Origin of the sequence: Streptomyces sp. NPDC051315, assembly GCF_044455165.1 — a bacterium.
In the GTDB taxonomy this organism is placed as follows: domain Bacteria; phylum Actinomycetota; class Actinomycetes; order Streptomycetales; family Streptomycetaceae; genus Streptomyces.
The window spans coordinates 415,693-466,558 of sequence record NZ_JBITEN010000001.1; the positions used below are offsets into that span (position 1 = coordinate 415,693).

Consider the following 50,866-nt stretch of genomic DNA (forward strand, 5'->3'; position numbering starts at 1 on the left):
AACGACGAGCCGTACGCCGAGCACTGGTTCGCGAAGGACCTCACCCCCGACCGGGCGGCCGGCCCCGCGATCCCCCGGTCCCACTGAGCGGCGGCCCGGCCGCACGGCTCACGGCCCTACCGGCGCCCAGGAGCGGCCGGCGCCGACCGGGCCGGCGGCCCAGCGGTCCCGGCGAGGTCCTCGCGTGCCGACGCCCCGCTCAGCCGAGCCGTGTCACGGGTCGTACGTCGTGCGGCTGTTCCCGGTCCGAGCCGCACAGTTCGCCGTTGAGTTCCTTCACCAGCTGGACGAGGTCCGTGGGGCGGTCGGGGCCCCACCAGTCGCCCAGCAGTTCGGCCAGCGAGTCCTCACGGGCCCGGGAGAGCCGTTCGGTGACCTCGCGGCCCACGGGGGTCAGCCGCAGGTCCAGGCCCTCGCGCACGGCGAGGCGGCGTTCCTCGATCTGGCGGGAGGCGTCCAGGATCGCGGCCAGCGGGACGTTGGTGCGCTCGGCGAGGGCGCCGGGCTCGACGGTGCCGTACCGCTTGATCCGCAGCAGCATCCAGCTCGCGGCCGGGAGGAGGTCGTAGCCGGCCCGGGCGGTGATGGTGCGGTAGACCTCGCGGCGGCCCTCGCGGGTGCCGAGGGTGGACAGCGCCCGGCACACCTCGTCGTACGACGACCGCTCGACGGGGTTGCTGGCGAGGGTCTCGGTGACGTCCGGGGCGGTGACCGAGCCGCGCAGGCGGTCCTCCTTCAGGAACCAGGCGAGGACGAAGCCGAGGAGGGCGACGGGGGCGGCGTACAGGAAGACGTCCGTGATGGAGGACGCGTACGCGTTGAGGACCGGCGGGCGCAGGGCGGACGGCAGGGCGCCGATGACGCGCGGGTCGGCCTCCAGCGCCTCGGCGGAGACCCCGGCCGGGAGGTCGGCGCCCCGCAAGGCGTCCGCGAGCTTGTCGTCGAGGCGGCCCGCGAAGACCGTGCCGAAGATGGCGACGCCGAAGGACGCGCCGATCGAGCGGAAGAAGGTGGCGCCGGAGGTGGCGACGCCGAGGTCCTCGTAGGTGACCGCGTTCTGCACGATGAGGACGAGGACCTGCATGACCAGGCCGAGACCGAGGCCGAAGACGAAGAAGTACGCGCTCATCTCGGCCGTGGCGCTCCGCTCGTCGAGCTGGTGCAGGAGGAGCAGGCCGAGGGTGGTGACGGCGGTGCCGGCGATCGGGAAGACCTTCCACCGGCCGGTGCGGCTGACGATCTGCCCGGAGACCGTCGACGACAGCAGCATGCCGGCCACCATCGGCAGCATGTGCACGCCCGACATGGTCGGCGAGACGCCCTGCACGACCTGGAGGAAGGTCGGCAGGTAGGTCATCGCGCCGAACATCGCGAAGCCGACGATGAAGCTGATGACGGCGGAGAGGGTGAAGGTGCGGATGCGGAACAGCTTGAGCGGGAGGACGGGTTCGGCCGCCTTCCGCTCCACCGCCACGAACGCGACGGCGAGCACCACGCCCAGGACGCCCAGCCCGACGATCCGCGGCGAGCCCCAGTCCCAGGTGGTGCCGCCGAGGGAGGCCATGAGCACCAGACAGGTGGCCACGGAGGCGATGAGGAAGGTGCCGAGGTAGTCGATGACGTGCCGGGTCGCCCGGCGCGGGATGTGCAGGACGGTCGCGATGACGACGAGCGCGACGGCGCCCACCGGGAGGTTGACGTAGAAGACCCAGCGCCAGCTCAGATGCTCGGTGAACAGGCCGCCCAGCAGCGGTCCGAGAACACTCGTCGCGCCGAAGACGGCACCGAACAACCCCTGGTAGCGGCCGCGTTCACGGGGCGGGACGAGGTCGCCGACGATCGCCATCGACAGCACCATCAGCCCGCCGCCGCCCAGGCCCTGCACGGCCCGGAAGGCGATGAGCTGCGGCATGCTCTGCGCCATTCCGCACAGCGCCGACCCGACGAGGAAGATGACGATCGCGGTCTGGAACAGCCTCTTGCGCCCGTACTGGTCACCCAGCTTGCCCCACAGCGGGGTCGCGGCCGTGGCCGCCAGCAGGTACGCCGTCACCACCCAGGACAGGTGGTCCAGGCCGCCGAGGTCGCTGACGATCGTGGGCAGCGCGGTCGACACGATCGTCTGGTCGAGGGCGGCGAGCAACATGCCGAGCAGCAGGGCGCCGATCGAGACGAGGACGTTGCCGGGGACGTGCTCCTGAAGCGGATCCCCCGTCCTGGCGTGCGCGTCCAAGGCCATGGATGCCTCCCGAGGCTCACGTGACACCTTCCATCGTGATCGGTGTGTCCCGTTATGGCCTCTCGAGTCCTGTCGGAACCCCCTATTCCGGGGGGACGGGCAGGCGGTTGTGTGGAGGATCTGCATAATCTCTGGAGTTCGCATGGGGGAAGGACGAACGAGTGAACGAACCGACGGGACGGCAGGAGCGAGCGGGGCGGCACGGGCTTCCGTGCCCGGAGTGCGGAGCGCTCCGGGCAGCGGACAACATCCCTTCGTGCGCCTGCGCCCAGCGGGCGTCCGAGGCCCTGCGCGACACCCGGGAGGCGGAGGCGGCCGCGGCGGAGGACTTCGACCCGCTACGGATCCGTCCCTACGTCGAGCTCGGCGGGCCCGGGGAGTTCGGGGGGCGCGGGGAGCGCGGGGAGCCCGGCGCGGGCAGCGCGGGCCGCATGGGACCGGCGGAGGCCTCCGCGGCCGACCCGGCGCCCCGTTCACCGACGGCCTCCGACGCGACCCGGCCCGTACCGACGGCTGCGGACGCCACCCCGCCCGTACCGCCGGCAGCCTCCGACGCGTCCGCACCCGCCCCGACGGCCTGGGACGCGACCAGGCCCGTGCCGACGGTGACCGACGCCACCGTGCCCGTGCCGACGGCTGCGGACGCCCCCCCGCCCGTGCCGGGGATGTCCGACGCGACGGTGCCGTTGCGCCCGGTGGAGCCGTCCGGCGCGGAACCGCGGACGACGGCGCTTCCCACGCCCCTCGCCCCGGCGCCCTCCGAGCCCAGCGCCACCGACCTGAGCCTGTTCGACGCGGGTGGCTCCGACGCGAGCGGCGCGGAGGCCGACGAGGAGCGGCCGCGGGGCCGGCGGCGCCGTACGGTGCTGGTCGCGAGCGCCGGTGCGGCCGTGGCCGCCATCGCGGCGGCCGGGTTCGCGAGCGGGCTGTTCACCTACGAGAAGCCGACCCGCGACGGCGCCGCCCCCGAGGGTGTACGGGCGGCCGTGCCGGACACCTCGACCGGCGCGCCCTCGGTGTCGCCGTCGGCGAGCCGCTCCGCGTCCCCGTCGGCGTCCAGCGCCTCGCCGTCCCCGTCCGAGAGCGAGAGTTCCTCGCCGTCCCCGTCGGCGTCCGGCGCCTCGCCGTCGGCCTCCCCGACGGCCGAGCCGAGCCCGAGCGCGCCGACCGCGCCGGTCACGAACTCCCTGGCCCCGGAGAACGGCGCCGACGGGGCCCCGAGCAGCCCCGTGACCACCGTCCTGCGGCGCGGCGACCGGGGCGCCGAGGTGACCGAACTCCAGTTGCGGCTGCAGCAGCTGTACCTCTACAACGACGAGGCGCACGGGGTGTTCGACGGCAGGGTCGAGGAGGCGCTGCGCAACTACCAGTGGTCGCGGGGGATCCGGAACGACGATCTGGGGACGTACGGGCCGGCCACGCGGGAGAAGCTGGAGTCCGAGACGAAGGAGCCGTGACGCTCGCGGGTCGCCGGTTCCCGACACCACCCAGCCGACGCGCGCGGCCCGCGCAGTGCTGCCGCGGGACGGCCGACGGCCCCGCGTATGCCGCTGGCGGGTACCCGGCAGCGCCGCGTGATGCCGCTCCCGGAGGCCGGACAGCCCCGCGGGATGCCGCTCTGGGGGCCGGACGCCCCCGCCGGAGAAAGCTCCCGGGACACGGCCCCGAGCGCCGGGCAGCACGACCACCTCCGGTCCCCACCCCGGGGCGGCGTCTCACCCGACGTGCAGCCGGATGCCCTCCGGTACGGTCTCCACCCGCACCCGCGTCAGGTCCCGCACCACCGCGTCCGGCCGGTGGAGCGCGGCGCGGGGTCCGATCCCCACGACCCTCATCCCGGCGGAGCGCCCCGCGGCGATCCCCGCCCCGGAGTCCTCGAACACCACGCAGTCGGCAGGGTCGACGCCCAGTTCGGCGGCCCCCTTGAGGAAACCCTCGGGATCCGGCTTGCTCGCGCCCACCGACTCCGCCGTGATCCGCACGCCGGGCAGCGGGAGCCCGGCGGCGGCCATCCGGGCCGTGGACAGCGGCACGTCGGCGGAGGTCACCAGCGCGTGCGGCAGCCCGCGCAGCGAGGCGAGGAACTCGGCGGCGCCCGGCACCGCCACCACGCCGTCCATGTCGGCGGTCTCCTCCGCCAGCATCCGCGCGTTGTCGGCCAGGTTCTGCTCCATCGGCCGGCCGGGCAGCAGCAGGGCCATCGAGGCGTGCCCCTGCCGGCCGTGCACGACCTTCATCACCTCGTCGCCGTCCAGCCCGTGCCGCTCGGCCCAGCGCCGCCACACGCGCTCCACGACGGCGTCGGAGTTGACGAGGGTGCCGTCCATGTCGAGCAGGAGGGCACGGGCGGTGAGGACGGTGGCCGTCATCGGCGACTCCAAGCGGGGGAGGAAAAGGGCTCCTGGCAGAGAGGAGAAAAGGCTCCGGGCAGGGGTGGAAGAACACAGCTGACCCCCCGGAGGGACAAGGCGGCCCCGCCCGCCGGTCAGGGAAAACGGGCGGGAGCCACTTTGTTTCTCCACGGTACAAAACATGGGGGGCTCACGCCACCCTCCCGGGGAAGCGTTCACCCGGCGTTCGGTCCGCCGGCGCCGCCCGCGCGTCAGCCCGCGACCGCCTCCCACAGGCTCCACACGCCCAGCCCCAGCATCAGCACCGCCGCGATCTGTGTGATCAGCCTCAGCGGCACCCGCTTCATCAGGGCCTTTCCGCCGACGATGCCGAGCCCGGCCACCGCCCACAGCGCGAGCACCGCGCCGAGGCCGACGGAGAGCGGGTCGTCGTAGCGGGCGGCGAGGTTCGCGGTCATGATCTGGGTGAGATCGCCGAACTCGGCGACGAGGATGAGCATGAAGCCCGCTCCGGAGACCTTCCAGAAGGACTGGTTCTCCGGCCTGCGGACCTCCTCCTCGTCCTCGTCCTTCCTCATCAGCAGCACGGCCGCGCCGCCCAGGAAGAGCACGCCGGTCAGCGCGTGCACGATCTGCTGCGGGAGCAGGGTCAGCACGCTTCCGGCCGCGACGGCGAGCGCGACGTGCAGGGCGAAGGCGGCGGCGACGCCGGCGAAGACGTACGAGGCGCGGTAGCGCGTGCCGAGGACGAGGCCGGCGAGGGCGGTCTTGTCGGGAAGTTCGGCGAGGAAGACGACGCCGAAGACGAGCGCCGTCACGGTCAAGCTGATCAAGGGTCCTCAATCGGTCGGGGCCGCCCCACCGAGAGTGCTGCTTTCTTCGCGCAAGACGCCTCGGCACGGCAGCACACACGGCACCCGCGCCGTACGGCACGGATGTGCACTGCTTGCCGAAGGTCTCGCTGGCCGGCCCGTGACGGGCCTGCCTCCGGGCGCCGGCTCGGCCGTCACAGGGACGAGCTGAGCAGTGTGTCGACGGTCCGGCGAAGAGCTACTCCCCTTCTGCGCCGTCCATCGTACGTGACGCTCACACCGATGCCGTAGGGCCGATGTCACGTCACGGATCCCGTCACACGTCTTGTCGTGTCATGTACACGTCATTAGCTTCTTACCGCGCGCACACCTCCCCGCAACGCGGCACCGCGAGCATTCCCACGCTCGCACCGCAACGCCCCATACCCCCAAGGGAGTTCGCATGTCCAGGTTCTACGCGCGTCGACGGGTCAGCATACTCGCGGCGCTCACCGGTCTCCTAGCCTCGGTCGCACTCCTCAACTCCCCGACGGCCTCCGCGGCCCTGCCCACCCCGGTCAGCGCCGCCACCGCCCGCACCTACCTCGCCTCGCTCACCGTGGCGGCCGAGGACCGCACCGGCTACAGCCGCGATCTCTTCCCGCACTGGATCACCGTCAGCGGCGCCTGCAACACCCGTGAGACCGTCCTCAAGCGCGACGGCTCGAACGTCGTCACCGACTCCGCGTGCGCCTCCACCAGCGGCAGCTGGTACTCCCCGTACGACGGCGCCACCTGGACCGCGGCCTCCGACGTCGACATCGACCACCTCGTCCCGCTGGCCGAGGCCTGGGACTCGGGCGCCGACGCCTGGACCACCTCCCGGCGCCAGTCCTTCGCCAACGACCTGACCCGCCCGCAGCTCATCGCCGTCACCGACAACGTCAACCAGGCCAAGGGCGACCAGGACCCGGCCACCTGGATGCCTTCGGTCAGCTCCTACCGCTGCACCTACGTCCGCGCCTGGGTGCAGGTGAAGTACTACTACGGCCTCTCCGTCGACTCCGCCGAGAAGAGCGCGCTGACCAGCTACCTGAACAACTGCTGACCCGGAATCTCCCCACCGGCCTCCGTCGTTCCGTACCGTACGGGGCGACGGAGGAGGCGATCACGTGGCCGGACTGCGGCTGGGACCCCTGCTGAGGTACTCCGACGGCTCGTCCGCGACCGTCTGGGTCGAGACGAGCCGTCCGTGCGCCGCCGAGGTGCGCTGCGCGGACGGCTCCGGCGGCACCGCGCACACCTTCCAGGTGGCGGGCCACCACTACGCCCTGGTGCCGGTCACCGGACTGACACCGGGCACGGAGACCGCGTACGAGGTGTTCCTCGACGGCACGCGCGCGTGGCCGCTGCCCGAGGACACCTTCCCGTCGTTCCCGCCCTCCGTCATCCGCACCCGGGCCGACGGCGACGACGTGCGCGTGGCCTTCGGCTCCTGCCGCTGGGCGGCGCCCCCGGCCGACGAGCACGACCCGGCCGGCCCCGACGCCCTGGACAGCCTGGCCGCGCGCATCGCCGCCGACCCGGGGGGCGAGCGGCCCGACGTCCTGGTGCTGCTCGGCGACCAGGTGTACGCCGACGAGACCTCCGGCGCGACGCAGCGGCTCATCGCGGACCGCCGTGACCTCTCCGAGCCGCCCGGCGCCGAGGTCGCCGACTACGAGGAGTACACCTGGCTCTACTACGAGTCCTGGCTCGACCCCGAGGTCCGCTGGCTGCTGTCCACCGTCCCCAGCTGCATGATCTTCGACGACCACGACGTCATCGACGACTGGAACACCTCCGCCGCCTGGCTCGCCGACATGCGGTCCGCCCCCTGGTGGCACGAGCGGATCCTGAGCGGCCTGATGTCGTACTGGGTGTACCAGCAGATCGGCAACCTCTCCCCGGCCGAACTGGCCGCCGACCCGCTCTACGCGGCCGTACGGGGCTCCGCCGACGGCACCGACGCCCTGCGCGACTTCGCCCGCCGGGCGGACGACGACCTCAGCTCGGTGCGCTGGAGCTACCGGCGTGACTTCGGGCGGGTCCGGCTGCTGATGGTGGACACCCGGGCCGCCCGGGTGCTGGACGAGGACGGGCGGGCGATGCTCGAACCGGGCGAGGCCGCGTGGCTGCGCGAGCAGGCCCTCGACGGGCGGGGCTCCTACGACCACCTTCTCGTCGGCACCTCCCTGCCCTGGCTGCTGCCGCACCTGGTGCACGACGCCGAGACGTGGAACGCGGCCCTGTGCCGGGGCGAGCGGGGCGAGCGGTGGGCGCGGCTCGGGGAGCGGGTGCGGCGGGCGGCCGACCTGGAGCACTGGGCCGCCTTCCCGGCCTCCTTCACCGCGCTGACCGAACTGCTCGCCGAGGTCGGTACGGGGGCGCAGGCGCCGGCGACCGTGCTGGTGCTGTCCGGGGACGTGCACCACGCCTACGTGGCCGAGCCGCGCTGGCCGGCGGCCGCGCCGGACGCGCGGGTGCTGCAACTCACCTGCTCGCCCGTGCACAACTCCATCCCGCTGTCGATACGCGTCAGCTTCCGTTTCGGCTGGAGTGCCGTGGCGCGCGCGCTCGGGCGCCGGCTGGCACGGCACGGGCGCTGTCCCCGGCCCGTCGTCGACTGGCGCAAGACCGGCGGGCCCTGGTTCGGCAACCAGCTCATGACGCTGACGCTGCGCGGGCGTTCGGCCCGGCTGCGGCTGGAGCACGCGCGGGAGAAGGGCGGACTGACAACCGTGGAGGAGTCCGACTTGACCCCCTGATGTGGGACACCGGGGGCCGGTGGGGCCCGCGTTGGCTTCCGTGGTGCCCGAGGGCATGATGAGGCGGACCGTCCGCTTCCCCCGGGGCCGTCCACTCCACCGCGCCCCCCACGCCCGGGAGTCACCCCCTTGCCCTCAGTGAATGCGCAGCCGGCGCCGCCCCCGGAAGGGCCGGTTCCGGCGTCCGTCGCCGTAGCCCTCGTCGGTGCCGGACCGCGCGGCACCAGCGTCCTGGAACGCCTCTGCGCCTCCGCGCCGGACCTCCTCCCGCCGGGGGTGCGCCTGACGGTCCATGTCATCGACCCGGCGCCGCCAGGACCGGGCCGCGTCTGGCGTACGGCGCAGTCGCGGGAGCTGCTGATGAACACCGTGGCCTCCCAGGTGACCCTGTTCACCGACGACAGCGTGGACTGCTCGGGCCCCGTCCGGCCGGGCCCCAGCCTGCACGAGTGGGCGGCCGGCGAACTGGGCCCGGACGACTACCCGACCCGCGCCCACTACGGCCGCTACCTGGAGTGGGTGTTCGCCCGGACGGTGCGCCAGGCCCCGCCCGGGGTCCGGGTCGAGACGCACGCGGCGCGCGCGGTCCGGCTCGACGACGCAGCCGACGGCCGTCAGGTGCTCACCCTGGACGACGGCCGGATCCTGCTCGGCCTGTCCGCCGTGGTCCTCGCCCAGGGCCACCTGCCGGTGGTCGCCGACGCGGCCCGGCAGCGCCACGCCGCCCACGCCGAACGGCACGGCCTGCGCCATGTCCCGCCCGCCAACCCGGCCGACGTCGACCTGTCCTGCCTGGCCCCGGGCGAACCGGTGCTGCTGCGCGGCCTGGGCCTGAACTTCTTCGACCACCTGGCGCTGCTGACCACCGGCCGGGGCGGCCGCTTCGTCACCGCCCGCCAGGGCCTGCGCTACCTGCCCTCCGGCCGGGAACCGCGGCTGTACGCCGGCTCGCGGCGCGGTGTGCCCTACCAGGCGCGCGGCGACAACGCCAAGGGCCCCTACGGCCGCCACATACCGCTCGTGCTGACCCCCGAGGTGATCTCGGGCTTCCGCAAGCGCGCGGACTCCGGTGAGGCGCCGGACTTCCTGGCGGAGATATGGCCGCTGGTGGCGAAGGAGGTGGAGACGGTGTACTACACGGCACTCGTACGGCGCCCGGAGTTCGCGGACCGCTTCCTCGCCGTCCCGCACGGCGATTCCCGGGAGGCCGTCGTCCTCGACGAGTTCGGCGTGGCGCGGACCGACCGCTGGAGCTGGGACCGGATCTCCCGGCCGTACGCCGGACGGGAGTTCACGCATCCGGGACAGTGGCGGGAGTGGCTGCTGGAGTATATGCGCCGGGACGCCGAGGAGGCGGCGAGGGGCAATGTGCGCGGACCGCTGAAGGCCGCCCTGGACGTGCTGCGGGACCTGCGCAACGAACTGCGGCTGGTCGTCGACCACGGTGGGCTGACCGGCGCCTCCCGCCGGGACCACCTCGACCGCTGGTACACCCCGCTCAACGCCTTCCTCTCGATCGGCCCGCCCCGCCGCCGCACGGAGGAACTGGCCGCGCTGGTCGAAGCGGGGGTGGTGGAGGTGCTGGGCCCCCGTCTGGAGGTGCGGGAGGAGGACGGCGCCTGGCGGGCGCACTCCCCGGACGTGCCCGGCTCGGCCGTCCGGGTGACGACCCTCATAGAGGCCCGGCTCCCGGAACCGGATCTGCGGCGCACCGCCGACGGCCTCCTGGCCCGGCTGCTGAAGACCGGGCAGTGCCGCCCGCACACGGTCGACGGGTACGTGACCGGCGGACTGGACGTGACCCGGCGCCCCTACCACCTGATCGACCGTCAGGGACGGCCGCACGCACGACGGTTCGCCTTCGGGGTGCCCACCGAGGGGGTGCACTGGGTGACCGCCGCGGGCGCCCGCCCGGGCGTGGACTCGGTCACGCTCTCGGACTCCGACGCGGTGGCGAGAGCGGCCCTCCGGGCCGCGGCGGCGGAGGCGAAACCCCGGCGGAACGTCAAGCGGAAGCCACACGATGGCCAAATGTTGAACTTGCAAGCATCACTGAACTCCACCTAACTTGGGTCGCTCGTTCGGTACCGCCGCCCCCACCGGCCGCTCTGTCCCCAGGAGCCGGCCGTACGACCGACACCGAAGGAGTACCCCCCACATGTCCGCTCGTCTCGACACCGCGCAGCCCTACGCGATCGGCCTGTTCCGCATCGTCGTCGGACTGCTCTTCGCCTGCCACGGCGCCGCCTCGCTCTTCGGCGTCCTCGGCGGCGCCTCCGGCTCCGGCGACACCCTCGACGCCGGCACCTGGCCGGGCTGGTACGCGGCCGTGATCCAACTGGTCTGCGGCAGCCTGGTGCTGCTCGGCCTCGGCACCCGCGCCGCCGCGTTCCTCGCCTCGGGCTCCATGGCGTACGCGTACTTCAAGGTCCACCAGCCCGAGGCGCTGTGGCCGATGGAGAACGGCGGCGAGGCCTCCGCCATGTTCTGCTGGGCCTTCCTGCTGCTCGTCTTCACCGGCTCGGGCGCGCTCGGCCTGGACCGGCTGTTCGCCCGACGGACGGCCGCGGAGCAGCAGCCGGCCACGCGGAAGTCGGCGGTCACCGCCTGACTCGGCAGGGCGTGACCGGCACGGCGGGACCGGTTCGGCACGACCGCTGGACATGGCGTACGGCATGACCCGGGCCGTCGTGACCGGTACGGCATGACCGGTACGGCATGACCGGTAAGGCCCTGGCGACACGGCCGGTGAGAAGGGCGCCCTTCCGTTCCGCTCGGGAAGGGCGCCCTTTTTCGTCCGCCGGGCCTCAGGTACCCGCGGTCCAGCCGAACGGGACGGTGGAGCACGCCACCGGGGTGCTCTCCGTACCGGGCCCGTCCCGGATCACGACGGAAGCGGCCTGCCGGCGACGGAAGCCCCAGCCGTGCCGGGGTCGGCCGGATGAGGGGTCGGCCGGATAAGGGGTCGGCCCGGGGGGGGCGGCCGGGTGAACGAGCTGTACCGAACACATGAGCCCCCGGTGAATCAGCCGTCACACGCCCGGCGTACGCTGTCTGGCTGTCATCGGCCGCACCTGCCGCTCCCCCGCGACACCGCGGCATGGTCAGGCCGCACGGGGGAGACACGGGGAGTCCGCGGTGTTCGAGAGTGTGGGGGCGTTGCTCGGCGCCCCATGGATCTATGCGCTGGTGGCCCTGTCGGTCCTCCTCGACGTGTTCCTGCCGGTGCTGCCGAGCGGGGTGCTCGTCATCACGGCGGCCACGGCGGCGGCCGCGGGCTCGGGGGCGGCCACCGGGCTGCTCGCGCACGAGGTGCCGGACATCCTGGCGCTGATCCTCTCCGCGGCGACCGCCTCGGTGCTGGGCGACCTGGCGGCCTACCGTCTGGCCTGGCGCGGCGGCGAACGCCTGGACCGCGCGATCTCCCGCTCCCGGCGCCTCACGACCGCGCAGGAACGTCTCGGCGGCGCGCTGGCGAAAGGCGGTGGCGCGCTGGTGGTCCTGGCCCGCTTCGCCCCCGCCGGCCGCTCGGTCGTCTCCCTCATCGCCGGCGCCGCCCACCGCCGCGCCCGCGACTTCCTCCCCTGGTCCGCCCTGGCAGGCCTCTCCTGGGCCGCCTACAGCGTCGCCCTCGGCTACCTCGGCGCCCACTGGCTGGGAGCGACCTGGCTGGCGACGGGCGTGTCCTTCGTGGCGCTGTTCGGCGCGGGCGCCGCAGCGGCGTACCTGATGCGCCGCCAGCCGACGCAGCAGACCCAGCAGACCTGACACCACCACCCTTGGGTCTCCGCCCCGGACCCGTCGCTCGCGGCGGGGGGCGCGCCCCGGACGCCCAGCCACTCCACGGGGGGGGGCGGTCCGTACGATCGCGCGGGTCACCAGACCCGGGACATGCCCGCCTACCGCCCGTCTACCGCCCTCCTCGGCCGGCCGGGAGGCGGCCGCGTCCCGAGGGCATGTCCGTCGACCCACCGAAACCCGTACGCACCCTTGGCACGGCACCCGGCACCCGGCACACCCGGCACGCGCCTCCCGTCGTTCGCGGCCCGGCGCGGCACGCGGCCGCTGCCCGGCACGCCACGGCGCGCGCGGTGGAGTGCGTGTCGCCGGGACCACCCCGGCCGGCACGAATGGCCACCGGTGGGCACCCGTCGTCGGCCCGGGGCCGCACGATCCGGCGGAGTAGCCGCCAGTGGGCACCGCCGACGCCGGGCCGCGCGATCCGGCGAACCGGCCGCCGACGGGCGCCCGTCACATCCGACGCCGCCCGTCCTCACCCCTGTCGCGCCGTGGCCCCCCGCACCTCCAGCCCGCCCAGCAGCTCGGCCGTGGCTCCGGCGACGGCCTCCACCGCCTTCTCGAACACCTCCCGGTTGTGGGCGGCCGGCGCCCGGAAGCCGGACACCTTCCGCACGTACTGCAGGGCAGCGGCCCGAATCTCCTCCTCCGTGGCCTCCTCGGCCAGCACAGGCGGACGCAGCGTCTTGATACTCCGGCACATGCCCCCAGTCTCACCCCACCGGGGCCCGTCCGTCGCCCCTTCGCTCCTCTTCCCCCCTCTCCTGCGCCCGCGCCTCTCCGGTCCCCTTCCCTCCCCACCCGGCCCCTGTCATGATCACTTCCGAGGCGGCCACCGCACCCGGGGCCGACCGACGAGAGGAACCACATCACCATGGCGCAGCAACTCACCGTCGCCGTCCTCGGCCCCGGCGGGATCGGCGGACTCCTCGCCGCCCTCCTGTCCCGCGCCGGTCACCACGTGACCTGCCTGGCCGGCGACGACACGGCCGCACACCTCCGTACCCACGGTGTCCGCGTCCGCAGCGGGCAGTTCGGCGAGTTCACGGCCCGCGTCGACGCCGACACCGCGCTCCGCTCACCCGTGGACGCGGTCCTGGTCGCCGTCAAGCACACCGCCCTCGACGCGGCCCTCACCCGCCTGCCGTCCTCCGCGCTGGGCGACGCCCTCCTCGTCCCCTTCCTGAACGGCGTGGAGCACCCGGCGGCGCTCCGTGCGCACCACCGTCCGGACCGGGTCGCCCCCGCCGTCATCCGCGTCGAGTCCACCCGCCTCTCCCCCGGCGTGATCGAACACGCCAGCCCCTTCGCGGAGATCGACCTCACCGGTGACCAGGTCCCCCGCCCGCGCCTGGACGCCCTGGCACGGGCCCTCGCCGCGGCCGGCCCGGCCACCCGCGTCCTGGCGGACGAGACGGCCGCGCTGTGGGCGAAGATGGGCTTCCTCGCCCCGTTCGCCCTGCTCACCACCCGCTACGCCGTCCCCCTGGGCGAGGTCCGCACCCGCCACCGCGACGAGCTGACCGCCCTGGTGGAGGAGACGGCCGCCGTCAGCCGTGCCTGCGGCGCCCCCGCGGACCCGGCGTCGGCGCTCGCCCGGTACGACGCCTTCCCGGCCGCCACCAAGTCCTCCATGCAGCGCGACGCCGAGGCCGGCCGTCCCCTCGAACTCGACGCCATCGGCGGGGCGTTGCTGCGGGCGGCGGAGCGGCACGGGGTGCCGGTGCCCGTGGCCGCCCGCCTGGTGCGGGAGGTGCGGGACGCGGGTCACTGACGCAGGTCGACGCACCAGTCGTTGGATCTGATCCAGTTCCCCTTCGGGTACTCGAAGTCGGCCTGACCGAGCAAGGTGAACCCGGCCCTGCGGCAGACCCCGTTGGACGCGGCATGGTCCACACCGGGGAACGCGTGCAGGGTCGGGTGACCGCCGCTGTGCCGCACGATGCCGACGAGCGCCCGGGCGGCCAGGGCGGCGAGCCCCCGCCCCTGGAACTCGGGCAGGATCGCCCAGCCGGTCTCCCACACCGTGCCGCCCCGCCACGCGCGTTCCCAGTACCCGATCGACCCGACGGTCTCCCCGCTGTCCGCGAGCGTGGCCCGGTACATCTGCCCCGGCTCGGACCGCACGTACCGCCGGTGCCGGTCGAGGAGCTTCTCCTCCGTCTCCGGCCCGCCCAGATGCGCCGTCATCCCGGGGCTGTTGGTCCGCCGCAGCAGCCAGAGGTCACCCTCCGCCCAGGGCACCAGCCGCACCTGCTCCACACCAGTGAGGTCCATGGCGCCACGGTAGGACAGGGGTCTGACAGTCGGCGCTCAGTCGTGCTCTCATGCGAACACACGAACGGACCCGGGTAACTCGCCACGCAAAATCGAACAGGCGTAGCATTGCCGCGTGGCTAAGACCTATGACTTTCCCAGCGACCTGCGCGCCGGTCAGGAGGAGCTGCATCAGGTCCGGGCCGAGCTGTCGGCCCTGCTGAAGCGGCTGCCCTGGTCGGTCGAGCCCCTGGACGGCGTCAGTGACGACGGCGGCTGGCGCAAGGTGGAGCGCCCCGCCTCCCCCGGCTGGACGGCCGACGAGCAGGCCGAGGTGGAGAAGCTGCGGCAACGGGAGCACGAGCTCGCGGTGTTCGTCAGCTGCCACCGCTTCTGGGCGGAGGTGGCGGCCGCGGACCGGGTGGAGGCCCGTATGCGGCTCAAGCACGCGCACGAGACACCGGCCGGCGAGGATTCCTAGCCTCCCGGCCCCGAGCGCGCGAGAGGGCCCCCGGAACTCTCCGGGGGCCCTCTCGTGTCTCCTGGTGGGCGCGGACGGTTTCGAACCGCCGACATCCTGCTTGTAAGAGCGGACGTTCATGCATGGGCCCTCGTTGGGGCGACTCGTTCAACTGCGACAACGAACAGGAAAGCGCAGTTCAGAGGGTTGCGCCAGCTTCTCGCCTGACGGCGTGTGCCGCTAGAGCCACGCTGGAGCAACGCCAGTGCGCGCTAGTGCGACAGCGCCTCATCTCCTAAAAATCCCCTAAGGGATCCGCTCGTTGTTGCACGTCAGGAGGTCAGGCGGCCCCCCGCCCTCCCACGGGGGAAGTGATTGGGGGGCCGCCCCGAGTGCCGGCCCCCGTCACCGAGGGGGGGCTACCCATTGGTGACGGGCCGGCACGTCTATTGCTTCGACCTTGCGCGTTGCCGCATGGATGCAGGTCGATGCCGCAGTTCACCCGAAGGGGTGAACGCGTGTTCGAAAGCTGGACACTACACGGAGCCCTGCGGCATATGCCAGGGCGTCACAGGGGTGACCGGCGGAGGCAGCACCATTCCATGATCGGAAAGTGCCTCAAATCTGCTGCTGACTTATGATCTTGGTGCGTAAACGGTTGGTCGGGTGCCAGCCGAACAGCCCCAGTGGATCCTCGACGCCCGCCGGGCGGTCGGCGACCGCATCCGAGTCCGCAGGCTGCACCTGAACATGACCCAGGAGTCCCTCGCCCACACGGCGGGACTCGACCGGTCCACGATCCAGCGCATGGAAGCCGGCCATGAGATGAAGCTGAGCCACCTGCTGCATGTGGCTCACGCTCTCCGGACGCACGTCACCGACCTCCTTCACGGCTGAGGACGGCAGCATGGCCGCTTCCTGACCGGGCTACCGAATCAAAGTCAACATCATGTTGAGCGTTCACGGAAGTGTGGGACGTGCATATATCCGCGCTGTTTTTGTACACACCGTGTGAATCCGTAACCCCGCGTTGAGGCTCTGGCCTGCACTTACCTGACAGGCAAGATCCCTTGCCCGGGAGTGGTCGGCAGGCACGCCGCGAGCGTCCGCGCCTGCTCGCCGAGCGTGGCCACATGCAGCGCGGCCGACCGCAGCCCCAGCCCCAGATTCCCGCTCAGCGCCGCCTGCGCGCCGAGGAGGGCCGCCTCGCAGGCCTGCCAGGCAGGCGAGTCCTCGGGCAGCCGGTCCTGCCGTCGGCGGACGGCATCGGCGAGCGGTGTGATCGCGGCGCGCAGCTGGGCCTCGAGGCGTCGGCAGTCGTCGATGGTGGGCAGGATGCCTGCCGCGGCAGTGGCCTGGTCGATGAGCTCGTCGAGGCGGGGCTGTGGCGGCGCGGTCTGCTCCGTATGGTGTGGCATGTCGACGCTCCGTTCGTCGGCTGCCTCCGGGGTTGCGGGCCACGCTCCCCGGGGGCTCATTGCGTGCAATTGCAGGCTACCCCTGCGGGATAGGCGGTATAGGCCGTATAGGTCGTCTGGTCTCGCGTGCCTGGGTAGGCCCACCTAGCGTCCAGATCATGAAGTGGGAGCCGGAGATTCCGAGGTGGCGGCAGGTGTACGCCGTGATGTCAGACCGCATCCTCGACGGCACCTACGAGCCCGGGGGCAGGCTCCCGTCGGGGATGGCGATCTGCGAGGAGTTCGGGATCAGCCCGGTGACTGCGAAGCGTGTGCTGAAGGAGTTGCGGCAGGCGGGTCTGGCGTACATGCAGCCGGGGATCGGAACGTTCGTCACGGAGCTGCCTCAGCCGCCGAACTCGGGGCCCGCTGTCAGACCGGGCTCCTAGACTGGCCGGCATGTCCACCTCTCCCCCGCCGGACGGCGTGCCGCAGTCTGCTGCTGAGCTGAACGCGGCGATCCGCGCTCTGTTCGCGCACCGGGACGCACGGCTGACGGACGAGCAGCGGGAGGAGTACCGGCGGCTCCTCACCGAGCTGCGGAGGGTCGAGCAGGGGGACGTCACGACGGCCGCTTAGGGCCGCCACTCCGCGCGGTATCCGGGCCGGTCGGCGTACACGCTCCCGACCTGATAGACGAACATGTCGAGGCCATGGCGGGTCAGAGCGAGGTTGCCGCGCTTGGCGTCGTTCGGCTCTGCGTCGATGCGGTCCTGCAACTCGCACCATCGCGTGAGCAACTTCCGCTTGGCATCAATCTCCCGCAGCACCCGGGCCGCCACCGCAGGGGGCAACGCTGCCGTCGTGCTCCTGTCCCAGCCGTCGTAGTCGGGGAGAGGTTCGGCCTTCAAGTAGCCGCGCCGTGCCTCCAACTCGTCCTCGTCGAACTGATCACCCAGCCACTTTACGAGATCTTCCACGGCCCCTCCAGGTAGCAGTCCGGCCCCGGTGCATCACGCCGGGGCCGGGCTCAGCAGCAATCCCGACTTACTCGCTGGGATAGTCACACCACTCTACGAGCCGCCACTGACAACGCCGAGGCGCCGCGTGGACAGCACGTACTCGCCGGGCGGCCCCTGTGGTGCGCGTACCGCGGGCAGCAGGGTGGGCGGCAGTTCGTAGCGGTGGCGGCGCAGGATCTGGCGCAGGGCGCGGTGGCGTGACGGGTACGGGCGGACGGTCATTCCCGCAGCATGGCAGAGGTTCACGACTCGTCCGGCCAGGTCGTCAACAGGGTGCCCGTCGCCTCGTCGGTGAGGGTGACGCGGGCGTCGGGAAGGTTGCCGTACTCGCCGATCCAGCTGCTGAACTTGCGGCGGGCGGTCGCCTCCGACTCCCACCATCCGTGCTGTACCGGACGACCGGCAGAGGTGAGGAGGAGGTGAAAGCGGCTGGGACTCATGACCCCAGGGTGGCAGGTCTGACCACCAGCCCTAGAATCGAACGTATGACCGACTCGCGTCCGCCCACCTACCTGGAGAAGCTCCGCATCGTCCGCGGCTACCTCCTGCACCAGCTCGACTCGGTCGACCGGTGGATCGCGGAGGAGGAGCGGAAGGCCGCCGAGAAGCAGCGCGGCGAACAGGCCCGCCCGCCGACGCCCGACTGGCTGCTTGAGCTCGGGCTGAACCGGGACGCGCCGCCGAACATGGTCCACGAAGGACACTGCCACATGGCGGGCAAGAGGTCCCGCGGCATCAGCCGCAGCGACGCGCTGCGCTGGCTCGCCGAGGGGATCCCGGCCTGCTCGCACTGCCGGCCGGACTCGGAGCTCGGCTTCCTGGACGGGTAGCGGGCAGCCGCATGCCTCCCGTGGGGAGCCGGGAGGCGCGGCGGGCCCTACCGCTCGCAGCGAACGGCAGGGCCCGAAGGGGAACCACCCGGGGGTGAAGCGGAACCCGTGCGAACACCATGCACCACAACCAGCCACAGGAAAAGAGATCAGCCACGGGTTTCTGGCGGAGCTAACGCCGCCGTTCGGCGAGGCGCAGCAGTTCCTTGAGGCGACCTAGCGTTCTTCGCTGTCGCCACGTTGCCCCCAGCGGAAGGAGCTCCACGTAGCCCCAAGCCTGGTGACGCATCTCCCGGGCTCGCCGCAGGTCACCATCACGGATGGCGATGCGCATTCCGATGACCGCTTCGTCTAGCGCCATCAGGGCGTCGGCTTCCGGTACTGCTGACTGGGGGCGCGGTGGACCCTGCGCCTTCTGGCGCAGCTCCCAGGTGGGCCCGCCGCCGGTGAGCCTGGCGCGAGGACGGCTCGAGGTCATAGCCCAGCGCCCTTCGCTGTCACGGCGGCAAACTGCCCGGCCTGCTCCGCATCGTGGGCCTGCAGGGCCTGAGAGATGGCCCCAATGCTGGGGTTCTTGCCGCGGTTCTTCCCCTCCGCAATCCGTAGGTGCGGCTGGATCTGTCGGAGGGTGAAGCCCTTCTCCCTCAGCGCAACAGCTTGGATCGTCAGGGCCTCGGTCATAACCGGGCGTCGCCCACCTACGCGCCCGCGGGCGCGTGCAGCCTCGAGTCCGTCCTTGGTCTTCCTGACGATGTCTCGGCGTCGCTCAGAGGCGAGCACCAGGGCAAGTTCGAGGAGGAGGTTCATCTCCTTGTGCTCGCCGGCTCCGACGCCTTCAAGCACCTTGACGGAGATGCCGCGCTGGAAGAGCTCGGCGAGGGTCATGAGTCCGGTGAGGGTGTCGCGACCAAGGCGGTCGACTTCCTGCACGCAGAGCATGTCGCCTTCGCGGAGGTAGTCGAGGGCGGCGCTGAGGCCGGGGCGCTCGTCGACGGCAAGCTTCCCGGAGATCTTCTCCTCGAAGACCTTGACGCAGATCGGGTCGAGCGCGTCGTGCTGGCGGTCGACGTTCTGCTTGTCGGTGGATACGCGGACGAGCCCAACTAGCGACATACGGCCTCTCATTCAAGAAACGGGTTGGGGTGAGTTTCTGAACGGTACCAGTAGATGAAACGTTTGCTGAACAGATTCCGGGACTCGACCACCCACAGAGGCGGGCCCGTTCACCCATCGCAGGTAACGACCGATTGATGAACAGCAGCTGGACAGCCGTTGCCACCCTTCCGACTGACAAGGCAGGAGAGGTGACGCACCGCTGCCGCGACTCGGGCACGCTGCTCAGCATGACCGGAGAGACAGGCAAGGGCGCCTGGATGTGGCGCACCACCATCGGCGGCGACAGCGACGGGAAGTGGGAGAAGTACTGGGATCCCGACGCGACACCGATGAGCGACGAGGAAGCTCAGGATCGCCGTCGGAGACTGCTGCGGCTCCTCTTCGGGCCACGGCCGGGCGACGCCTGATACGGCATGTTATCGGGGGTAGTTGGGGGCTGGAGGGTGGCCCCAGACGCAGCGATGCGCACCCACCGCTCGGCGTTGGGGGCGCTGTCATGTCACAGCCCGGTGACGACCCCTCACTGATCGTCCACACCTGGTCTACGGTGGTCCGACGTTCAACCTTGGGGGCACTGATGCGCGTTCGTACTACTGCGGCCACGGCCGTCCTTCTCCTCGGCATGCTCACCGCGTGCGGCGGCAGCAGCAGCGATGACAAAGCCAGCTCCGCGAAGTCGGCACCCTCGGCCACCGAGAGTGTCGACTGTGCCAGCCAGACACTCAGCCAGGCCGAGTACATGAAGCACTGCGCCACGACGCCCGCCGAGAGCGAGACGGCGAAGACGACCGGCCTGAAGTTCGGCGAGTCGTACACGTGGCCGGACGGGCTGAAGGTCACCGTGGTCGACGCGACGGTCTTCACGGACCACGACAGCGAGATGCTCGAGTCGCCGGAGCCTGGCATGACGGACTTCCGGATCAATCTCAAGGTGGAGAACGGCGGCAAGGCTGCGGTCGCCTTGGATGACCTGACGCTCATCGTCGAGGGAGCCACGAAGGGTGGCGAGGCAGCAGGCACGATCTTCTCGAAGGGGTCGGAGCCGCTCGAGGGCCGGCTCGCTCCTGGGGTGACAGTCGTAAAGAACCACGACAACACGCTGGAGACCGGCTACGGGAAGAAGATCGTGGTGACGGTGCAGCGTATGAGCGAGGACTTCAGCCTGGACTTCCCCGAGTTCGAGGGTGACATCACCGGCTGACCCTGGACACAGCTGTGCGCCCCCTCCCGAAGGAGGGGGCGCTGCTAGTCGTCGTCTTCGGGCGGCGGCCAGGTCGGTTCGCGGAACGGCCAGGGCGACAGCCACAGCGGCGGCTCGTCTTCGGATTCGTCGTCCATGGGCTCACTTCCCCGTGCTATCGATCTTCTTCGCCTTCAGCCACTTCTCGACGGTGGCGACGGTAGCCGGGTCGAGGGAGGCGAGCGCGCGCACAGCGGCCGTGTCGGCAGGACCTGCCTCGATACCGGCGCCAGCGAGCGCAGCAGTCAAGGCGGCGGCTTCCCGCTCGTCGACCGGATCCGCCGTCGGCGGGCCTGGGTCGGGGCGCGGCCTGGGGATGGGCGGCGGGGTGGCGCGGCCGAGGGCGACGAGGCTGTCGATGTCGGCGGCGCCCTCCTGGCGGCGCGGCTCCACCGGGCGCGGATCCGGCATGTCACACTCCCGTCCGGTTGTACTCGTCCACCAGCGGGTGCGGCGGCTCCGGCTCGATCCCGGCCCGATGCATCTGCCGCGCCCACCGGTCCGTCGTCCACGCGAATGCCCGCACGATCGACTCCAGCCTGGACATGCGTCCGCGCAGCAGCCCGTTCTCCTCGTCCACCCGCTTCACCGTCGCCTCCAGCACGGCGAACTCCTGGGCTTTCGCCTGCGGCGCCGCCTGGATGGCCGCCGCCGCTTCGTTGGCGCGGGCCGTGGCCTGGGCTGCCCGGATCGTGGCGCGGGCGACGAACAGCCCGCCCCCTCCGAGGACGCTGCCGGCAGCGCCGATGATTGCCGCCCATTCGCCCACGTTCATGTGGCCGTGCCTCTCCGGGTCAGCCTCGGCGCTGGGGGGACCGAGTACTCGGGCACCGTGGCCGCCCACATGATCACCCCGACGTGACTCGTCAGGTACCAGACTGCGACGAACCCGCCGCGGGAGTAGTCGCCGGTGATGACGGCGACGGTGTAGGCGGTAGCCCACACGGTGGGGGGAATGAGCGCGGCGAGGAAGCCGAGCCCGTCGCGGCCGACCCTGAGGAAGGCGCTGGCCAGGGTGGCGAGGCCGCAGATGATCCACAGCCAGGCCCAGTGCTGTAGGGAGCACATGCTGGTGAGGAGTTCCAGGCCCTGGTCGCCGGGTGGGTCGACGAGGAACGAGATGCCCCAGCAGGTTTTGCCAGTGCCGAGGATGAGGAGGAAGCAGCCGCGGCGGCCGACGGCCTTGTACAGCCGCCGGGCCGCACGGCTGGGCATCACACCGCCCGGGGCGGTTCTGCGGCGGCTGGCGTGGAGGGGCTGGCCGGGGAGACCTGGCCGCGGGTCAGGAGTCCAAGGCCTGCGAGGACGACCGCGTTGAGGGCGCCGATCTTCTCGGCGGACAGTTCGAGGCCGTAGGCGGCGAGGAGCGCGGCGACGGCGGCGACGAGGCCGGTGAACGCGCTGGGCGCGATGGGCCGGGTGACGACGGCGGTCGCGGCGGCGAACACGGCGCTGATGACGGCGACGATGGTACCGGCCTGCTCGGCGGACAGCCCGAACTGGAAGGTCACCAGCAGGGACAGGCCCGCGGAGATAACGGCGATGATGAGAGCCGGTTCGCGGCCGAAGATTCTCATGAGGGTTCTTCCTTCTGTGGTCGGGCGGCGGTCAGGCGGTCCAGTAGGGGCCGGACGCGACGCGGTGGAGGAGCGTGACGGGCTTGCTGTCGGGGCTGATGGCCCGGACCTGGAACCACAGCTTCTTGCCCGCCGGGATCGGCTGGCTGTGGGTGAACTGGTGGCCGCCGCCGCCCCGCTTGTCGATGACCAGGGAGTTCGACGGGCTGCTGCCGTCGGCGTTGGTCAGGTAGAACACGCCCTGCACCTTCGTGTCGGGGCTGGTCGCCGTGTTGAAGTACAGGTGCACGGTCAGGTTCAGGGACGAGACCGGCCCGGCGAGGATGGCGCCCTCGTCCTTGAAAGCGAGGGGCACCCACTTGCCGGAGTCCAGTTGGACGTCGATCGGGTTCGAATCGTTGAGGACAGCGGGCACGTCGGACTCCTCGATGGGCGCGGGAGCGGTCGGGCTTGGGGTGGTCTGCGGCGGAGCAGCGCCGGTCGCGCGGGCGACGATGCCCGGAAACACGACCTCTCGGAACTGGCGGACCCGGGCGTCGCCGGGGCAGCTGGTGCCGGACGTCGACCACTGCGGGAACAGCCGGTGGTAGCCGAAGCCCGGGTCGTCGTGGGTGCGGCAGATCCGCAGCGGGATGCCGTGCCGCTGATGCAGCCACACCCCGAGCCGGATGAGCATCTCGACCTGCTCGGGCGTCCACGGGTCGGTGCCCTTGGTGTTGGAGGCCGTCTCGCAGGACACGGCGCCGGTGCCGTCCGGTCGCCGGTTGGCTCCCGCGTTGGCGTCCGCTCGCGTCTCGGTGCCGATGAACTGGCCGAGGTCTCCGGCGTAGCCGAGGCCGAAGTGCGATTCCAGGCTGGTGCTGTCGCGCCAGTACTCGTAGGTCCGCTTGGCGGTCCACGGGGCGATGATGCTGTGGACGATGAACTGCGTCGGCCGGATCGCGGGCTGCGAGTCCGATTCCGGTTGGAGCTCGTATCTCGTGGCGAACGGGCACCAGGCCATGTGCCCTCCTCGGGGCATAAAAGAGGCCCCGGTCCGGGGCGCGGGCGGGTTGTGCGGGTGGTCAGGCGGCCGGGTTGGTGATGCGAATGCCGTCCAGCCAGACCTTGCCGACGCCGGAGCCGGCTTCGATGGGGACGGAGACGGTGAGCGTGCCCGACGAGGCGACAGTGATGCGGGCCGTGTAGTGGGCGCTGCTGCCCGCCGGGAAGGTGCGGCCGGTCACGGGCCTGTGCGCGCTGTTGAAGGTGAACATCGTCGTGGTCGCGTTGGGTGCGAGGGAGCTGATGTTGATGGCGCCCTCGTACTCCCACACCTCCGTGCCCAGCAGGCTGATCTTCCGCATGCGCGGGGGCGGCGTCGACGCGGAGAAGCCGCCCGCGTAGGAGCCCAGTGATGACAGGGGCGTCCAGTCCATGATGAGCGACGGCTGCGCCACCCACTGCGTGCCGTCGTAGGTGTACAGCAGGTTGGTGTCCTTCAGCCACGTCGTCATACCCTCAAGCGGAGAGGTGATGGTGGCCGCCCGGGCGGACGCGGAGTTGAACCGCATGACGGTGAGCTGGACGATCGCGTCGGCCAGGTTCCGTGCGAGCACCTCCGCGTTAGGCGCGTCAGACAGGGCGGCGACGACGACGCCCTGGCCGTAGGAGTCGGTACCGGCCATCAGGCGATCCTCCTGAGCTGGAGCCACGAGTGCTGGCGCACGACGGTGGCTGTGGCGGAGCTGCTGTTCTGGGCCCAGGCAAGCGTGATCTGCCCGGTACCGGTGACGACCGCGGTGCCGGTCGGGATGCAGGCCACGACGTTGCCGGTGCCGACGCCGGCGACTGGCAGCGTCGACACGCTGAAGTCGGTCAGAGCGCCCCAGCGTGCGGTGGCTGCGAACGTGGTGTTCGAGGCGTCGGATCCGCCGGGCCACCAGGCGCCCGTCGTGCTCGCCGGGGCGAACCACCCCAGCTTCAGGTCGCCGGTGGTGTCGGCGTCATACAGGATCAGCGCCTGCACTTGGTACGTGCCCGCGACGACGTTGATGCTGAGGTGCGGGTCGGCGGCGATCGCCGTCGTCGATGCGCGGGAGGTGTTGGCCGTTTTACGGGCGACGACCGTGCTGCCGAGCGTGAAGCCTCCGGTACTGCCGCGGCCCCAGGCGAGCCAGTTCCCGCTGCTCTCCTGGGTGATGTAGATGAGGTCGCCGGCGGTGGGCTGCAGGTAGGTCTCCATGCAGCGGATGGCGGGGATGTCCGCGGTATCAACGGTGCCGTCCGCGTTGACCACGGTGACGGTGGCCATCTGCCAGTCGGAGCCGCGCACCGACCGTGTCCGCTCCCCCGTGCGCTTCGCCTGCTGCTTGAGCGCCCAGGCGAGATCGCGGTGCGTGCCAAGGGAGGACTTCGTCATGCGTCCTCCTTGGCGCTGATCGTCGTGATCGGGAAGTCGCCGCCCTCGCTCAGTGGCACAGAAAATGAGGCCACCTGCTGGAGTTCGCGGCTGCCGTCCGGGTGGACGATCCGTATGACGTCCCCCGGCTCCAACGCCGGGTTGGGCAGAGAACTGATGTCGCCGGTGGCGTTCGGGGCCTTCGCCTGCGCGAGCTTCAGCGTGGCCGCGTTCGTGCAGGCCGCGACCGTGGTCAGCGTCGGACTGCTGTAGAACAGGGGCCGGCGCCCGTAGGGGCCGCCCCAGTAGGTGGGGCTCGACGTGTCCGTGTCCACCACCAGCGCGGAGACCGGGGCCACGTTGTCGCTGGCGTTCTCCCCCCTCGCCAACACGCCGTTGTAGACGCGGTCGGAGGTCATGCCGCGGGTGGCGCGGATGTAGGCGCCGCCCTCCCCCGCCGCGATCTCCCACACCGGGGGTGTCGTCAGCAGGTCGGGCAGGACAGCGATCGTCGGAGTGCCGTCAGCGGAGAAGTACACCTCGGCGCCGGCGACGGCGGCGATCTCCTGACAGCCCGCCCACGGGTCCGCCTCCACCGCGAAAGTTCGCCGCCCGATCGCCGCGTCGCTGATGGTCGAGACGATCCCGGCGGACGGCAGGGATCGCTGCACCATCGAGGTAATCGCGCTGACCACCGTGCCCGTGACGCTGAACGCGGCGGTGAACTTGTCATCCTGGATGACTGCCGCCAGGTCTTTCCCCTGCAGCGTGACCGGGCCCTCGCTGACGTCGCCCTCCACACTGTCCAGCCGGAACAGGCCCAGAGGCACCAACTCGCTGGTGCCGTCGCCGTAGTCGACGCCGCGGCTGATACGCAGCTGAGCTCCGTACACGGCGAGCTGGTCCGTTGGCGTGCGCGGAATCAGGTTCGGGTCTGCGACGGTCACGGAGCAGGTGCGGCGGATGGCCTGCCCGCGGTCCACCGTCACCGACCCGCCCGTGTGCGGCAGATCGACGACGCTGCCGTCCGTCAGGAACAGCTGGACGCTGGTGGCGACATGGTGTGATTCGGTGATCCGCTGCAGGAACCGGTCGGAGACGGGATACACGACGCCTCCCCTACTTTGGCCGGTTGAGGAACACGTCCTCCCAGGTGGCGTACTTGGCCAGCACGTCCGCCCAGGTCGCGTTCTCGGCGAGGATGTCCTGCCAGGTGCGGCCCGCGGCGCCGTTCACGCCGACCTCGACGGGCATGTCCGCCTCGGTGAGCGGCAGCGTCCACAGCCGCCACTCCTCGTGGGCGAGCGCGCCCACCCGGGCCTCGGTGATCTGGCCGACGGTGACGTACATGTCGTCCACGCCCATCCCCGGCGCCGCCTGCCACAGCAGCGTGTTGCCGGAGCCGAGCAGGAGGTGGAGGGCCTCCCGCTCCTGATCGGAACGGGTGAACACGGTCAGCTCCCCCTCAAGGCCCTGCCGCGTGCCGCTTAGGACGACCTTGTTGCGGCGCCCGCGGACCACGTAGGCGGACTGCTCGATGGGCCGCTGCCAGTCCGGCGCCCGCGCCACCATCACCTGCACGTTGCGGGTCGGGTAGCCGGGATCCTTCAGCCAGGCGAGGTTGGCGTCGTCGTGGTCGAGGGTCACCACCGCGGAGGACCGGGTCCCGTTCAGCACACCAGCCGACGTGTACAGCTCCACGTAGTAGTAGACGGGCACCTCAAGCGGCGCCTCATGGTCCTCGATCACCAGCAGGTCGGAAGTGATGACGTCCCGGTCGATCAGCCCGGACGGGCCGCGCACCAGCGTGCGGGTACCGTCCGCCGTCACCCGGTACACGCTGACCAGCCCGTCGACGGGAAGCTCCCGCAGCGTCAGCGTGGTGTAGGCGTCCGTGTCGTCCTCCGCGACTGCCGTCAGCGGCAGCACCTGCCACAGCGCGGCAGCGTCCATCCACAGCGACGTCGGTGCCGTCCCGGCCACGCCGACGACCTCGACCGCGGCCTTGGCCGTGCCGGCGGGGGCGACCGCGTCCGTGGTCATCGCATACCAACTGCCGGCGGGCAGGGAGTAGGCGGTGCCAGTGGATACGCCGAGGTCGACGTTGGAGGCGTCATACCAGCGGATCTTCACCGTGATCGTGGTCCACGAGCCCGTGTTCAGGCGGCACACGATCTGCGCCCGCCAGTTCAGACCCACCGGATTCGACAGTGCGAAGATCGGCGACCGCCACGTCGACGACGTCGCTGTCGCCGACGACACAGCCAGGGCGTAAGTGCCGCCATAGGCGGCTACCCCCCACGGCGTCGAGCGGGCCGCCGTCGCCACCCCTGAAGTGACGGTCCAGCCGCCCGCGCTCTGCTCGAATGAGGCGTTGGCGTAGGGGATGACCGTGCCGGCCATGGTGGGCGGACTCACCCGGAGCACCGCGGTCTCCACCCGCAGCACCTGACCGGCCGTCGCGCTGTCGATCCCGACCGCCAGGCCGGCCGCCGCCGCGTTGGCGGGTGCGATGTCCGACACGATCTGCCGGTAGTAGCCGGTGCCCGGCGGCGCGAGTGTGGATCGCGTCGCCTGGATCTGGGTGCCGCCGCTGTCGTAGAACCGCAGCTCCACCCAGACGGTGCTGGCCGACGTCGGCGGGCTGAGGTAGATCCAGCCGAGGTACTCCGTCCCCGGCGTGACCGCAGGCCTGGCCGTGGTGCGCATGACCGCGTTACCGCCGGCCGTGGCGGTCATCGCCACTACCGGGCCACCCGCGTAGTACCAGGTCACACCCCAGTCCAGGGGCGGAACACTGCGGGAGATCGTGCAGTTCGTGTCGACCGTCCACCCGGATGCGTCGACGTCACCCGACTCGCTATTGAAGTCGAACATGTTCGACGGCGTGCGGAACGGCAGACCCAGGTAGACGTTCTCGTAGTAGGAGAAGACAGCACCCGCGGCCGGCGTGGACGACAGCAGCACCTGCGCCTGCGTCGCCCCCACCGGCGCCGTCCCCGCCACCGCGATCCGATGCCACGACGCCGAAGCCGACGCCGTCGTCAGTGACCAGGTGATACTGACCTCGGAGCCCGTCGACGACAGCCAGCGGATCCCGATCCGTTCCGGCACCGTCGCACCCGACGCGTCCGCGAACGCCTGGTACAGCGTGCCCGCGGTGACCGGATACGACGAGACGGTGCGGGCCTGCATCTCCCCCGCCGCCACGCTCCGGACCGAGAGAACACCGTCCCCGCTCCTGCCGCCCGTGCCCTTCGACAGCGTGCAGTTCACCTTGGCCGTCCACCCGGAGATCGACGGATCCATGCTCGCCGTCGACGCGCTGAGGAGATTCCCGGGGATCGCCAAGAGGCACCTCCTCAGCTCGCGTCGATGAACTGGATCAGACTCTGCTGGCCGGCCTGGACACGGCCGTCTGCGCGGGCGTCGACGTAGGCGGAAAACTCGCGGCCGTCGACGACCAGGCGCAGCCGGTCGCCAGCTTGCAGGCCTGCCCCGCGGCTCGAGGCGGCGGCGGACATGACGCGCCACTGGCTTGCCGTGAGCACGGCTTCTGGCTGCCCGGTGGCGTTGACCGCCGCGGTGATACCGGGGCGCAGCCACCCGCCCGAGTCGTACTTGCCGGGCACGAAACCCCACCGGGACGTGAACAGCGACGAGTTGTACCCGCGGGCGCTCTTCCCGATGACGACGCCGTCCCCGCCACGGCTTTCGACGTTGACGCCGTTGAGCGTGCCGGCCGTGTGGCCGACTCCCGCATTCGTAATGCCGATCATGAATGGGGAGCGGGCGCCCCTGACCCAGCCGGCCGGGCCTGACGATCCGAACGCGCCCGTCGCCCAGCGGCGGACGTTCGGTCTCTGCCCGCGGATCACACCCTCGATGGCACCCATGAACCCGGAGCAGTCGAAGCCGGCTGGGCCGACGCCGCCCCAGATGTACGGCTTGCCGTTCTGTGCGCGCGCCCAGGACAGCGCCCGCTGGTAGCCGCCGCCACCGATCCCCGCGGCGGACAGCTTCTTGTCGGCCTCACCGGAGAAGTTCACGATGGTTTTGATCATGCGTTTCGGGACGCCAGAGATCATGCTGCGATACACCGACGCGGAACCGGAGATTTTGTTGATCAGCGGCTTCACGACCTTGTTGAGGCCGGCCACTGCCGACGCCTTGATACCGTCCTTCAGCCACGACACCCCGCTCTTCGCCAGGTCGACGCCCTTCGATGCGGCGCTCTTCACCCAGCCGAAGATGCCGCCATCAGCAAAGGCTGGCATGCCCCCCTGCACCATGCGGCGGATCGCGCTCACACCGCCGGACCGGGCGGCTGCGTTCATCGTGTTGACGTAGCCGGGGCCGACCGCGCGGGTCCACTCCGGCCGCATCACCGCCTCGCCGCCCGACAGGGCAGCCAGATGCACATCCCGGCCGGGCGTGTAGCCGGGGAGAATACCTCCTGTGGCGAACTTGTATTCCGGGAGCTTGGGGGCTCCGAAGGCCCCCGCCACGGTGTTCCAGACGCCCCGAAGTTTGCCGTACACGGTGTTTACGACGAACTGGACCGGTGCCTTGGCGATGCTTTTTACCTTGTCCCAGGCAATCTTGATCGCGTTCTTGGCTGCCTCGAACGCCTTGCCGAGCTGGCCGGTCGCCGTCTTCATCGCGTTGAACGTGAGCTTGACGCCTGTGTTCCAGACGGTGGAGACGACGTTCTTGATGCCGTTCATGGCGGGCGCGATGGCCTTTTCCCACAGCCACTTTGCCCACCCGCCGACCGTTTTCAGTCCCGCGGTGAAGTAGCCGAACACGACCTTCACGCCCGCCCACGCTAGGCCGACCACCGCGAGGATCAAGTCGAAGACCGGCTTGACCGCCTTGTAGTAGAGCCACATCACCCAGCCCCCGACCGTCTTGAAGCCAGCCGAGACAAGGGAGAAGTACAGCTTGACGCCAGACCACCACAGCCTGAAGGCGCCGACGATCCAGCCGATGACGGGCGAGATGACCTTCTCCCACAGCCAGACCGCGGCGGCACCCACCGCACGCAGGGCGGTCATGACAAGGCCGACGTACAGCTTCACCCCGGTCCACCACACCTTGAACGCAGTGAGGAAGACCACGCCGTAGATGGTGGCGACGATCCGGGCCGCGGTGGAGATGAACCCGAACACGGGCTTCAGCACGGTGTTCCACAGCCACAGCGCGCCTGTCGCAACGGCCTTCCAGCCGATGATCAGCCCATCGATCATCGGCTTGAGGATCGTGTTCCACGCCCACATGGCGGCCGTCTGGATGCCCTGCCAAGCGGCCATGACGATGTTCTTGAAGGTCTCGGACTTCTTCCAGGCGATGACCAGCGCGGCGCCGAGGGCAACGACCGCGATCGCGATGAGGACGAACGGGTTGAGCGCCATCACGGCGTTCAGCAGCGCCTGCGCCGCGGCGAATCCCTGGGTGACTGCCGTTCCGGTCAGGATCGCGGCCCTGTACACGCTGAACACCGCCGTGACGAATCCGGTGGCGATGGCCTGCGCGTTCAGGGCGATGGTGATGCCGCCGATGAGCAGCGCGATAGGCGCCAGCCAGACGCCCCACTCGCGGAACCAGCGGCCCGTCGCGGCGATAGCGTCGCCCGTCCAGCGGATGCCTGCGATCAGGCCCTGCAGGGCGGGCAGGATGACGGTCTGCACGACGGTACCCAGGCCGCTCATCAGCTGGCGTTGCAGGATCTTCAATTCGGTGGCGGTGTTGCCGCGGATCGTGTCGCCGACCTCCTTGGCGGCTCCGCCCACCTTCCCAAGGCCGGCCGCCGCTGAAGACGGGTCCATGGCCAGCAATGCAGCGCCGAGATCTTCCGCCTGGGTTCCAAAAAGGGCAACAGCGATCCGGGACTGCTTGACCGGATCCTTGATACCGCGAAGCCGATCAAGAGTGATGTCGAGAACGGCGTTCGCGGAGGATCCACCCTTAGCGAAGTCCTTCGCCATCTTCACGCCACTCAGTCCAAGGTCGTTGAAGCCCTGGGCTGAGCTGGCAGAACCGTCGACCGCACGGATAGAGAACTCCTTGATGGCGTCCGCCGCGATATCCGAATCGCGAGCACCCGCACGGATCGCCTGGTTCAGCAGGCCGATCGCTGTGGCCCCGTCCAGCCCGGCCTTGCGGAACTGAGTGGAGTACTCGTTGACGGTGTCCATGAAGTCGCCGGCCTTGTCGGCGGACGACTGCAGGCCCTTGGTGAGCAGGTCCAGCGCGGCCGGGGCGTCCTTCGCCAGCCCGGTGCGGATCAGCTGGGTGGCCGCGTTGGTGGTGCCCACCAGATCCTGGTCGAACGTGGACGCCAGGTCTGCGACCTTCGTGGTGATCGACTCGATGGCCCTGGTCGTGGCCTTCTCGTCGATGAGGCCCGAGCCCATGACGGCCCGCACGGCTGCGGCACCGTCTTCGAAGGAGTCGACGACTGCACGGGAGTAGAGGCTTCCGGCGACTTCCCCGGCCTGCTTCGCGCCCTTCCCGGACAGGCCGAGCTGGGCGGACAGCCGGTCGGCCATCCGCTCCTTCTCCACCGCGGAGACCGTGGCCGCAACCAGGACGGCGCCGGCGGCAGCGCCAGCCACTGCCAGGCCGGCCTTCCACTTCTCGCTGAACGCGGCGCCGGACTGCTGACCGGCCTGGTCGCCGGCGTCCCCGGCAGGACCGATCAGCTGGCGGCGCAGCTCGTCCGAGATGCCCCGCACCGATGGGATGATCTGCAAGGTTGCGTAGCCGACGGTGGGCACCGGTCACCTCCGATGTCCGTGTCAGGCGATGCGCCCCTCAGCGATGGCCTTCTCCCGCTCTCGCTTCCGGCGACGTGCGTCCTCCAGCTTGGCGAGCCGCTCTGGTGAGCTGCTCCGGCCGGTCTGCTTCACCCACCAGCGCGGGTAGGGCTTCGGTTTCTTCGGCTTGGCCTTCTTGTCGTCGGTGTTGGCCAACGCGAAGTGCCAGTCGAGGGTGCTGACCGCGTCGAAGAGGTCGGCCAGCAGGATCTGCTCCCCGCTGGGTTCAGGGATGCCGCCGTTGACTGCGGCACTCGTTGCGGACTCCGGGGACAGGCCCTGCACGTAGCTGGACAGCTCCCGCCAGGTGAGGTTCCCGGTGTAAAGGTCACGCAGGCGTACCCCGTACTCGCGGCGCAGGTCGGCCTCGAGGGCTCTGCCGTGCCTCCGGATCAGCTGCCGGAGGCTTCGGATTCCCCCGGCTCCAGCCCGCAGTGCTTGCGGTACTCGCCGAACAGGGCCTTCATCTTGAACTGGGGCAGGCGGACCTTACGGAAGTCGTCCCACTGGTCGCCCAGGGCGGCCTTGAAGATGCTCACCATGGCGGCCACCTCGCCGCGCTCGACGGCTTCGACGAGGTCCCACACGTCCAGGGCTTCCATGTGGGCGAAGTCCCAGCGGCGGCCGTCGAAGTGGACGCGGAACGGTGTCAGGTTGCTCTCGGCCTTGACGGCGTCGAGGTTGAAGTCGAACGGCTGGTCGTCAGCCGGCCTGGGCGCGGTTCGGGTGGTCATGTGCGGTTCTCACTCTCGGGTGTTGCGGGCTTGAGGATCTGCACGTTGAGCGCGGGCAGGGTCAGGGTGACCAGGCCTGCGCCGTCAGGGCTGAGGGTGACGGCCATCTGTTCGGCCTGGATGATCCAGGGGAACGGTTTGCCGTCGATGTGGATGTCGCCGCCCGGCTGGATGACGATGCTCTGCGCGACTGGCACCTCGGCCTGCTTGGCGGGACGCTGCTGGTCGGCGAGGAGGGAAGCGACGACGCGGCTGCGCAGGTGGCGCGGCAACTGCTGGCCGTCCTCGATGAGGCCGAGCCGGACGGCCTGCGCGTGGATCTCGACGTCGGTGAACGACAGGGGCATGGCGCGGTTTCCCCTCGTGCGCGGTCACGGGTGGAGCCGGGGCGCGTCGAACCGCGCGAACGCCGCGCCCCGGCCGCTCAGGTCCCGTCCGTGAACTGACGCTTGAACAGCACCTTGCTCGACGTCGGGAAGATGGTGGCCACCAGGGAGTAGGCGGTCAGGTCGGTCTCGTTCTCGGTGATGTCGCCGTCGACGTCGACCTCCGCGTACTGGGCGGTGATCAGCCGCTTGACGATGTCGCCCTCGCGGGTCTCGAACGCCAGCTTGATCCGCTCGGGCTTCGGGACGATGAGCTCCGTCTCGGAGCTGCCCGGCCAGATCAGGCTGCGGGTGGTTGCGTTGTCCTCCAGCACGGTGAAGCTCTTGGTGAGCTTGAAGTGCGCGCGGGAGGTGCGGACCAGGATGCCGCCCCACGCGTACTTGTCGTCCCTGTCCTCGTCGCGGGACTCGGTGAAGCCCTCGTCGCCGTTGAGGAGACCTACCAGCCCCCACTCGACACCGAACGGGTCGTCGATGGTGGCGGGGTCGGTTGCGGTGAGCGGCCCGACGTACACATCGGCGTCGGTCCACAGTGAAGCGTTTGTCGGGTCGCCGGCCACGGCGGACCTCCTCGTGTGTAGCAGGGTGGAAGTGAGCGCGGTTCGGCGAATGTCAGGCGAGGACGTCCGCCCGGACGTTCGCGTTGACGGTGAATGTCGACAGGTCGACGCCGGAGTCGGGATCGTTGGCAGGCAGCGGCCCGCCGTTCGGGCGGATCGCGGACAGCACGCTGCCGTCGTGGCAAATCAGGAGCCCCTGGCAGAGCATCGCCAGGTCGTGGGCCTGGTCGGCATCCGCGTGCCACACCGTTACCCGGAGCAGCACGCGCGACATGGCCATAGAGGAGTGCGGGCTGTCGCCGTCCTTACGGACCAGGACGAACGGCAGCAGCGGATCCTCCGGGGAGCGGACCGTCGGCACACGGGTTCCGACCGAAACCCCTGCCGCGAACGGCTCCGACCGCCCCGTCAGAGCCGTCCGCAGCAGCCCCGCACCCGCGGCCTGCGTGTCCTTGAAGACAACGAGAGGCTTGGCCATCAGCCGCCCCAGGCCTTGAACTCGAAGCCGGCCTCGCTGACCGACCGCGTGATCACGCCATCCCGGGCCTGCCAGCCCATGCCCTGGACGTGTGCGATCGTCACGCTCGCGGCCCCGCGGTCGGTGGTGTACGTCCGCAGGGTCACCGACGTACCAGGTGGCAGCTTCGCGCGGATACGGGCCCGCACGTCCTCGGCGGCCTGGTCCACCATCTGCCGGACCTCGTCACTGCGCAGAACCTCACGCACGCCTGCAGCGTCCAGGCGGAAGTCGACCAGCATGGCTGCCTCCTATCCGGTGGCGCGCTTGATGACGAACTCGATGTGGTGAACCGCGTCGGTGAACAGGTCCGGCCAGCGGGCCACCTCGCCGTCCACCTCGAACAGGTCCCCGTTCCATTCGATGCGATCGGTCGCGACGATGTCGGGGGCCGTTCCTTCAGCGGACTGCACCCGGTAGCCGGTGACGCTCAGATCGCGCTGCTCGTCAACGTCCTCGCTCTGGCCGTTGGGCTGGATGTTCAGCCCCGTGATGGTGAGCGAGGCGGGGTTGGACCAGTCCGGGACGGTGTTGCCGCCCCGGTCGGTCTTCTCCCCTGCCCGCAGCCGCACCGCGCTCTGGTTGAACATCACGGCCGGTCACCCCGGTTCAGCTGGTAGCGCTCCACCGCGGCCGTCCACTGCGCGGTCACCCCGATCGCGGCCTGCACGCCGAACGTCACCGACTGCCCGCCGACCGTCTTGGTCTGCACGCCCGGATCAATCCGGTACAGGGCGCGCGCCTGGTCGACGACGACCTCCTGAATGTCCTCCGGGATGACCGCATAGCCGTGGTCGTAAGCACCACGGATACAGCGCAGCCGGTCCGGCCAGACGCCTCCCAGACGGCGCAGGAAGCCGTCCACCGACCAGTCGAAGTCGGTGACCTCGGTCAGCGCCACCCCGTCCAGGGTGACCGAAGAGACGGCCAGGACCGGAGCCGCGGGCAGCAGCACCGACTCGCGGCCGTTGCCGTCCAGGACAAAGGCGTCGCCGGCGACGAGCGATACGGGGTGCCGCACGGCGCCGCGGAAGCGGCGGGAAGCTGCGGTCAGCGCCCACACCAGCTTCGGGTCCGTCGGCTGGACGCCCAGCGAGGCGGCGAGCTCTTCCGGGTCGGCCAGGAGATCAGCCATCGCCCTTGTCGGAGCTGGTACGAGCCTTGTTCTGCGTCGTGCGGGCCTTGGTCGGCGTCTTCGTCTCGGTCGGCTCCGCAGGCTGGTCCGGGATCTCCATCTCGGTCTCCTGCTGCGGCGCGTCGAGAACGCCGAGCCGCTGGGCGTCCTCCTCGTTGAGCTTCATCGTGGTCGTCACGCCGGAAGGCGTGGTGACCTCGTACTTCTTCAGCGGTCCGCCCACGGCGGCCACCTCCATTCGTTCGTCGACGGGAGTGGTGTCCGGGGCCGCCCCGCAGGCAGCGTGAGCGGCGCCGCACATCGGGCAGCGGCCCCGGACGGTCCGTGAGTTGACCAGCATCAGGAGGACTTCATCAGCCCAGCAGCACGCAGGGCCGCCAACAGGGCGTTAATCTTGTTGGCGCAGTCGGTGGCCGTCGCCGATCCCGGCGTCGGGATGTCGGCGACCGCCGCGGCCTGCTTGCCCTCACGCGCCTTGCCAGCGCCGTCGTTCAGGTACGCCATGACAGGGCCTCCGATCAGGCGGTGAGGTCGATCTCGACGAACGCGTTGGGCTGGATGACACCGAACGCGGCCCGCATCTCAGCGAGGATCGCGACCATGTTGCGGATGAAGAAGTTCGCGTGGCTGTCCGAGATGGTGATGGACGCCTGCTCGCGGTCCCACAGGACGGCCTTGCGAAAGTCGCCGACGTAGCCGGTGCCCGCCGGGACGGCCTCCGTCTCGATGACCGGCAGCCCCCACAGGGTGCCGGCCGTGCCCAGCCCGGACGGTCCGCCGAAGTAGAAGCGGGCCTCGTTGTCCTGCAGGAGGTCGATCGCCTCCAGGTCGGACGGGTTGAACAGATAGGCGTTCGGCGTGGAGCGGCCGACGAGGCGCACCTTGGTGCGGGCCTTGCGGGTCGTGGTCAGCAGGTTGGTGTCCCAGGCCTGGGCCTGCACGCCGCTGACGTTCGCGAGGCCTTCGAGGTTCTCGCCGGTGCCGTCGCCGGACACCATCTGGTCCTCGAGCTCCTCCTCCAGGCCGTAGCGGAGGAAGGCGTCGATGATCGACCGGACCTGCGCGGCGTCGCTGAGGGCCCGCTTGGTGAGCGGGATCCAGTGGGCGATCGTCCGCACGGGCGTGGTCACCTTCGCCCACGCCAGCGCGCTCTCGGGCTTGACGCCGTTCGCGGCGTTCATGGTGCCCGGGTCCGCGGTCGCCGTCGACTCCGCCACCGGTGCGGCGTTGTTCGTCTGCGACGTCATCCGCACGTACTCGATAGTGTCCGACGTGGTCGTCAGGTTGGTGACCATGTCCCGCAGCCGCAGGGGCCGCTGGAACGCCAGCTGCCCGACCTGCAGACCCATCATCTGGGGGGTGACGAACGCGCCGCCGGACGTGTCCGAACCGCCGGTGACGAGCGCCTTGTAGCCGACCGGCCGGGACTGCACCCGGTGGTCCTTGCCGAACACGCCGTTCGGGGCTGACGCCATCAGCGCCTGGTACTCGCCCGACTTGACGAACGACTCGCCCAGGGACGCCTTGGCGTCCGGGATGACCAGGCCGGAAGGGGTGCGGCGCTCGCCGGACTTCTCCTGCAGCTCGACGCCCTCGCCGAGGTCGGCGAGCGCCTGCCGCATGGTGGCGGTCGCCTTGGCCTTCTCCAGACCGGCCTTGGCCTCCTGCGCCTGGTCCATGTGCTGCTTGACCTGGGCGCGCTCGTCGTCGGTGAAGTCGCGGCCCTCGTCGTCGGCCTTAGCCGCGATCGTCTGGGCCTGCATCAGGTGGTGCTTGAGCTGGTCCTTCAGCTCCTCGATCTTGTTCACGGCTCTCCTCATTCCGTAAGCGAGGAGACCTCGGCCGCCAGCGCGGCGAGATCTGATTGCAGACGGAGCGAGGCGGGGCTCGGGCCGGCCGGAGCTTCCTTGGCCGCAGGCTGCTGCGGCGAGGGCGTCTCGGGCGGGACAGGCGTGGCCTTCTCTTCGTCGTCCGTGCTGGAAGACAGGGAGTCCAGCAGCTCCTTGGCGAGGCGTCCGATCTCCCGGACGCGCTCCTCGTTCTTCGCCGACAGCGTCCTGCCGGCCTTCGCCGCCATCGCCCCCGTCAGGGCCTGGCGAAGCTCTTCGGTCTGCGCGGCGGAAGCGCCTTCGACCGCGATGCGCATGGTGGCGCCGTCGGCGGACTTCACGTCCAGCAGTTCGGTGGCCTGGTTGGCGCCGATCAGCGTGGGGCCGACCTCGTAGAGCTTGAGCTTGCGCAGCTCGTAGTAGCCCTCGCCGTCCTTCTGGTCGACCCACGCGCCCTCCTCGACGTCGTAGGCGAACGAGAACTGCGTAACGCGGCGGCCTTTCAGCAGCTTGTACACCTGCGCGGCCTTCGTGCCCGGCTCGGTGTCGATGCGGGCCTTCACCCACAGACCCTCCGGACGCTCCTCGGCCTCCAGCACCTCACCGATGTGGTACTCGGGGTCGTGGCTCATGTGCGACCACAGCACCGGGATCGGGTCGCCGCGGCCCTTCCACTCGGCGAGGGTGTCCGCGAACGCCCCCGGCGTGATCTTGTCGCCGACGCTGTCGAGGTTGTACGCGGCGACGATCGCCTCGAACGTTCCCTCGTCAGTGCCCTCATGCTCGCCCGCCGCCTTGATGCGCACGGGGCAGCTCTTGATTCGCATCCTCACTCCTGCGCGTAGTCGAGACGGCAATTGCAGTTCGCGGTTTCCTTGGCCTCGCCCTTGCCGTCGCCGGGCCACCGCAGGCCGTTGCTGAACACGTCGTCGAGGCTCACGGCCTCGCCGTCCTGAGCGCGGTGAGACGGCCGCGGATTCGTTCCGCCAGTCCGCCAGATCTTCTTCGTCACACCGGACACCCCGGCCGCGTCATGCGAGCCAAAGCTGCGGGCCTCTGTAGCCGCCGTCCGCGCCCGCACGGACGCCGCGACCGCCCACAAGCCGGCCGCATGCTCCAGCGCCGCCCGCCAGTCATCGCCCGGATCCGCCTGCGCCACCGCGACCGCGTCCCGGCCGGCCTCCTCGTGCTGGGCGGCATGCGACTCTGCCGCGGCCAGCAGCCACGGCAGCATGACCTCCGGATCCCAGCCCGCAGCCTCTGGGTTGAAGTCGTCCAGGACACCCCACGCGCCGAGCTGGGCGATCCGAAAGCCGTGCTCAGCAAGCAGCGCCTGCAGTTCGGCGAGACGATCCTCCGAGCCTTCGTCCCACCAGGCCAGCAGGTCCGGCGGACTGTCGGCCTTCACTCCGGCCCGGGACAGCAGGCGCGCCGACTGACGGTTCGTCCACCGCTCCAGCGCGCCCGTGAACGCCTCAAGCTCCTCGTCGAAGTCTCCGAGGTCCGGCTTGCTGGTTCCGGCCGCCTTCACCAGCATCGGGCGGCCCCGCGCTTTTGGGAGCGCCGCCGCCTGCGGGGCCGAGTCCGTCGGCGAGGCCTGACCGCCGACCAGAACGTTCATCGGGGTGATCAGGTCGTTGCCGCCGTCGATCTGCGGCAGGTTCATCCGGGCTCGCGCCTCGTTGCGGGTCAGCCACGGGGCACCGACAGCGGTCTGCAACTGCTGCGCCTGCTCCTCGAAGGAACCGCGCAACTTCTCCTGCAGATTGAACTCAACGTACACGTCATCCGAATCCGGCAGGTCGGGGATGAGCTGGAGCCCGATCTCCTCCTGGATCATCGTCAGCCACGGGCCGAGGGTGTCCTGGTAGAGCTGCTGGTGCTGCTCTTTGATGTTGGAGAAGGTGGCGTTGTCGAGGATCCCGACCATCGGCAGCGGGATGTGATAGGCCGCCGCGACCTCCTCGCGGGTGAGCTTGCGCGCCTCGATGTACTGGGCCTTCGCCGGATCGATCGCCAGCTGCTCGTACTCCATGCCGTCCTCGAGGATCGGCGTCCCACCGCCCTGCGTATACGAGCGCCAGCCCTCCTTGAAGCGGGCCCGGGCCTCCGGCGCCCACTGCGGGGCGTCCTTGGGTCGCATCAGCACCCCGGACAGCCGGCCGCCGTTGCGCCACATCTGCTCGCGCGCCCGGTTCGCCTCGAACTCCTCGGCCAGCAGCGACCGCAACGAGTCGATCGGAGACGAGCCCGTCCGCAGATCCACCGGGTCATAGCCGTGGAAGTGCACCACCTGATCCGGCTGCAAGGTCAGCTCCCCGCGCGCACCCTGCACGGTGAACGCCTCGGGCTCCAGCCAGTTGTCGCCCTCGATCGTCATCCGCGACGGCGGGATCGGGATCACACCCAGCAGCTCGCCAGAGTCCATGCGGACCTTCACCCAGTAGGCCACGTCGTAGATCGCTATGTCGCTGACCAGCCGCTCGATCAGCCGGTAACGGGTCAGTCGTGCACCCGGGGCAGCCAGAATCCTCGGCAGCGGGTGGTCCGTCAGCCGTTCCCGGTCCGTGTCCGACACCCGGCGGAAAGCGTGCAGCCCGAGCTGGGCAATGTTCCTGGCCAGGAAGCTGACCACGGTGCGGATCTGCGGCTGAACCTGGTACAGGTGCGCGTACTCGCGATACACCCCATCGGCAAGCTGCACGTAGGCCGCAGGAGCCATGAGCGGGGAGATCGATACGGCCGACAGCTGCCCCTGAGAGACGACGAACGCCACGTCAGCCTCCCGTCACGGCCTGAATGAACTCAACCCTCGACCGCTCGACGATGACCTCGCCGTCCATCGGCGTATCCGCCGCCCCGTGCTGCATCAACGTGACGTCCCGCAGCACCAGCAGCGGGCCCCGCTTCGCCCACAGCACCCCGGCGAACGCCTTGTCCGCCAGGTTCACCACCACCCGCTTACGCACCGCGGTCCGGCGCCACGGAAACCAGCCCCACACGACGGCCACCCCCTCACACGACCTCCAGGCCGCCGTCCTCGTAGGCCGACTTCTGCACCGGCTCGCGTACCAGAGCCTCCGACAGGGCAGTCACCGCCGCCGAAACGGCGTCGATCTTCTCCGCTGAGCGGGCCTTGTCGGGCTTCACGTTCCCCGCCGGGTCCATCGCCACGGCCAGGTTGTCCACCATCCACGTCACCGCCGGGTTCCCGCCGTGCCGGAACAGCGGCGCCTGCGGAGTCCCCTTCAGCAGCAGCCGCTGCAGCTCCTTCAGCGGCGGCGACATGGTGACGAAGCCCTGCCGAACCTTCACCATCGGCGCCTCGTCCTCGAGGAGCTTGTTCGTCAACGGCGTCGCGTTCCACGGGTCGAAGCCGATCGACCGGACGTCGAAGGCGTCCATGTCACGGTCGATCTGCAGCCGGATGTAGTCGTAGTCGGCGACGTTCCCCGGTGTCGCGACCAGCAGGCCCTCACGCACCCACACCGACGCAGCGCCCGCCGTTCGCTGGTCCAGCGCCTCGACGTTGTCCTCCGGCGTCCACAGCCTCCAGATCGCATCGAAGCCACCCCGTTCGTCGTCCGGAAACAGCCAGCACAACGCGGACAGGTCCGATGTGGAGGCAAGATCGAGGCCGCCATAGGCCTCCCGGCCAGCCAGCCGCGCCTCATCGACCATGCCGGCGTTGCGGTTCCACGACTCCAGCGTCAGGAACTTCGTCTCCTGCTTCGTCCGTCGGCCCAGGTGCAGACGCAGGAACTTCGCCAGGTCCGCGGGGCTCTGCTTCGCCTCGTCGGACTTCGCCTGCAGGTACGAGCGCGTCGGAGAGACCCCGTAGCCCGGGTTCGCCTTCCGCCACGTCGCCTCGACATGCGGATCGTCTTCCTTCTCCGCCGCCCACACCACTCCGTACACCGACGGCGCCGCGAACACCCTGCGGGCCAACTGCTCCACCCGCTTGCGCTTGCGGTCGTACACCGACTCGCGCTTACCGGAGTCCGCCGTGGTGATGATCACGACCAGAGGCTGACGCCTCGAACCGGTCCCCGTTTCGATCGTCTCCACCAGCTCGGGCGTCTTGTGCTCGTGCAGTTCGTCCACGATCGCGCAGTGGATGTTCGCCCCATGCTGGGCCCCCGCCACTGACGCAATCGGCTTGAAGTACGAGCCGGACCGCTTGTGAAGGATCTTGTCCTTCAAAGGCAGCACGTGCTTCTTCAGCGCCGGGGCCGCCTCCGCCAGCTTCTTTACCGGCTCGAAGACGAACCCCGCCTGCTCCTTCGTTGTCGCCGCAGTGATGACCTGCGCGCCCTGCTCGCCGTCCGCGCACGTCATATAGATCGCCAAGCCGCCGGCCAGCGTCGACTTGCCGTTCTTGCGCGGGACGTCCACATACAGCTCGCGCACGATCCGCACGTAGCAATCGGCGTCCTCATCCCAGCGAACCCAACCGAAGACCGGCGCCAGAACGTAGGCAACCTGCCACGGATCGGGCTTCAGCGGCTGCCCCGCCCACTGCCCCTGCGTGTGCCGCAGCTTCGAGAACGCGTTGAGTACCTTGTCGACCCGCTCAGGATCGAACACGGCACCCGGCGTCTCGCCCGGCGACGGAGTCTGCACCAGTGGCGGACAGTCCGGCAGCGGAATCCCCCGGTCACCCAGATACCAGGCGATCTCCGGGGCCAGCTTCAGCCGCTCCAACTCCGCCGCGTCCACACCCGCGGTCTGCTTCCTACGCGAACGGGTTGTCGTCCTCGCCGCCATCGTCGGCCCCCCTCGCGAGGGCCTGCTCCGACGACGGGGTCAGGCCAAAGTGCACGGCGAACGATCGAAGCTCCCGGCCGGCGTTCCTCGCTATGCCCACCGCCGGATGCGGCAGCGTGCCCTGCTTGGCCTCGATCGTCAGGCCCTCCTTGTGTTGCTGCCGGATCGCGTCCACGAATGTCGCCCACGTCTCGCAGTACGCCACCAGGACCGCCCGGTCCTCTTCCTTCAGAATGTCCAGCCGCGTCAGCCCCGGCACCACGCGACGCCACTCCGCCTTCGCCTCAGCGCTCAACCACGACGGAGGGTTCGGGGCGATCCGCCTGAACGCCGGACCCGGATTGACCGGCCGGCCGCCGGAGTCCTTGCCGTCACCCTGCCCCTTCAGGAGCTTCAGGGCCGCGGGCTGTGCAGTACGGGCCATGATCACGACCCCCTATCCCGAATTCTGAGTGCAGGTCTTTTTCACTGACCGCGGCGGGCCCCCAGGCGATCACGTCAGGGATTCTGACCCCCCTTACCCGGGGCCAAAGGATCAAAAGTCTTCCAGATTGAGATCACGCCGGAGAGATCGTTGCCTGTTCGCCCGGGCGGCTTCTGCCTTGGATTTGATCTCGTGGTCTTCCGGGCAGATCAGTCCGAGGTTGTCGAGGTCGCGCGGTGATCCGTGCTCGGAGATCGGGGTCTTGTGGTCGAGGTCGAACGTCTCGCCTTCTTCGGCCTCGCGTCCGCAGACGTAGCAGCAGTCGTTGTCCCGGCGTGCGACCTGCCGCTTGAGGCTGCGCCATGTGCCGGAGCTGATGCCGTATCGGTCCTGCTTGCGTGGCCGGTTGGCCCAGGGTTGCGGCTGGTGTTCGTCGCATCGGCCGCGGTTGGTGGCGAACGCCTTGCAGCTTGCGGCTCCGCATCGGGTGGGTGGGGCAACGGGCACGGCCACCTCCCCACAGGTGTGAGCCAGCCCCGGCTCGAGGGTGAAGTCGGCCGGGGCTGGGGTGTGACTCCCCCGGGTGGTGGTGGAAGAAGCCCCCGGCCCACCCTGCCTTGCCCACCCCGTTGACCATGGTGGCGCATCCGTGGGCTGAGGGTCAGGTGTTGGCGAGCTTGTAGGCGGTGAGCTTGAGTTCGGCGTTGTCGACGTCGATCTGGAGGGTGGTGCCGTAGTAGCGGACCGGGAATGGTCCGATGCGGCGGGTGGAGGAGGTGGGGATGGACCAGGTTTTAGCGGTCGTGGTTTGCCCGTCGATGGTGTTGGCGAAGTTCGCGGATACGGTGCGGGCGACGGTGGAGCCGCTGTTGCGGACCTCGAGCCATACCAGGCCGTCGTTAGTGACGCTGTGGTTGTTGGTGGCGTCGCCGTTGACCTCGGTGGCCGGGGCGACGCCGCTGCGGGTGATGAGGGTGACGGGTACGTTGACGCGCGGCATGGCGCCTCCTAGGCGGTGGTCTGGTCGTCGTTCATGAGGCGTTCTGCCGCAGGTACCAGTTGGCGATGAGCTGTTTCAGCCCGGGTTCGTCGAAGGGCGGCGTGAACTTCCCGGCGTCGGTCGCGTTGTAGTAGCCGCCGTTCGGGGAGCAGAGCAGGGGCCGGGTTCCGGTGGCGGTGGTCACGCACTCGTAGGACTCGACGGTGCCGTCGCCGTCTTTGTCGTAGTTGGGGTGGTCGAGGCCCAGCACGTGCCCGAGCTCGTGCGAGACGGCGTTGGCCCGGTAGGCGTCGTTCCGCACCGGGTCGGTGGAGAACCAGCAGCAGCTGCTCCAGTACTCGGAGTCCATCAGCATGTGCCCGCCCCACGCGGACCCATTGGCGATCTCGTAGCAGGCCCGCGCCTGGCTCATCCCTTTGACGCCGATCGGCTGGTAGCTGTAGTGGACGACGATGCGGTGCCTGGGCGGGCAGGCGTCGGCGGGGGTGACGTCGATGGTGTCGGTGACCTTGATCTGCACGCCGGTGATGCTGGTGACCTGCGCGGCCGGCTTCGCCAGGTACGGCTTGATCTTCGACCGGGCCGTCGTGTCGGCGAACACGATCTCGTAGGGGTCGGGGTTGAGGCTGTAGATGCCCTGGCTGGTCCAGATCTTCCAGCCGCGGCCGGAGTAGACCGGCGTCTCGGCTGCTTCGGCAGACGGGGCGGAGAACAGCAGCAGGATCGAGGCCACGGCCGTGACGGCGAGAGCACGCAGGGAGGGCACGATCACCTCCCGGCAGGATGGGCCCCGCCGTCCGTGACGGGGGCGTAGCGGACGGCGGGGAGATCAGGCGGCTTTGGGTGCCCTCTGCGGCATGGGCCGGTAGGTGCGGGCGCGCTCGCGTATCTCGGGGAGGGCGTACATCGTTTTGTACTCGTGCCCTTGGCCGGCGAGTTGGCCGTTGCCCTGGAAGCGCTGGATTTTGCCGCGTCGGGCCCATTGACGGATGACCTGGCCGGGGACGCCGGTTGCGGCGACGGCTTCGTGCTCGTAGACGAGGTCGTCGGGGTACAGCTCGGTCGGGTGCATCGGGCCTCCCCGGGGCATGCAAAAGGCCCCCGGCAGCAGCTGGGGGCCTTAGAGGCTTGCGGGCACACGTGTCCTGCCCTGGGGGCACTGTGACATACAGTGATCGCCGTGGTCAAGCGGCAGCGCTGCGTGTCACGGTCTCCACCCGCACGTCGATCTTCTGGTGTTCGAGCGCGGCGTCGAGCGCCGTCTGTGCCCCGCTGTCCTGCCAGGCAGCGGCGATGTCTGCCCGGGCGAACTGGAGCCGGAGCACGCCGCCGTGGAGGACTGGGGTGGCATGGGCGAGGAGCATGCCGGCGGCTGTACGTCGGCGGGATGTTGCGGCGACCACCTGCGGCCACCATGCGGGTACGGACACGACGGGTCCCTTCATCGGTCGAGGCGCCGGGTCATGACGGCGCCGCCAACGACGGCGATCACGAGGTAGACCGCCAGCCCGACGAGCATGTGGCCGGTCCTGGGCTCTCCGGGGAGGAGGACCAGAGCGAGGGCGATCAAACCCAAGATGAGCGGGGCGAGGATCGTGTAGAGCCAGTACAGAGAGTGGTAGCGCTCCATCGGAATCTCCTTCACTGCTGGTTGTTGGTGCGGGCGATCAGACCGCTGGTCTTGGTCTGCTGGGTGCGCTGGTCGACGGGCGCGTTGTAGTGGTGGTGGTGGATGTCGGGCACGGCGTGCTTGAAGTTCTTCAGCATTCGGGTGACGGCCCAGATGGGTACGGCGACGGCGGCGGGTGCGGCGCAGACGATGCCGATGACGGTGGGGTCGGCGATGCCGGACGCGGCGAGGACGAGGCTGGCGGATCCGCTGACGAGAACCGAAGCGACGCCACCGGACAGCATGAGCGCGCTGGCGTCGACGGCCCGCTGACTCATCGGGGCGCGGCCGGGCTGCGGGACGGGTTCGGCGGTGCCGCGGGCCGGGATGGGGCTGTCGTCGCGGAAGGCGGTGGCGATGAGGCGGTCGGCGTGCTCCTTGGCGGTGACCTCCTCGCTGGCGGGGATGAGGGGCTCGTTCACGAGTTCTCCTAGGCGGCTGCGTCGAGTTCGGTGGGGTCGGCGGGGGTGTCGGCGTGGTCAGGGTGGGCCCAGATGCCGCGGTCGACGGCGACGGCAAGGCCCTTGGTCTTGAGGCGGGTGAGGGCGTTCTTCACGGCGCTGACCGTGAGCCCGGTCTCCTGTGCGATGGTCACGCGACCTACAGGCCGGCCCCGCTCGCGCAGGAACGCGGCGACCTTGTCGTCGGTCCCGGGCGGAGCTTCGGCAGCGATGGCGGCCGAGGCTTGAGCGATGGGGTCGCTGGACGGGGCACGGCGGGTTACGTCGACGGGGCCGTCACTGAAGGCGTCGTCGGGCAGGACGGGGGCCTCGCCGCGCAGGCGGGCCGCGAGCCGGTCCAAGCGCTCGTGATAGGCCTTGCCGCACACGCCGGCCGCCGACTTCTCGATGGTGGGCGTCGTTCCGGTGGTGGCCCAGTGGGCAGGATCGCGGTCGAAGAAGGCGCGGAACTGGGCCTGCCGGTTGTCGGGGCCCTTGATGTAGCCGAGGCCGGCCGTGGACGTCTTGTCGGGCCAGTACATGGGCAGCTGACTGGGGTTGACGTCCCAGCCGGGCAGGCCGATGGAGTCGGTGAGGCTGCTGGCGGTGCGGAACATGACGGTGTTGCCGGACTGGGCCTGCTCGCGGATGTCGGTGGACTCCGGGGCGTTGCCAAACATGTTGGCCTTGGGGCCCTGGAACACCAGCCGGATCTTGATGCCGCACTTGCGGGCCATCTGGATGATCTCCAGGACGAGCGCGGGCGCGCCCTGCAGGTTGAGGACGCGGTGCGCCTCGTCGATGGTCACGGAGATCAGCGGGTCGGGGTCGCCGACGACGAAGTGGTCCCGGCCGCGCAGCTTGCGGCCCTTGTGGTCGATCCACTCCATCATCGAGTAGCGGGCGGACCGCTCGTACATGACGTTGCGGACGGCGTACAGCATGGCCAGACCGCCCTGGGCGGTGTCCTCGTACCAGTCGACGGCCTCCCGCCAGCGAGGCAGGGACTGCCCGCCCTGCGGGTCGCACACCCACGACACGATCCCGTTGTGGCGTTCGGTGCCGAGCAGCATGTCGAGGAAGCGGCTTTTGCCGCCGTCGGTGGCGCCGTACACGACGGTGTGGACCGGGCCGGACGGCTTCCAGAACGCGTAGTGGGCGGGGGCGCCGTCGTAGAACAGGCCGACCTTGGCCTGCCCGGTGTTCATGTCGAGGATCTGCGGGCCCGGGTGGTCGGTGGGCTTCTGCAGCGGGTTGCGGTCGAAGACGGCGATGATGGCGCGCTTGGCGGACTGGCCCATCGCCTTCTCGATCTGCAGCATCTCCTCGGGCAGGTCGAGGGCGCCGGCGATGTCGGCGGAGGCTGCGTAGGCCTTCCGCCAGTTGCCTTTGCGGACGACGATGACGGCGGTCCAGCCGTAGTCGGTGGTGATCACGTTTTTGAGCTCGGAGCCGGGCAGCGGGCCGTCGGTGCAGGCGACCTCGTCCTGCCACAGCTGCATCTGCTTGGCCAGGGGTGGCGTGGGGGCGGCGGTCTTCTTGCCGCGGCGCCACCAGTAGATGCCGTGTCCGATGCCCCAGGCGGCGGCGAGGGCGGGGTAGGGGCTGTGGCCGGGCTGGAGGCCGCCGGTGGCGGCCATGGCGGTGACGAGGCTGCCGCCGGTGGTGACGGCGGAGGCGGCGGCGATGAAGTCAGCCCGGGCCGGGAGGCGCTTACGCAGCCGCTTCTTGCCGATACGGGCGTCCCAGCGGCCCCAGGCGAGGGTAGTGGCGGCTCCGGCCGCGGTGGCGGCGAGCGCGGTCTTCCATCCGTCGTCGGCCTGGGCGAGGGCGCTGCCGGCGATGGCCTGGGCGGCGGTGGCGTAGATGGGGGCCATGCCGCGGCGGGTTCGGTAGGCGAGGCGCAGCGCGCGTCGGGCGGCCTTGCTGTTCTTCTTGCGGGAGGAGCCGGCCTTGCGGCCCGTCGGACGGTCGTCGGTGCCGTTGGTCTTCTCGACGGTGGTGGTCTTCGGCATGGCGGCTTCTACTCCTGCGGGTTCGTGAAGTCTCGGTGGGGGCGGCGGCCCCGGCGCCTGGCCGGGGCCGCCGGGTTGGTCAGACGTCGTTGGTGTAGGCCTGCTTGGCGGCCATGCGCCCGCCGGTGGAGGCGACGGCTTCCTGGATGCCGGCGTGCCGGGTGTGGATGTTGCGGGAGGACTGTGCGGCGATGGCGGCCTTGTCGACCATGGCCTGCTGCAGCTTCTGGGCGGCGGCGAGGGCGGCGGCGCACATGTCGCGCAGGGCGGCGAGCTCCTGGAGGGTGCCGTCGTCGTCGCCGAACTCGAGGGCTCCGGCCTGCTCGATCATGGCTTCGATGGCGGCCATCTCGTCCTGGGCGCGCTGGGCGATGGAGCTGGCCTCTTCGGCGGTGGTCGTGGCCTCGGAGGCGGTGCGGGCGACGGCGGACTTGAGGGTGTTGACGCCGGTGATCTCGGGGATGGTGGCGAGTGCCATGGGTGCTCCTGTGGTGTCGGGGTTGGTGTCGTTCTTGATCAGGACGAGCTTTCGGCCGTCGGTGCCGGCGGGTGCCGGCGAGGACGGTTCGGTGTCCGGGGCGTCCGGGGTGGGCTGCGGCTTGGTGGTCTCGACAGCCTCGGGTTCGGGCTGGCGGCGGATCTTGGCGGCGGCCCGCTTCTTGGCCTTGGGCCATTCGCGTTTGAAGCCGCGGACGAATCCCTTGCAGAACGGGCCGGCGGCGGTCGCGATGGTCGCGGTCCAGGCGGCGAGCTTGGCGCCGGTGCGGCGGCCCTTCTTCGCCGACGCCTTCTTGATCCGCTTCTTGTGCTTCTTCGAGACTTCGCCGGTGGCGTTGTCGATCGCGGTGGCGCAGGCGTAGGCGATGGCCAGCAGCAGGATGAGGCCGAGCATGTCAGCCTCCCATCAGCCACATGGCGAGGGATCCGACCTGGGTGGCGATGAAGCCGAGCGTGGACGCGGCGGCGTCGCCGAGCTGGCCGGGGATCATCACGGTAAGGGGCGGGGTGAACGCGGCGAGGAGCAGGGTGCGGGTCTGCACGCCGGTCATGAAGTCGCTGACGAGCCACAGCAGGGCGGCCATGGCGAGCGCGAACATGATGCCGAAGCCGGTCCACTCCCCCGCCAGTCCGTCGATGAAGCCGTCGACGCTGGTGGTGGCCTGGTTGATCCACTGGCCGACCGGGGTGGAGACGAGACCAATCGAGGCGGTGAGGACGAGCAGGACCTGAAGCTGCGGGCCTTTGATCTTGGCGGCGAGCCGGTTGATCCAGGGGAGGCGGTCGGCGACGTACAGGACGCCGGCCGCTCCCAGGCAGGTTCCGCCGGTAGCGGCGGAGATCCCTGCATCAATGGCAGGCATTTCGATGTTCCCCCTTGCGGTTACGGTGGGTTAGTGGTTTCCTCGCGCGCGCGGGCGCGAGCGGGCGCGTTGGGGTTCTTCGGCTCGGCCCGGGATGGCTTGAGCCATCGGTTGAGCCATTACGGACGGTTAGGTGTCGGTGAGGGACTGGCGGAGCTGGTCGATCAGTTGGGTGGCCCGAGCAGCTGCGTCGGGCCTCCGGGTTTCGGGGAGCTGATTGATCGCCGACCGGAGCTGGTCCATGGCGACCGCCAGGACCGCGGACGGTCCCTGCGTCTCGGCCTGGCGGCGGCGCTCACCCAGGAACTGGGCGGAGCGTGCCTGCTTGAGGGCCTGACGGGACGGGCGGCGGGCGGTCGCCACGGGCCTTTCCTCCTTCTGGTCGGGATCTCGGATGGTCCGGGTCTGCTTGCCGGGTCTGCGAGCGTTCCGCTCACCGGCTCACTCACCGGGGTTGAACTGGGGTTTTTCGGTGTCGACTGCTTCCGGCAGTCTCAGCAAGGTCCAGAACCGTGGGGGTGCTGGGCCTCACTGGCTGTGCCGGACGCGGCTACTGCTGGACGGCGTGCTCGTTGGTCTCGATCTCGCCCCAGACGCGGCGGACGCGCTCCTCGCGGGCCCGGAAACCGGCCGCACGAAACTCGGCCTGCGCCTGCCGGTAGGAGCGGGGCGGCTCCATGCCGTAGCGCAGCCACCGCAGGACGACGGCGAGCTGTTCGTCCGTGAGGGTCTGGCCGGGCTCCGGGAGGTCGATGCCGGCCACGGACGCCATCTCGGCCAAGGTCGGAACGCCTGCTGCGGGAGCCTGCTCGAGCTCCCCGATCGTGTCCGTTTCGTCCGGGGTCACGGGCGGGATGGTCACGACCTCGATTTCCGGCGTGGCCTGTGTGACCACGGTGTGACCCTCCTGGTCGGCAAGGGCGTGACGACCGGCCGTGACCGCAGGCCGGGACACGGCAAGGACGAGGTCCCGCTCGGCGAACGCGAGGGCCGCGGCACCGTGCTCCTGCTCCGACTTCTGCAGCCGCTCCTCGGCCTTGGCGCGCGCCCGGTTGATCTCGGCCTGCGCCTTGGTCAGCACCTCGGCGCGGGCGATCTGCCGCTCCATCTCGGCGAGATGGGCCGCCGTCTCGGTGAACACGTCGGTGGTGGCCTCCGACCGCAGATGCCGAGCGTCGGCCGCGGCAAGGGCGCGGGCGTTGCGGTCGGTCGCCGACTGCTCTGCGATGCGGGCGGCAGTGTCGGCGTCCGCGAGGATGTTCCCGGCGAACAGGCGCAGCCCCATGAACACCGCGGCGGCGACCGGAACGCCGGCGAACACCTGGGCGTGGCCGAGGATCAGCAGCGTCGCCGTCGAAACGCCGACCGCGACCGCCGACAGGCCGATCATGACGGCCATGCCGAGGCGGGAACGCTGCCGGATCGCCACCTCCGACATGCGCAGCGCGCCAATCCACAGGGCGTCGTAGACGAGGGCGATCGACCAGGCGACGACCGTGCCCAGCCTGCCGCCCAGGCCGAGCATGTGGCCGAGCTGCCCGCCGACGGTCACGGCGACCAGAACCAGGGAGGCGAGGGTGAGCAGCTTCTCGACGACGGCGAACGCGTCCACGCGGCCGAATCGGCTGGTGAGCTTCAAGACCCCTCCTTTCAGGGTGGGGGTTGCAGTGGTCTGGGGTGCCGCCCCTCGCGGCCGTGGGGGATCGGATACGCGAGGGGCGGCGGTCTAGGGGCGGTCAGGCCGCGGCGGGGAGGTGGAGGCCGCGCAGCTCGTCCATGAGCGGCGGCTCGCCCGGGTGCTCGCGGTCGTAGTCGATCGCGGCGAGCCCGATCTCCAGGGCCTTGTCGTAGTCGCCACGGGCGCGGGCGGCCCGGTACTCGGCAAGGAACGCGGAACGGGTCTGGCTGGACATAGCGGTGCCTTTCGGGCGTGGTGGGAGGTGGAAGCCGCGGGGGCGGGACGGGGGGACGTTGGACCGCCCCCGCGACGGTCGGTGGGTTAGCGCTGCTGCTGGGCGGCGAGGCGTGCGGCCTCGGCGGCGGCGCGGGCGGCAGCCTCGGCGGCGGCCTGCGCGGCGGCGATGCGCTGGGCGGCGAGAAGGTCGGCGGCCTGTTGCTCGGTCATGACGCCCCCTCGACGATCACGAGGAAGGAGTCCGTGCGCAGGTCCATGACCACGCGGGCGGGGATTCCCTCACGGCGGCGGGCGGCGGCGAACGACTCTGCCGGCCATTGGCCGCGGGGGTGACCGGCGTCGAACCGCTCCAGGACGGTACGGGGCGGGCGCTTCGGCTCGGTGTACCGGCGGTACGTCGACAAGTCCCGGGCGGCCTGCTCAGCCGGCGAGTACGTCGGGGTGCTCATTCCGCACCTCCGAGGCCCGCGATCAGGTCGCGGACGGCGGCGAGGCGGGTGATCGGGTCCTGGCCGGCGGGGACGACGATCACGCGACCGTCGGCCATCGTCGGGTCATGCACGGCCTTGATGTTGTCGCGGAGCCGCGAGTCGAGGGTGCTGACGTCCCACTCCTCGACGCGCATCTGGTGCTCGGCGAGCAGCACGGCCAGCGTGTCGCGGGCCTCCTGCTCGTCGGCCAGGCGCTCGAATTCGGCGAGCTGCTCGCGGGCCGTGGCGACCATGTCGCGCAGGCGGGCCGGCGACACCTCGTCGAAGTCCGACAGCTGGGCGTCGGCGGACGCGACCAGCGACAAGATGCCGGTGTCGCAGTCCGCCATCACCTCGGCCTCGAGGGTCAGGCTCAGCGCCCGCTCGGCGGGCAAGCCCTGGGTAGGGCTAGACTTTCGCAGTGCCATGAGGGGTCCTCTCACAGAATCCTCGTGGTAGGGCCGGCCTGAGAGGTAGGAGTCTCGGTGTCCGGCCCGTTTTCTGTTTTCAGCGCACCTCGACGGACGTATCCGGTAGGAGTGAGCCGCGCTTTGAAGCTCTG

At 70.4% G+C, this 50,866-nt stretch carries 66 protein-coding genes and 1 pseudogene (1 of these 67 cut by a window edge); 15 read left to right on the top strand and 52 right to left on the bottom strand.

Features of this window, described 5'->3' with window-relative positions; genetic code table 11:
- Positions 1–87, top strand: partial view of a GNAT family N-acetyltransferase gene (locus ACIBBD_RS01785; RefSeq protein ID WP_399417269.1) — the end only. The gene continues 444 nt to the left of window position 1, outside the view; 87 of the gene's 531 nt are visible here — the last part of the coding sequence; its start codon lies off the left edge, out of view; the stop codon is at positions 85–87.
- Positions 88–199: 112 nt separating this feature from the next.
- Here ACIBBD_RS01785 and ACIBBD_RS01790 read toward each other — a convergent pair whose 3' ends face one another.
- Positions 200–2,239, bottom strand: coding sequence for a DHA2 family efflux MFS transporter permease subunit (locus tag ACIBBD_RS01790; RefSeq protein WP_399417270.1), 2,040 nt, complete (start codon positions 2,237–2,239; stop codon positions 200–202).
- 161 nt (positions 2,240–2,400) lie between these two features.
- Here ACIBBD_RS01790 and ACIBBD_RS01795 point away from each other — a divergent pair, with 161 nt between their 5' ends.
- Positions 2,401–3,696: a peptidoglycan-binding protein gene (locus tag ACIBBD_RS01795; protein WP_399417271.1), complete on the top strand. Its 1,296-nt coding sequence runs from the start codon at positions 2,401–2,403 to the stop codon at positions 3,694–3,696.
- A gap of 258 nt (positions 3,697–3,954) precedes the next feature.
- On the opposite strand, the gene ACIBBD_RS01800 is transcribed toward ACIBBD_RS01795, so the two are convergent.
- Together ACIBBD_RS01800 and ACIBBD_RS01805 are read right to left on the bottom strand one after the other, a co-directional pair.
- Complete coding sequence (locus tag ACIBBD_RS01800) at positions 3,955–4,608, bottom strand: HAD family hydrolase (protein WP_399417272.1); 654 nt, start codon at positions 4,606–4,608, stop codon at positions 3,955–3,957.
- Between the two features lie 233 nt (positions 4,609–4,841).
- Positions 4,842–5,423, bottom strand: a complete 582-nt coding sequence (locus ACIBBD_RS01805; RefSeq protein ID WP_399417273.1) for a TMEM165/GDT1 family protein — start codon at positions 5,421–5,423, stop codon at positions 4,842–4,844.
- A 421-nt stretch (positions 5,424–5,844) separates the two neighbouring features.
- Here ACIBBD_RS01805 and ACIBBD_RS01810 point away from each other — a divergent pair, with 421 nt between their 5' ends.
- From ACIBBD_RS01810 to ACIBBD_RS01830, 5 genes and pseudogenes are all read left to right on the top strand, one after another.
- Positions 5,845–6,489, top strand: coding sequence for an HNH endonuclease family protein (locus tag ACIBBD_RS01810; protein ID WP_399417274.1), 645 nt, complete (start codon positions 5,845–5,847; stop codon positions 6,487–6,489).
- 64 nt (positions 6,490–6,553) lie between these two features.
- Positions 6,554–8,188 carry an alkaline phosphatase D family protein gene (locus tag ACIBBD_RS01815; protein WP_399417276.1) on the top strand — a complete coding sequence of 545 codons (1,635 nt, stop codon included), beginning with the start codon at positions 6,554–6,556 and terminating at the stop codon, positions 8,186–8,188.
- 138 nt (positions 8,189–8,326) lie between these two features.
- Positions 8,327–10,239 (top strand): annotated as a pseudogene (locus ACIBBD_RS01820) (FAD/NAD(P)-binding protein); the annotation flags it as partial.
- Between the two features lie 107 nt (positions 10,240–10,346).
- On the top strand, positions 10,347–10,799 hold the full coding sequence (locus tag ACIBBD_RS01825) for a DoxX family protein (protein ID WP_399417277.1): 453 nt from the start codon (positions 10,347–10,349) through the stop codon (positions 10,797–10,799).
- Positions 10,800–11,326: 527 nt separating this feature from the next.
- Entirely contained in the window at positions 11,327–11,956 is a 630-nt protein-coding gene (locus ACIBBD_RS01830; protein WP_399417278.1) for a DedA family protein, read from the top strand.
- A gap of 505 nt (positions 11,957–12,461) precedes the next feature.
- On the opposite strand, the gene ACIBBD_RS01835 is transcribed toward ACIBBD_RS01830, so the two are convergent.
- Positions 12,462–12,689 carry a DUF2277 domain-containing protein gene (locus tag ACIBBD_RS01835; RefSeq protein ID WP_399417279.1) on the bottom strand — a complete coding sequence of 76 codons (228 nt, stop codon included), beginning with the start codon at positions 12,687–12,689 and terminating at the stop codon, positions 12,462–12,464.
- 171 nt (positions 12,690–12,860) lie between these two features.
- On the opposite strand from ACIBBD_RS01835, the gene ACIBBD_RS01840 reads away from it, so the two are divergent.
- Positions 12,861–13,760 carry a ketopantoate reductase family protein gene (locus ACIBBD_RS01840; protein ID WP_399417280.1) on the top strand — a complete coding sequence of 300 codons (900 nt, stop codon included), beginning with the start codon at positions 12,861–12,863 and terminating at the stop codon, positions 13,758–13,760.
- On the opposite strand, the gene ACIBBD_RS01845 is transcribed toward ACIBBD_RS01840, so the two are convergent.
- Positions 13,754–14,263: a GNAT family N-acetyltransferase gene (locus tag ACIBBD_RS01845; protein ID WP_399417281.1), complete on the bottom strand. Its 510-nt coding sequence runs from the start codon at positions 14,261–14,263 to the stop codon at positions 13,754–13,756. The genes ACIBBD_RS01840 and ACIBBD_RS01845 overlap by 7 nt on opposite strands.
- 115 nt (positions 14,264–14,378) lie before the next feature.
- Here ACIBBD_RS01845 and ACIBBD_RS01850 point away from each other — a divergent pair, with 115 nt between their 5' ends.
- Both ACIBBD_RS01850 and ACIBBD_RS01855 read left to right on the top strand, forming a co-directional pair.
- A complete protein-coding gene (locus tag ACIBBD_RS01850; RefSeq protein WP_399417282.1) occupies positions 14,379–14,723 on the top strand; it encodes a hypothetical protein in 345 nt (114 codons plus the stop codon).
- A gap of 645 nt (positions 14,724–15,368) precedes the next feature.
- Positions 15,369–15,599: a helix-turn-helix domain-containing protein gene (locus tag ACIBBD_RS01855; protein ID WP_399417283.1), complete on the top strand. Its 231-nt coding sequence runs from the start codon at positions 15,369–15,371 to the stop codon at positions 15,597–15,599.
- Positions 15,600–15,751: 152 nt separating this feature from the next.
- Here the strand turns inward: ACIBBD_RS01855 and ACIBBD_RS01860 are convergent, their stop codons facing one another.
- A complete protein-coding gene (locus ACIBBD_RS01860; protein WP_399417284.1) occupies positions 15,752–16,120 on the bottom strand; it encodes a DUF6415 family natural product biosynthesis protein in 369 nt (122 codons plus the stop codon).
- 158 nt (positions 16,121–16,278) lie between these two features.
- On the opposite strand from ACIBBD_RS01860, the gene ACIBBD_RS01865 reads away from it, so the two are divergent.
- Together ACIBBD_RS01865 and ACIBBD_RS01870 are read left to right on the top strand one after the other, a co-directional pair.
- Positions 16,279–16,548: a winged helix-turn-helix domain-containing protein gene (locus ACIBBD_RS01865; protein WP_399417285.1), complete on the top strand. Its 270-nt coding sequence runs from the start codon at positions 16,279–16,281 to the stop codon at positions 16,546–16,548.
- 10 nt (positions 16,549–16,558) lie between these two features.
- The gene (locus ACIBBD_RS01870) at positions 16,559–16,738 is read left to right on the top strand and encodes a hypothetical protein (RefSeq protein ID WP_399417286.1); all 180 of its coding nucleotides are present in this window, start codon (positions 16,559–16,561) and stop codon (positions 16,736–16,738) included.
- On the opposite strand, the gene ACIBBD_RS01875 is transcribed toward ACIBBD_RS01870, so the two are convergent.
- The 3 genes from ACIBBD_RS01875 to ACIBBD_RS01885 form a co-directional block, all read right to left on the bottom strand.
- Positions 16,735–17,079: a DUF6221 family protein gene (locus ACIBBD_RS01875; RefSeq protein ID WP_399417287.1), complete on the bottom strand. Its 345-nt coding sequence runs from the start codon at positions 17,077–17,079 to the stop codon at positions 16,735–16,737. The genes ACIBBD_RS01870 and ACIBBD_RS01875 overlap by 4 nt on opposite strands.
- A gap of 93 nt (positions 17,080–17,172) precedes the next feature.
- Positions 17,173–17,343: a hypothetical protein gene (locus tag ACIBBD_RS01880; RefSeq protein ID WP_399417288.1), complete on the bottom strand. Its 171-nt coding sequence runs from the start codon at positions 17,341–17,343 to the stop codon at positions 17,173–17,175.
- A gap of 20 nt (positions 17,344–17,363) precedes the next feature.
- The gene (locus ACIBBD_RS01885) at positions 17,364–17,561 is read right to left on the bottom strand and encodes a hypothetical protein (protein WP_399417289.1); all 198 of its coding nucleotides are present in this window, start codon (positions 17,559–17,561) and stop codon (positions 17,364–17,366) included.
- A 45-nt stretch (positions 17,562–17,606) separates the two neighbouring features.
- Here ACIBBD_RS01885 and ACIBBD_RS01890 point away from each other — a divergent pair, with 45 nt between their 5' ends.
- Entirely contained in the window at positions 17,607–17,951 is a 345-nt protein-coding gene (locus ACIBBD_RS01890; protein ID WP_399417290.1) for a DUF6233 domain-containing protein, read from the top strand.
- Between the two features lie 474 nt (positions 17,952–18,425).
- Here ACIBBD_RS01890 and ACIBBD_RS01895 read toward each other — a convergent pair whose 3' ends face one another.
- Complete coding sequence (locus tag ACIBBD_RS01895) at positions 18,426–19,064, bottom strand: recombinase family protein (RefSeq protein ID WP_399417291.1); 639 nt, start codon at positions 19,062–19,064, stop codon at positions 18,426–18,428.
- Between the two features lie 230 nt (positions 19,065–19,294).
- Between ACIBBD_RS01895 and ACIBBD_RS01900 the strand changes: the two genes are divergently transcribed.
- Positions 19,295–19,474 (top strand): hypothetical protein, encoded by a 180-nt coding sequence (locus tag ACIBBD_RS01900; protein ID WP_399417292.1) that lies wholly within the window; start codon positions 19,295–19,297, stop codon positions 19,472–19,474.
- 215 nt (positions 19,475–19,689) lie between these two features.
- Positions 19,690–20,268 carry a hypothetical protein gene (locus ACIBBD_RS01905; protein ID WP_399417293.1) on the top strand — a complete coding sequence of 193 codons (579 nt, stop codon included), beginning with the start codon at positions 19,690–19,692 and terminating at the stop codon, positions 20,266–20,268.
- A 141-nt stretch (positions 20,269–20,409) separates the two neighbouring features.
- Here the strand turns inward: ACIBBD_RS01905 and ACIBBD_RS01910 are convergent, their stop codons facing one another.
- The 42 genes from ACIBBD_RS01910 to ACIBBD_RS02115 all read right to left on the bottom strand — a co-directional run bounded on the left by ACIBBD_RS01910 (position 20,410) and on the right by ACIBBD_RS02115 (position 50,732).
- Positions 20,410–20,718, bottom strand: a complete 309-nt coding sequence (locus ACIBBD_RS01910; protein WP_399417294.1) for a hypothetical protein — start codon at positions 20,716–20,718, stop codon at positions 20,410–20,412.
- Position 20,719: 1 nt separating this feature from the next.
- The gene (locus ACIBBD_RS01915) at positions 20,720–21,082 is read right to left on the bottom strand and encodes a hypothetical protein (RefSeq protein ID WP_399417295.1); all 363 of its coding nucleotides are present in this window, start codon (positions 21,080–21,082) and stop codon (positions 20,720–20,722) included.
- Positions 21,079–21,522 (bottom strand): hypothetical protein, encoded by a 444-nt coding sequence (locus ACIBBD_RS01920; RefSeq protein ID WP_399417296.1) that lies wholly within the window; start codon positions 21,520–21,522, stop codon positions 21,079–21,081. The genes ACIBBD_RS01915 and ACIBBD_RS01920 overlap by 4 nt, the downstream gene beginning before the upstream one ends.
- Entirely contained in the window at positions 21,522–21,884 is a 363-nt protein-coding gene (locus tag ACIBBD_RS01925; RefSeq protein WP_399417297.1) for a hypothetical protein, read from the bottom strand. Before ACIBBD_RS01925 ends, ACIBBD_RS01920 begins: the two co-directional genes overlap by 1 nt.
- A gap of 31 nt (positions 21,885–21,915) precedes the next feature.
- Positions 21,916–22,887, bottom strand: a complete 972-nt coding sequence (locus ACIBBD_RS01930; protein WP_399417298.1) for an N-acetylmuramoyl-L-alanine amidase — start codon at positions 22,885–22,887, stop codon at positions 21,916–21,918.
- Between the two features lie 61 nt (positions 22,888–22,948).
- Positions 22,949–23,551 carry a hypothetical protein gene (locus tag ACIBBD_RS01935; protein WP_399417299.1) on the bottom strand — a complete coding sequence of 201 codons (603 nt, stop codon included), beginning with the start codon at positions 23,549–23,551 and terminating at the stop codon, positions 22,949–22,951.
- On the bottom strand, positions 23,551–24,285 hold the full coding sequence (locus ACIBBD_RS01940; protein WP_399417300.1) for a hypothetical protein: 735 nt from the start codon (positions 24,283–24,285) through the stop codon (positions 23,551–23,553). The genes ACIBBD_RS01935 and ACIBBD_RS01940 overlap by 1 nt, the downstream gene beginning before the upstream one ends.
- A complete protein-coding gene (locus ACIBBD_RS01945; RefSeq protein WP_399417301.1) occupies positions 24,282–25,373 on the bottom strand; it encodes a DUF5047 domain-containing protein in 1,092 nt (363 codons plus the stop codon). The genes ACIBBD_RS01940 and ACIBBD_RS01945 overlap by 4 nt, the downstream gene beginning before the upstream one ends.
- Before the next feature lie 10 nt (positions 25,374–25,383).
- Positions 25,384–27,615 carry a hypothetical protein gene (locus ACIBBD_RS01950; RefSeq protein WP_399417302.1) on the bottom strand — a complete coding sequence of 744 codons (2,232 nt, stop codon included), beginning with the start codon at positions 27,613–27,615 and terminating at the stop codon, positions 25,384–25,386.
- A gap of 11 nt (positions 27,616–27,626) precedes the next feature.
- Positions 27,627–31,043: a phage tail tape measure protein gene (locus tag ACIBBD_RS01955; protein ID WP_399417303.1), complete on the bottom strand. Its 3,417-nt coding sequence runs from the start codon at positions 31,041–31,043 to the stop codon at positions 27,627–27,629.
- A 21-nt stretch (positions 31,044–31,064) separates the two neighbouring features.
- On the bottom strand, positions 31,065–31,367 hold the full coding sequence (locus tag ACIBBD_RS01960) for a hypothetical protein (RefSeq protein ID WP_399417304.1): 303 nt from the start codon (positions 31,365–31,367) through the stop codon (positions 31,065–31,067).
- Positions 31,368–31,474: 107 nt separating this feature from the next.
- Positions 31,475–31,816, bottom strand: coding sequence for a hypothetical protein (locus tag ACIBBD_RS01965; protein ID WP_399417305.1), 342 nt, complete (start codon positions 31,814–31,816; stop codon positions 31,475–31,477).
- Positions 31,813–32,163 carry a hypothetical protein gene (locus ACIBBD_RS01970; RefSeq protein ID WP_399417306.1) on the bottom strand — a complete coding sequence of 117 codons (351 nt, stop codon included), beginning with the start codon at positions 32,161–32,163 and terminating at the stop codon, positions 31,813–31,815. Before ACIBBD_RS01970 ends, ACIBBD_RS01965 begins: the two co-directional genes overlap by 4 nt.
- A 77-nt stretch (positions 32,164–32,240) precedes the next feature.
- Positions 32,241–32,762 carry a hypothetical protein gene (locus ACIBBD_RS01975; protein WP_399417307.1) on the bottom strand — a complete coding sequence of 174 codons (522 nt, stop codon included), beginning with the start codon at positions 32,760–32,762 and terminating at the stop codon, positions 32,241–32,243.
- A gap of 52 nt (positions 32,763–32,814) precedes the next feature.
- A complete protein-coding gene (locus tag ACIBBD_RS01980; RefSeq protein ID WP_399417308.1) occupies positions 32,815–33,240 on the bottom strand; it encodes a hypothetical protein in 426 nt (141 codons plus the stop codon).
- A complete protein-coding gene (locus ACIBBD_RS01985) occupies positions 33,240–33,521 on the bottom strand; it encodes a hypothetical protein (protein ID WP_399417309.1) in 282 nt (93 codons plus the stop codon). Before ACIBBD_RS01985 ends, ACIBBD_RS01980 begins: the two co-directional genes overlap by 1 nt.
- A 9-nt stretch (positions 33,522–33,530) precedes the next feature.
- Entirely contained in the window at positions 33,531–33,869 is a 339-nt protein-coding gene (locus ACIBBD_RS01990; RefSeq protein ID WP_399417310.1) for a hypothetical protein, read from the bottom strand.
- A complete protein-coding gene (locus tag ACIBBD_RS01995; protein ID WP_399417311.1) occupies positions 33,869–34,414 on the bottom strand; it encodes a mobile element protein in 546 nt (181 codons plus the stop codon). The genes ACIBBD_RS01990 and ACIBBD_RS01995 overlap by 1 nt, the downstream gene beginning before the upstream one ends.
- Complete coding sequence (locus ACIBBD_RS02000) at positions 34,407–34,637, bottom strand: hypothetical protein (RefSeq protein ID WP_399417312.1); 231 nt, start codon at positions 34,635–34,637, stop codon at positions 34,407–34,409. Before ACIBBD_RS02000 ends, ACIBBD_RS01995 begins: the two co-directional genes overlap by 8 nt.
- Positions 34,638–34,753: 116 nt before the next feature.
- A complete protein-coding gene (locus ACIBBD_RS02005) occupies positions 34,754–34,918 on the bottom strand; it encodes a hypothetical protein (RefSeq protein ID WP_399417313.1) in 165 nt (54 codons plus the stop codon).
- A 14-nt stretch (positions 34,919–34,932) separates the two neighbouring features.
- Entirely contained in the window at positions 34,933–36,222 is a 1,290-nt protein-coding gene (locus tag ACIBBD_RS02010; RefSeq protein ID WP_399417314.1) for a phage major capsid protein, read from the bottom strand.
- A gap of 8 nt (positions 36,223–36,230) precedes the next feature.
- Positions 36,231–37,070, bottom strand: coding sequence for an HK97 family phage prohead protease (locus ACIBBD_RS02015; RefSeq protein ID WP_399417315.1), 840 nt, complete (start codon positions 37,068–37,070; stop codon positions 36,231–36,233).
- A gap of 2 nt (positions 37,071–37,072) precedes the next feature.
- The gene (locus tag ACIBBD_RS02020; protein WP_399417316.1) at positions 37,073–39,019 is read right to left on the bottom strand and encodes a phage portal protein; all 1,947 of its coding nucleotides are present in this window, start codon (positions 39,017–39,019) and stop codon (positions 37,073–37,075) included.
- Position 39,020: 1 nt separating this feature from the next.
- Complete coding sequence (locus ACIBBD_RS02025; RefSeq protein WP_399417317.1) at positions 39,021–39,254, bottom strand: hypothetical protein; 234 nt, start codon at positions 39,252–39,254, stop codon at positions 39,021–39,023.
- A 4-nt stretch (positions 39,255–39,258) separates the two neighbouring features.
- Positions 39,259–40,962, bottom strand: a complete 1,704-nt coding sequence (locus ACIBBD_RS02030) for a terminase large subunit (RefSeq protein ID WP_399417318.1) — start codon at positions 40,960–40,962, stop codon at positions 39,259–39,261.
- A gap of 16 nt (positions 40,963–40,978) precedes the next feature.
- Positions 40,979–41,434 (bottom strand): phage terminase small subunit P27 family, encoded by a 456-nt coding sequence (locus tag ACIBBD_RS02035; RefSeq protein ID WP_399417570.1) that lies wholly within the window; start codon positions 41,432–41,434, stop codon positions 40,979–40,981.
- 111 nt (positions 41,435–41,545) lie between these two features.
- Positions 41,546–41,941, bottom strand: a complete 396-nt coding sequence (locus tag ACIBBD_RS02040) for an HNH endonuclease (protein ID WP_399417319.1) — start codon at positions 41,939–41,941, stop codon at positions 41,546–41,548.
- A 154-nt stretch (positions 41,942–42,095) separates the two neighbouring features.
- A complete protein-coding gene (locus ACIBBD_RS02045) occupies positions 42,096–42,434 on the bottom strand; it encodes a hypothetical protein (protein WP_399417320.1) in 339 nt (112 codons plus the stop codon).
- A gap of 31 nt (positions 42,435–42,465) precedes the next feature.
- Positions 42,466–43,200, bottom strand: coding sequence for a hypothetical protein (locus ACIBBD_RS02050; protein WP_399417321.1), 735 nt, complete (start codon positions 43,198–43,200; stop codon positions 42,466–42,468).
- A gap of 63 nt (positions 43,201–43,263) precedes the next feature.
- The gene (locus tag ACIBBD_RS02055; protein WP_399417322.1) at positions 43,264–43,506 is read right to left on the bottom strand and encodes a hypothetical protein; all 243 of its coding nucleotides are present in this window, start codon (positions 43,504–43,506) and stop codon (positions 43,264–43,266) included.
- Positions 43,507–43,618: 112 nt separating this feature from the next.
- A complete protein-coding gene (locus ACIBBD_RS02060) occupies positions 43,619–43,798 on the bottom strand; it encodes a hypothetical protein (RefSeq protein WP_399417323.1) in 180 nt (59 codons plus the stop codon).
- Between the two features lie 77 nt (positions 43,799–43,875).
- Entirely contained in the window at positions 43,876–44,064 is a 189-nt protein-coding gene (locus ACIBBD_RS02065) for a hypothetical protein (protein ID WP_399417324.1), read from the bottom strand.
- A gap of 11 nt (positions 44,065–44,075) precedes the next feature.
- Positions 44,076–44,525, bottom strand: coding sequence for a hypothetical protein (locus ACIBBD_RS02070; RefSeq protein WP_399417325.1), 450 nt, complete (start codon positions 44,523–44,525; stop codon positions 44,076–44,078).
- Between the two features lie 8 nt (positions 44,526–44,533).
- The gene (locus ACIBBD_RS02075; protein WP_399417326.1) at positions 44,534–46,558 is read right to left on the bottom strand and encodes a hypothetical protein; all 2,025 of its coding nucleotides are present in this window, start codon (positions 46,556–46,558) and stop codon (positions 44,534–44,536) included.
- A gap of 79 nt (positions 46,559–46,637) precedes the next feature.
- Entirely contained in the window at positions 46,638–47,450 is an 813-nt protein-coding gene (locus ACIBBD_RS02080; protein ID WP_399417327.1) for a hypothetical protein, read from the bottom strand.
- Between the two features lies 1 nt (position 47,451).
- Positions 47,452–47,919 carry a hypothetical protein gene (locus ACIBBD_RS02085; protein WP_399417328.1) on the bottom strand — a complete coding sequence of 156 codons (468 nt, stop codon included), beginning with the start codon at positions 47,917–47,919 and terminating at the stop codon, positions 47,452–47,454.
- 129 nt (positions 47,920–48,048) lie between these two features.
- Complete coding sequence (locus tag ACIBBD_RS02090) at positions 48,049–48,282, bottom strand: hypothetical protein (protein WP_399417329.1); 234 nt, start codon at positions 48,280–48,282, stop codon at positions 48,049–48,051.
- 187 nt (positions 48,283–48,469) lie between these two features.
- Complete coding sequence (locus tag ACIBBD_RS02095) at positions 48,470–49,558, bottom strand: hypothetical protein (protein WP_399417330.1); 1,089 nt, start codon at positions 49,556–49,558, stop codon at positions 48,470–48,472.
- A gap of 97 nt (positions 49,559–49,655) precedes the next feature.
- A complete protein-coding gene (locus ACIBBD_RS02100; protein WP_399417331.1) occupies positions 49,656–49,832 on the bottom strand; it encodes a hypothetical protein in 177 nt (58 codons plus the stop codon).
- A gap of 86 nt (positions 49,833–49,918) precedes the next feature.
- Complete coding sequence (locus tag ACIBBD_RS02105) at positions 49,919–50,044, bottom strand: hypothetical protein (protein ID WP_399417332.1); 126 nt, start codon at positions 50,042–50,044, stop codon at positions 49,919–49,921.
- Positions 50,041–50,283 (bottom strand): hypothetical protein, encoded by a 243-nt coding sequence (locus tag ACIBBD_RS02110; RefSeq protein WP_399417333.1) that lies wholly within the window; start codon positions 50,281–50,283, stop codon positions 50,041–50,043. The genes ACIBBD_RS02105 and ACIBBD_RS02110 overlap by 4 nt, the downstream gene beginning before the upstream one ends.
- Positions 50,280–50,732 (bottom strand): hypothetical protein, encoded by a 453-nt coding sequence (locus ACIBBD_RS02115; protein ID WP_399417334.1) that lies wholly within the window; start codon positions 50,730–50,732, stop codon positions 50,280–50,282. Before ACIBBD_RS02115 ends, ACIBBD_RS02110 begins: the two co-directional genes overlap by 4 nt.
- Between the last annotated feature and the right edge of the window lie 134 nt (positions 50,733–50,866).

Excerpts from the sequence above, each read along its gene's own strand:
- ACIBBD_RS01790 (WP_399417270.1), bottom strand. The coding sequence starts at position 2,239 with ATGGCCTTGGACGCGCACGCCAGGACGGGGGATCCGCTTCAGGAGCAC.
- ACIBBD_RS01800 (WP_399417272.1), bottom strand. The coding sequence starts at position 4,608 with ATGACGGCCACCGTCCTCACCGCCCGTGCCCTCCTGCTCGACATGGAC.
- ACIBBD_RS01810 (WP_399417274.1), top strand. The coding sequence starts at position 5,845 with ATGTCCAGGTTCTACGCGCGTCGACGGGTCAGCATACTCGCGGCGCTC.
- ACIBBD_RS01825 (WP_399417277.1), top strand. The coding sequence starts at position 10,347 with ATGTCCGCTCGTCTCGACACCGCGCAGCCCTACGCGATCGGCCTGTTC.
- ACIBBD_RS01835 (WP_399417279.1), bottom strand. The coding sequence starts at position 12,689 with ATGTGCCGGAGTATCAAGACGCTGCGTCCGCCTGTGCTGGCCGAGGAG.
- ACIBBD_RS01840 (WP_399417280.1), top strand. The coding sequence starts at position 12,861 with ATGGCGCAGCAACTCACCGTCGCCGTCCTCGGCCCCGGCGGGATCGGC.
- ACIBBD_RS01845 (WP_399417281.1), bottom strand. The coding sequence starts at position 14,263 with ATGGACCTCACTGGTGTGGAGCAGGTGCGGCTGGTGCCCTGGGCGGAG.
- ACIBBD_RS01860 (WP_399417284.1), bottom strand. The coding sequence starts at position 16,120 with ATGCCACACCATACGGAGCAGACCGCGCCGCCACAGCCCCGCCTCGAC.
- ACIBBD_RS01865 (WP_399417285.1), top strand. The coding sequence starts at position 16,279 with ATGAAGTGGGAGCCGGAGATTCCGAGGTGGCGGCAGGTGTACGCCGTG.
- ACIBBD_RS01870 (WP_399417286.1), top strand. The coding sequence starts at position 16,559 with ATGTCCACCTCTCCCCCGCCGGACGGCGTGCCGCAGTCTGCTGCTGAG.
- ACIBBD_RS01880 (WP_399417288.1), bottom strand. The coding sequence starts at position 17,343 with ATGACCGTCCGCCCGTACCCGTCACGCCACCGCGCCCTGCGCCAGATC.
- ACIBBD_RS01885 (WP_399417289.1), bottom strand. The coding sequence starts at position 17,561 with ATGAGTCCCAGCCGCTTTCACCTCCTCCTCACCTCTGCCGGTCGTCCG.
- ACIBBD_RS01890 (WP_399417290.1), top strand. The coding sequence starts at position 17,607 with ATGACCGACTCGCGTCCGCCCACCTACCTGGAGAAGCTCCGCATCGTC.
- ACIBBD_RS01895 (WP_399417291.1), bottom strand. The coding sequence starts at position 19,064 with ATGTCGCTAGTTGGGCTCGTCCGCGTATCCACCGACAAGCAGAACGTC.
- ACIBBD_RS01900 (WP_399417292.1), top strand. The coding sequence starts at position 19,295 with ATGACCGGAGAGACAGGCAAGGGCGCCTGGATGTGGCGCACCACCATC.
- ACIBBD_RS01905 (WP_399417293.1), top strand. The coding sequence starts at position 19,690 with ATGCTCACCGCGTGCGGCGGCAGCAGCAGCGATGACAAAGCCAGCTCC.
- ACIBBD_RS01910 (WP_399417294.1), bottom strand. The coding sequence starts at position 20,718 with ATGCCGGATCCGCGCCCGGTGGAGCCGCGCCGCCAGGAGGGCGCCGCC.
- ACIBBD_RS01915 (WP_399417295.1), bottom strand. The coding sequence starts at position 21,082 with ATGAACGTGGGCGAATGGGCGGCAATCATCGGCGCTGCCGGCAGCGTC.
- ACIBBD_RS01920 (WP_399417296.1), bottom strand. The coding sequence starts at position 21,522 with ATGCCCAGCCGTGCGGCCCGGCGGCTGTACAAGGCCGTCGGCCGCCGC.
- ACIBBD_RS01925 (WP_399417297.1), bottom strand. The coding sequence starts at position 21,884 with ATGAGAATCTTCGGCCGCGAACCGGCTCTCATCATCGCCGTTATCTCC.
- ACIBBD_RS01930 (WP_399417298.1), bottom strand. The coding sequence starts at position 22,887 with ATGGCCTGGTGCCCGTTCGCCACGAGATACGAGCTCCAACCGGAATCG.
- ACIBBD_RS01935 (WP_399417299.1), bottom strand. The coding sequence starts at position 23,551 with ATGGCCGGTACCGACTCCTACGGCCAGGGCGTCGTCGTCGCCGCCCTG.
- ACIBBD_RS01940 (WP_399417300.1), bottom strand. The coding sequence starts at position 24,285 with ATGACGAAGTCCTCCCTTGGCACGCACCGCGATCTCGCCTGGGCGCTC.
- ACIBBD_RS01965 (WP_399417305.1), bottom strand. The coding sequence starts at position 31,816 with ATGACCACCCGAACCGCGCCCAGGCCGGCTGACGACCAGCCGTTCGAC.
- ACIBBD_RS01970 (WP_399417306.1), bottom strand. The coding sequence starts at position 32,163 with ATGCCCCTGTCGTTCACCGACGTCGAGATCCACGCGCAGGCCGTCCGG.
- ACIBBD_RS01980 (WP_399417308.1), bottom strand. The coding sequence starts at position 33,240 with ATGGCCAAGCCTCTCGTTGTCTTCAAGGACACGCAGGCCGCGGGTGCG.
- ACIBBD_RS01985 (WP_399417309.1), bottom strand. The coding sequence starts at position 33,521 with ATGCTGGTCGACTTCCGCCTGGACGCTGCAGGCGTGCGTGAGGTTCTG.
- ACIBBD_RS01990 (WP_399417310.1), bottom strand. The coding sequence starts at position 33,869 with ATGTTCAACCAGAGCGCGGTGCGGCTGCGGGCAGGGGAGAAGACCGAC.
- ACIBBD_RS01995 (WP_399417311.1), bottom strand. The coding sequence starts at position 34,414 with ATGGCTGATCTCCTGGCCGACCCGGAAGAGCTCGCCGCCTCGCTGGGC.
- ACIBBD_RS02005 (WP_399417313.1), bottom strand. The coding sequence starts at position 34,918 with ATGGCGTACCTGAACGACGGCGCTGGCAAGGCGCGTGAGGGCAAGCAG.
- ACIBBD_RS02015 (WP_399417315.1), bottom strand. The coding sequence starts at position 37,070 with ATGCGAATCAAGAGCTGCCCCGTGCGCATCAAGGCGGCGGGCGAGCAT.
- ACIBBD_RS02035 (WP_399417570.1), bottom strand. The coding sequence starts at position 41,434 with ATGGCCCGTACTGCACAGCCCGCGGCCCTGAAGCTCCTGAAGGGGCAG.
- ACIBBD_RS02045 (WP_399417320.1), bottom strand. The coding sequence starts at position 42,434 with ATGCCGCGCGTCAACGTACCCGTCACCCTCATCACCCGCAGCGGCGTC.
- ACIBBD_RS02055 (WP_399417322.1), bottom strand. The coding sequence starts at position 43,506 with ATGCACCCGACCGAGCTGTACCCCGACGACCTCGTCTACGAGCACGAA.
- ACIBBD_RS02060 (WP_399417323.1), bottom strand. The coding sequence starts at position 43,798 with ATGCTCCTCGCCCATGCCACCCCAGTCCTCCACGGCGGCGTGCTCCGG.
- ACIBBD_RS02065 (WP_399417324.1), bottom strand. The coding sequence starts at position 44,064 with ATGGAGCGCTACCACTCTCTGTACTGGCTCTACACGATCCTCGCCCCG.
- ACIBBD_RS02075 (WP_399417326.1), bottom strand. The coding sequence starts at position 46,558 with ATGCCGAAGACCACCACCGTCGAGAAGACCAACGGCACCGACGACCGT.
- ACIBBD_RS02080 (WP_399417327.1), bottom strand. The coding sequence starts at position 47,450 with ATGCTCGGCCTCATCCTGCTGCTGGCCATCGCCTACGCCTGCGCCACC.
- ACIBBD_RS02085 (WP_399417328.1), bottom strand. The coding sequence starts at position 47,919 with ATGCCTGCCATTGATGCAGGGATCTCCGCCGCTACCGGCGGAACCTGC.
- ACIBBD_RS02100 (WP_399417331.1), bottom strand. The coding sequence starts at position 49,832 with ATGTCCAGCCAGACCCGTTCCGCGTTCCTTGCCGAGTACCGGGCCGCC.
- ACIBBD_RS02105 (WP_399417332.1), bottom strand. The coding sequence starts at position 50,044 with ATGACCGAGCAACAGGCCGCCGACCTTCTCGCCGCCCAGCGCATCGCC.
- ACIBBD_RS02110 (WP_399417333.1), bottom strand. The coding sequence starts at position 50,283 with ATGAGCACCCCGACGTACTCGCCGGCTGAGCAGGCCGCCCGGGACTTG.
- ACIBBD_RS02115 (WP_399417334.1), bottom strand. The coding sequence starts at position 50,732 with ATGGCACTGCGAAAGTCTAGCCCTACCCAGGGCTTGCCCGCCGAGCGG.